Genomic DNA, 57,671 nt, shown 5'->3' with positions numbered 1-57,671 from the left:
CCAACGATCGTGTCATTGCCGCCAAAGCCGCGAATCCCATCTTTGCCGTTTGTTCCGAGCAAATAGTTGGGACCGCTGTTTGCAGGTGTACCGAAATCGAAATCCGGGCCGGTGACCGGCGTGCCGGTGCCATCATTCCCCGCGATGCGAACCTCTGCCATGAGCGTTGTCTGCCCATTGAGCAGCACCGCTCCGGTGGGAGAAGAGAACTCAACGCCAAAACTCTCGTCACCTTCGATTGCATTGTCACCAAAGATGCTGACCCGCACACGGCCGCTGCTGGCGCCTGCCGGGATTGTCAACGTGCCTCCGCTCGCACCAAAATCCACGCCGCTCTGGGCATCCGCGTTCTCGACAGTGCTCCAGTTAACCTGTACATCGGTTTTCGCGGGCTCCGACAACAGGACATAGACATAGGCGTATGAAAAACTGCTATCGCCTTCCAGGATCGAGGTCGACACTACGTCCAGAACGACCCCAGCATTCGAAACGGGCGGGCCGAGAACCGGCTTCGCCACCTCGCCGATCCCGGCGTCCTGCGAGGGCATGCCTGAATCATTGTCGATGATCGTGCCCTGCGCAACCAGGGCCGGCCCATTGCCATAGAATGTGGCGTTCTGCAGACCGGTCAGGACGAGGTTAAAATACTCGTCCCCTTCGATCCTTGTATCCCCGCTGACGGCCACGCGCAGATAGGTGCTTTCCGTTCCCGCGTTGATCGTAAAGGTGCCCTCTCCACCGCTGAAATCCCCTTGGGTTTTTGAGGCGGTGCCGTCGTCAAAGACATATTGGCCGGTAATTTGGGTAGGCGCAGGACGATCCAACGTAATCAGGAATTCTGCATAAGCGAAACTGCTGTCGCCTTCAAAAACCGACACTTCGGAGATCTGCAGGACCGGCACATCCGTCGCGGTCGAAACAGGCGTTGGCAATTGATCGGCGGGATTACCGATCCCGGCAGGACTCGTGAGCGGACCACTATCATTATCCAAGATCGTGACCTCAGCCTGCATCACGGCAGTGCCACCCTCAAAATCCGCGTTCTGCAGATTGGTGAACACAACCGTGAAGCTCTCGTCACCTTCGATCGCAGTGTCGCCATTGATGCTGAACCGCAACCACCCGCTTTCCTGGCCCGCGGGGATGGTCAGCGTGCTTGCCGCATCCTGAAAATCGCCCTGTGTATTCGATGCGCTACCGGCCTGAGTATAGTAATCAACCCTGATCTGTGTCGGTGCGGGGGCGTCCAACGTATAGGGCACATAGGCATATTTGAAACTGCTATTGCCCTCGATCACTTTGATATCGTGGAACCGAAGGGTTGGGAGCGTGTCGAACTGACCGGGTCCTTGGATCGCATCGCCCGCGCTTCCGACCCCTCCCGGCTCAGAGATCGGTCCGGTATCATCATCCAGAATGGTCGCCGTCGCAGTCAGCATCTCGCCCCCATCGGCAAAGACGCCATTGCTGATATTCGTCAGCACCAGTTGGAATTCCTCATTTTCTTCTGCATTCGTGTCACCGTTCACAGACACCCGGATCCAGCTGGATTGCTGTCCTGCCGCAATTGTCGCTGTACTCGCGGCCGCACGAAAATCGATGCCACCCGTGGCGGTTCCTTCCTGCAAATGATAGCTGAAGGTAATTGGTGCCGTCGCGGGACGGTCAAGTGTCAGCAAGAAATAGGCATAGTCAAAGCTGCTGTCGCTTTCGATGATCTTCAGATCATGCGCAGTAACCGTTGGCAGCGGGCCCGGTTCCCGTTCTGGGCCGAAAATGAGCGTGCCGGGGCCGGTGGTGCCTGCGGGCGCATCGGCAACACCATCATCATTATCCGCAATGGTAATCGTCGCCACCATAGCCGACGCCCCTTCCGGCAGGGATGAATTCGCCGATGGCAGAACCACGAACTCAAAGCTCTCGTCGCCCTCGATCGCGGTATCTCCGTTGATCGAGAGGCGCACATCGGCAAAGCTCTCACCTGCCGGGATCGTTACGGTCGTGGCGCTTGGGCTATAGTCAGGCCCGGATTCGGCGGTGCCATCCTGCGTATAATAAAAGAACGTGACCGGAGCCGTGGCGACCGCATCCAATGAGACACGAACAAACAGGTACTCAAAACTGCTATTTTGTTCGATAATGCGCGTATTTTGAACAGACAGAACTGGCATTCTTTGTATTTCCCCCAAAACAAAAACTTAATCTATTAACGAATTGTTGCCCAAGGCCCGACAAAATAACAACACAAAATTGCCACAATTGAGATCGATTTCGCGCGGGCCGCAGATCAGGGGTGAACACTGAGGTCACAGGTCAATACGCCTTGTCGACTTCGTTGCGAGCGCTTTTGTAAAAGGCGCGTTTTCGAATTGTTGCTTGTCCGGATTGTTCCCGAGAAACTCGCTTATCATCGCGTTACACAGCATCTGGATAACGGAAACGTGATCGCGGTGCCGGCTGCTAAAAAGACGTGCGCGCGCTCGAGTTGGCCAGACAATGCAACACTGCAGCTGAGATTTCGTCCAATCGACGTGAGATCAACGGGATTGTTTCCGCTCTATTGACAGGCCGAATCACGCCTTTCAAAAACGCACCCCGCGGCGAATTACTGCCGCGCACGGCGTTAATATTTAATTTTAACAATATGTTGCGCCCTGCCCCTTATCACTTGCACATGAGCCACAAAAAAGGGAGCGAGATCGTTATGAGGCTGGCGAGATCGCGGACTGGCAACTCGATCAATGGGCCCGTGGGTCCGTGACAGATTTCTTTCCCACCTACAGCCGGTGGGCCGATCCGTCGGAGGACGAATGGCAGGCGATGTCCTACCGGTCGATGAACAGCCTGGGTTTTGTCGGGTATCAATTCGGCGAAGCGCTGTTGATCGACCTTATGTATTATCAGGATGACCTGCTCTACGGCAATGGCGCGGCAACCAATAGCTGGAACGGCACCTGGACCGGCAAGAACGGGGCCCACTCACTGGAGGATTTCATGACCGGCACCGCGCAGGAACGCGCGATCCAGGAAGCGTTCGGGTATAATCTGCAGGTCATCGAAACGGGCTTGGGTTATCAGGGTGAAAGCCTTGCCGACTATTTAGGCATCACGCGCAGCAGTGTGGCTGCGGGACAACCGGTCACGGTCACACTGACGCTTTCGGGCATCATGGCCGCGGCGCATTTGCACGGGGTCTAGGGCACACTTTCGCTGCTGCAGAATGGTGATGTTTCGACAGATGAATACGGCACTTCGATCCTGCCCAGGACCGTTTGGACTTTCGATCACTGGGGTTGAAAGACCTGCAAGTCACCAAAATGGGCGATGACCTGTGATCGAGGTTCTTGGCAAGGGCGGCAATCTGCGACATTGCCCGACCTGCAGGCCGAAGACCTCACCATGTTCAACCTGACCGCCGACAGTTGGAACGACGTGGACGATCCGGGCAGTGCGCTGCTGGCGCAGTTGAATTCGCTTGGCATGGATGCCGGATAAGAAAGCAACACCGGCGCCAAAGCACCGTTGCTACGAGGTAGAGGCGTCGGCACGCTCATCTACGATTGCGAGAATCCTGTTTCTCTGGATTTTTCCCGACGGACCCTTCGGAAGATCGCCCAGCAGGTGAATCTCGTCAGGCGATTTGAACTTACCCAACCGGCTCTGGCAAATTTCCATAAGAGCCTGCGCCGTCAGGTCCGATCCATCGCGAAGCCTTACGGCTGCGGCAACCGTTTCCCCGTAACTCTTGCAGGGTCGTGCAAAGGCGGCGGCCTCGACTACGTCGGGGTGCGAATAAAGCGCCTCGTCTATCTCGCGCGGGGCGATGTTTTCGCCGCCCTTGATGATCAACTCTTTCAGCCTCCCTGTGACATAGACATAGCCATCCGCATCCATGCGCCCCAGATCGCCGGTGCGCAGCCATCCGCCCGGTGTGAATGTCCCAGCGGTCGCATCGGGGTCCTTGAGGTATTCCAGCATGACGTTCGGGCCACGAATGACCAATTCCCCTTCGGTCTCGTTCGGAGCGGGCTGCAGTTCGGCGTCAAAGATCGCCGCTTCGTTCCCATATGCAATACCCGGCGAGCCGATCTTGCGCACACCCGGCGGCAAGGGGTTCGACAGAATCTGTGCGGCGGTTTCGGTCAGCCCCATGGTTTCGATGATCGGAACCGAAAACCGTTTCTCGAACGCGCGCTGCACGTCCGGTGCCAATGCGGACGAGGCTGAACGGCCGAACCGGACGCGCTTACACGTCTCATCCTCGGGGTTGAGATCGGAATGCAGAAGGTGGGAAATGATGGTGGGAACAACCGAGAACCACGTTGCCTGTGTCTGCCCCAGATTGTCCCAGAACCGGCTGGCCGAGAACCGCTCGCACATGGCCAGCGAACCGCCCGAGACCAGCGTTCCCATCACTGTCACGCACAGACCGTTGATGTGATAGATCGGCAAGACGCAGAACCCGCGATCATCGGCGGTCAACTCATGCGCTACCGCCGTTGTCCAGCCTCCGGCCAGCAGGCTGGAATGGGTATGCACCACGCCCTTCGGACGACCAGTGGTGCCGGAGGTGTACATCAATAGCGCATGATCTTTGGGCGAGAGGTCGTGCAGATCGCCCGCGGCACCCTCTGCCTGTGCAACCTGCAACGGGTTGATCGCCTCGCGATTGGCATTGCGGTCGAACAGATCGGTCTGATCGGGATGCACAAAGCCATAACGCGCGTCGCTATGGTCCAGCGCATAAGCGACGGCACTGTCGCCCGCGACCAGGTTGATCATGGTGGCCCGGAACCCGCCATAAAGAACGCCGAAAACTACTTCGAGCGCTTCGCGGCAATTGGGGTAGAGGATGGCAATGCTTTCACCTTTTGCCACACCCAGCCCGGTCAACATGCAAGCGGTGCGGCGGGCCGCGTCTCGCAGCTCGACCCAGCTCAAATCCGGCGTGGCGTCAGGGAAGACAAAACCAGCGCCCCCTTGATCCGCGCGCAGGTCCAGCCAGTCACGGACGGTTCCCTTGGGTGGTTTCATCATTGGCCCGCCTCCGCCCAATATTGGCCAAAGATCTCGTCCAGATCGGGTTCGCGCGGAGGTATCTCGCGCACGATTTTGGTGGTCTGGACGAAATGCCGCCAGTGCAGGTTGGTGTCGATGGAATTGCCGCCCCAACTGCCACATCCCATCGACAGGGAAAACGGCATTCCATTGTTGAAACTGCCCCCGGTGGCAAAGGTATGCGCCTGGTTGACGATGACCCGGCAGGTCGGCAGATCGCGGCCCAGCTCAGTGGCGCGGGTATCATCGCCGGTGTGGATGCCGACCGAATGCCCGGCCCCCTGATGGGCCAGGATGCGGATCGCCGTGGCCTTGGCCTCGGGGAAATCCTTCGCCCGATACAGCGCTAGTACCCGGCTGAGCTTTTCCCCGGACAAAGGATGATCCGGGCCGATCCCGTCGGTTTCAACCGCGAGGAATTTGGTGCCCTCGGACACTTTCGCGGCCATGCCCAGCGCCTCGAGCATCTTGTCGGCATCCTGTGCGATGACCGAACGATTGAGATGCCCGTCCGGCCAGAGCCGGGCGATGATGCCGTCTGCCTCAGAGGCAGGCACCAGTGCACCGCCTTCGGCAGCCATCGCGGTGACAAAGGCGTCATAGACCGCATCCACCACGACCACCGCGTTTTCGGACGAACACGAGGTTGCATTATCGAAGCATTTCGATGCGGTGATCTTGGCTGCGGCTGCCGCCAGATCGGCGCTTTCATCCACGATCGTGGTGACATTGCCCGCGCCGACCGCTACGGCGGGTGTGCCGCAGGATTGCGCGCGATGCACGTTGTTCTGGCTGCCGGTGCAAATCACCCGATCGGCAGTCTCCATTAGCCTTTGTGTCTTGGCTTTCGAACCGGGCGCTGGGATCATCAGCACCAGATCGCGATCCAGCCCCAGCTTCTCGAACTCGGCATGGATATAGCTCAGCAGCATTTCACAGGAGGCCACGCCCTTGGGTGACGGGGCCACAACGATGGAATTGCCGCCCTTGAGCGCGTTGATGATGTTGTTTGCCGGCGTCGCAGCGGGGTTAGTCGATGGGACGACCGCACCAATCACACCGATAGGCCGGGCAATCTCGGTGATGCCGGTGGCTGGATTGTCACTGATGGTGCCATAAGTCTGTACCTCGGCAATGTCGCGCAGCAGGCCCAGCGTCTTGCGATGGTTCTTGGTAATCTTGTCGGGCACGTTGCCCAAACCGGTGGTTTTCACCGCCAGTTCCGCCAGCGACCGGTTGCGGGCCGGTTCCATGATGGCCCAACCTGCTGCCAACGCCGCCTTGTCATAAAGCGCCTGGCTGCCGTTGACCTCAAATGCCGCCTGCGCCTTGCGCGCCCGCGCCACGATACGATCCACTTCAGCGATTTCGGGGGCAATCCCGTCCTGAGCGTTCATCTTTGTCCTCGATTGGTTGTCCGGGGCGGACCAACTCCGCCCCGATGGGGGGTTCCGGATCAGAGACCGGCGAGCAACTCGATCAGCGTCTGCTGACGCTGCGCCCACATCTCAATCACTTCGTCGCGTGTCATGATGTGCATGGGCGAACCGCCCGCCTCCATCTTCTTGGATACGCGGGAATTGGCGAACATCTCGGGCACAGTTGCGGCCAGTTTCTCGATCACCTCGGGCGGTGTGCCCTTGGGCACCATGACACCCCGGAAATTGACCGAAGAATTGTCCACGTCCAGCCCCTGTTCCTTCATCGTGGGCACATCCGGCAGAAAGGCACTACGCTCCAGATCGGCGACCCCAAGGATTTTGACATTGCCAGCCTCTTGCGCGCGGAAAGCGTCGGACAGGTTGTTGATACCACCCATCACCTCACCGGCGATCACCGCCTTCATGGCGGCAGCACCGCCGCCCTTGGTGGGGATGTAGGCCATCTTCGTCCCGGAAGCCTTGTCGATTTGCAAGGCCGCGATGTGGTGACCGACGAACAGACCCGCACCGGAAACGGTCAGTTTGCCGGGGTTTTCCTTGGCAAAGGCGACCACATCTTCCATCGAGTTGAACGGACTGTCAGCCCCTACCACAAAGACCGCCGGATCGGCGCCCCAATTGGCGATGGGCTCAAAGCTGTCGGTCGAATACTGGACCCCGCCCTTGATCGACTGGGCAATGAAATGCGGCACATTATAGGCGCCCAGCGTATAGCCGTCAGCGTCGGCCTGCGTGGCGAACCAGTTCCAGCCCACGCGTCCACCCGCACCGGGTTTGTTGATGATGGCGATGGGCATGCCCAGCGCATCCTCATTTCCTGAAGTCATTGTCACGATCCGCGCCTGAAAATCCGTGGCACCTCCTGCGCCGTAGCTGACCATCATCATGATCGGGCGTTCGGGGTACTCGTCGGCACCCGCGGCCCCTGTCAGCCCCATGAGCGCCAGTGCCGCCCCTGCAATCAATCGTTTCATTTTGCGTTTCCTCCCTGATTGAGTTCAGCCGTATCGCGCACGGTCAGAACAGAATTTCCTTTGGTGTGTAGACGTTCAGCAGCATGGCAAAGAGCCCGTACATCACCGCCACGAATACGCCCGTGATAATCGCGCGCTTGATCCAGCTTTTGGCCTCGACATGCGGGGCCGGGTCATAGAGCGACAGCAGGATGAAAAAGGCGATAGCGGTTGCCGTGTAGAACCCCAGCGTCTTGGCCGCCCAGAAGACATAGATCAGCATGACGACCAACCCCGGCAGCAGGTTCACGAACATCGTCCGCGATACCCCCGTGCCCACCTTGGACAGGCCCAGCACCGCCTTGCCGAACGTCCACCCCGCCAGCAACACAAAGACCGACGCGATAAGACGCGGGAACAGAAAGGCCTCGGCCGGTTGCTGGGTATAGCTGACCCAGGTCACCCAAAGCCCGACGGCAAACACAATGCCAGACCCGAATATATGCTGAGAGCGGTTCATGCCTGCGCCTCCTCTTTGGTGGTGTAGCGGTGGTGGCGAAGCTCCATCCAGACCGAGTAGGCGACCGAAGCCAGCACCACTGCGATCAGGAACAGGTTCAATCCGCCGGTCAAGAAATAGGCGCTTCTACCGTCAGTCGCGTCGGCGATCATCGAGCCCTGGATAAAGTTCGCCTCGGCGATCGGTCCCAAGATCAAGCCCAGCACCAGCGGTGCGGCAGAGAAGCCAAAGCGCTCAAGAAAGAACATGCCGATGCCGAGACAGGCCATGACATAGACATCCCCCATCGAGCTTTGCACCGAATAGGCACCAAACACAGACAGTGACAGAACGATGGCGGCCATTACCGATTGCGGTACCTGCGCGACGCGCGCTGCAAGGCCGGCAACATAAAGTCCAAAGATGCACATTAGCACCTGCCCGATCAGCATCGAGTTGATGAATGTCCAGGCCACGTCCGGATGATTGTCGAACAGATCCGAGCCCGGGAAGATCCCGTGGATCAGTAAACCGCCCAACAGCACAGCGGCGGTAGGACTGCCGGGGATCGACAGCGTCAGCAGCGGTACAAGCGAGGGGCCGACCATGGCGTTATTAGCGGCTTCCGCGGCAATGACACCTTCGGAATGACCAGTACCGAACTTGTCCTTTTCGGGCGAGAATTTCTTGGTCTGGTCATAGGCGACCAAACCGGCGATCTGACCTCCGACGCCGGGGATCAGGCCAATGATCGAGCCGATCAGGGTACCGATACTCAGTGCCCGAGTGCGACTGAACAGCTCGCGAATGGCGGCAAGGATCGAATGGCGCTGCACTTCGATCACTTCGGCTCCGACATTGCGGCGGCCCTTGGCGAACATGGTCAGCACCTGTGGAATGGCGAAAAGACCGATCAGCGCCGCGATAATGTTGATCCCGCCCCCGAGTGCGGGGTGAAAGATGAACCGCTGCGCTCCCATAATGTCGTCAAAGCCGATCGTGGCCAGCCAGAGCCCGATACACCCCGACAAAAGTCCCTTGACCACGGATGACGAATCCAGCGTTCCGATCACCGTGACGCCCAGTATGGCCAGCCAGAACAGGTGCGAAGGGCCAAAGGCTAGCGCCCATTTTGCCAGAACCGGGGTCAGAAAGATCAGCAGCAGAACGCCAAAGATGCCTCCGACTGCCGAGGCCAGGAACGATAGTTGCAGCGCGCGTGCGCCCTGCCCTTGCTTGGCCATGGTGTGCCCGTCCAGCGTGGTGGCAATATTGGCCGGTGCGCCGGGGATCTTGAGCAGAATGGCACTCACAGCGCCCCCCGCAACAGTCGAGGTATAGGCCGCCCCCAACAGGATCAGCCCCTGAACCGCCTCAAGCTGGAATGTGAACGGGATCAGCAGGGCCACAGCCATCGTGGGCGACAAACCCGGCGTCGCGCCCAGGATCAAGCCACCAACCGTGCCGCCAAGCAGCAGCATAAACGATAGCGGCGAGAACACGTCTCCGAAGTAATAAATGAATTCCATCCGGGGCCTCCCACCCTCAAAGTCCTGCTTTACCTTTTGTTGACAATCTAGGTTAGGCGATGAAAATAGTATTGCAAATGTTTTCATAAAATCAGTCACGGGCGAGGATATTATGGCGAACTTTCAAAAAGGTAAGGTGGATATCGTGGCGGTTGCAAAGGCCGCAAAAGTGTCTGCATCCACGGTGTCGCGCACCTTCAACCACCCCGATCTGGTGAATCCGGCGACTCGCAAGAAGATAAATCGTGCGGTGCAGAAACTCGGCTATATCCGCAACCGCGCAGCCCAGACCATGCATGGCAAACGCTCAGGCACAATCGGACTGGTTGTCCCCACCATCAACCACGCCATCTTTGCCGAAGTCATACAGGCGTTCTCGGACTCCATCGACAAGGCCGGGTTTAGCCTGCTGCTGGCCTCTCACGGCTACAACCTGGACCGCGAATACGCCATGGTCCGCAAGTTGCTGGAACACCGCGTCGATGGGGTGGCGCTGGTCGGGTTGGAGCATTCCGAGGCCACGATCCGATTGATCGAACAGCAGGGCATTCCCGCTTTGGAGATCTGGAATTACGCCGAAACGTCAGAGCTTCCTTGTGTTGGCGCGGACAACCACCAGGCCGGGCGCATGGCGGCAGAGCATCTGCTGGCTCTGGGTCACCGCGACATCGGTCTGATCTTTCCCGACACAATAGGTAATGACCGCGCGAGCCATCGCCTGTCCGCCGTTCTTGAAGCCCTCGGCAGCCGTAACATCACAGTGCCCGATCACCGCAAGACCGAGGCGCCTTACAGCGTGTCGCAGGCAAAACAAGCGACACTGGACCTGCTGGACCAGCGCCCCCATCCTACCGCGTTGCTCTGTGGCAATGACGTCATCGCGCAGGGCGCGCTTTTTGCGACCCAGAAACTCCGGCTGAGAGTTCCCGATGATCTTTCCATAATCGGCATCGGAGATTTCAAGGGTTCGGTGGATGTCGAACCCGGCCTGACCACGATCCGGATTCCGGCGGAAACCATCGGAAAGCTCGCGGGTGAAAGGTTCACAGATTACATAACGTCAGACGAACCGACAAATTTCAGTGTCTGTTGCGAGCTGAAATGCATCGTTCGGGGCACAACAGGCAAAACACCAATGCAACCTGGCGCTTTGCGAAATACCTGAAACGGTCTGAACGCGGCGTGATTGTCCGACGGCATTCATCCGCCCCACTTATTGATAGCCGCAAAATTCCGATCCAGTATTCAAAAATCATCCTGACATAGTACCCTTCAGCAGGAAGATGGTTTCCTGTGGTTGGTCTTCTGGCCGATGCGCCCTAGTTTCTTCATCCTGGCGGCAGTCATGAACTGGTAATGCTGACGGTCGGGGCGGCAGTCCTGATAGCACCTGGTCTCGAATTAAGAATTGTTGATCGACCGCGACTGGATCAGTCATCGCGTGAAGGAACTCATCAATTGATCGAACTCGACCTCTGACACTTCGACGGTTCCGATTTCGATGGCTTTTGTGACATTTTCACGGAGCGGTTCTGACGAATTCGCCCATGTACCTGGCAAGTCGAACCGGGTACGCCGATGGTGTGAAACACGTGATCGGACAGCAAGGCCCCGCTGTGACAATAAACACACCCGGCCTTGCCACAGAATAGCTGCATCCCGGCCTCTGTCCTTTTCGGCAGCGGCGCTCTGGTGAGGCACGCATCGAAGGGGCTGCCGTTTGACCAAAATGCCCCTGTCTGAAATACCGCGAACGGTTCTCCGCCATGCCTGAAGCGGATGTCGTCAGATGTCTTGATGGCGTCAAAATGTGAAACGAACCGATCTGCATAAACCGGCGTTTCAACCAAACGCTTCGCCAGGATGCCACAGACAACGCGCGGTTGATTGTCAAACACCGCGTCGGCGACCGCGTTTTTGCCTGATTGTCCGGCCATCTCGATTTCCGACAGCAACGGGAACATCGCTTGTGCCGAAAGTGCGCTGTTGATCCCTGCCGGCAGGTCCTCGCCCGCTGGATTACGCAAACGGTTCGGGTATCGTGGTTTCTTGCGACAGTAAATGTTTCACCGCGCCGACGACAATACGCGCATACGCCGCGCCCACGAGTTGTTGCGCGCAAAAGGGAAAGCTCGATTTCTTAACCCATCGCCGTTGCACTCAGTCTTGATGAAATCGTGGTGACCGTTTTTCTAGAAACGCCGCCATGCCCTCTTTCTGCGCGGGTAATCCGTAAAGCGCGTGATACATTTGCCGTTCATAGCGCAGCCCGGTTTCCAGCGTGCTTTGGTCGGCCATGTTCACGCAGGCGCGGGCCATTTGGGTGATGTCCGGAGCGTAGTCCGCGATCGCCTGCGCAGTTTCCATCGCGGTCTCCGACAACGCAACCGAGGCTACGACACGGCTGACCAGACCCATTTGCAGCGCCTCCTGCGCGTCGATCATGCGCCCGGTCAGGATCAGGTCCATCGCGCGGGCACGCCCGATTAGCCGGGTCAGGCGCTGGGTGCCGCCGATGCCCGGTATGCAGCCGATCTTAATCTCGGGCTGGCCGAACCTAGCGGTTTCTGACGCCAGAATGATGTCGCACATCAAGGCCACCTCACAGCCGCCGCCCAGTGCATAGCCGCTGACTGCGGCCAGCTTGGGCAGGCGGAGTGCGGCGAACCTGTCCCAGCCCGCAAAGAAGTCACTGGCCTGCATGCTGGGATAGGTCTGCACTGCCAACTCGCCGATATCGGCCCCGGCAGCGAATGCCCGATCATTGCCGGCCAGGATCAGGCAGCCGATGTCGGGATCAGCATCGAACGCGGTTGCGGCGGCCAGCACCTCCTCCATCACCTGCGTATTGAGCGCGTTGAGCTGGGCGGGTCGGCTGAAGCGGATCGTGGCGACCCGCCCCTCGGTTTCGGTCAGGATGGTGTCATACATGCTCAGCTGTCCCAGATCGCGCCATAGGCGGGGATGCCCAGGCTTTCCATGTCGTGAACCACCTTGCGCGTCAGTTTCTGGTTTGAGATCACGATGACCGCCTCGGCGCCGATGTCGCGTACCGCCTGCAAGGCCAGTGCCGACAGGTTCGGTTTGCCTTGAGTGTCGGTGTCCCAGATTATCGGGGCGTCAGTATGGGCCTCGATCTCATCCATCAGCGCTTCGCCATAGGTCTTGCGCGGGTTGCGGGTGGACCAGATCAGCCGGTTCGGAACCTCTCCGGCCAGCAGATGCGGCAGGATCGGCCCGATGCCGGACCCGGTCCCGACGTAGACGACCTTTGTAAACAGCACCTCGATCCGCGCCACGCCCGACGTGGTGATGCCCTTGACCCAGACCTTGTCCGGCGGCGTGTCAATGAACCGCCCGGTCCAGTCGCCTGCCCGGCTGATGGCCAACCGATAGCCCGGTTCCCCGGGCGCCGGGATATTGGCAAATGAATGGTATTCGCCAAACGGCGTTTGGCTGATCGCGTTCGAGCTGCCGGGAAACGGCGTATCGCCATAGTCGAACCGCGCGATCACCGCGTGGTTCGAGGGTTTGACGATGTCCACATCGACCCGCTTCAGGTTCAGCCAGGGTGACAGGATCGACAGGGTGATCAGGCACAGCATCCAAAAGGCCGGGCTGTGCAACAGATGGCCGCCCATATCCCGCGTGATCGACACGGTCTGCGCCCAGAACAGACCCAGCACAGTCCAACCGACGAAGCGGTGGATTTTCTCGAATGCATTGTGAAACCGGGCCCGGATCGGGCCAAGGGCAGAGATCACCATCAGGGTCATCAATGCCACCATGGCCCCGCTCAACCCGAGCGACAGGTCCGACGGCAAAACGGCACCGCTCAAACGGTTCCACACCATGGCATAGAGCAGAAACCCGAACCAGATGGTGCCAGCAACGGTGCCTCCAGAATGCAGGCCGCCGAAATGGAAGACCTTGCCCGCGCCCCATCGTATCCACAGCGGCCAAGAGGTCGGCACGCGGGTCGCCAGCCAGAACAGGGCGTTCACCACGCGCTGCTGCCGGATCAGGATACCGAGGCTCAGGTTGATCAGTGCCATGTCCGCGATAGGGCTGAGCGCGTACACACCATCGGCGACCCATCGACCCTCGCGCAGCCCCATCGCAAATACCCCCAGATTCACCACCGCGACCAGTATCGCCAGCCGACGATACTCCATCATTGCGGGATGCCGGGTGAACCGCCGCCAGTTCAGGGCGCGAGATTCCAGATTTGTCGTGTGCGTCGTCATCAGTTCAGCTCCGTCCCGGTTTCGACGATCTCGGTCCGCGCCAGCGTCAGTAGCAGCATCTTGTCCAGCTTTCCGCGCGGCGTACGGGGCAGAACATCCATCGGCAACACCATGGTTGGAGTGCAGTAATAAGGCAGGCGGTCGGCAACCGATTGCGCCGCCCGTTTCGGGCAGGCCGTGGCGGGCGAAATGAAGCTGACCAGATTGCGCGGATCAAATTGCAACGTCACTGCCTGTTGGCAGCATGGCGACGCTTCGAGCGCGCCAGACACACTGTCCAATTCGACCCGGAATCCGCGCACCTTGACCAAATCGTCGACGCGCCCGAAATGCTCCAGCTCACCTGTCGTGGTCCAGCGGCCCAGATCGCGAGTGCGGAACATCATGTGGCCGGGGCGGAACGGATCGGGGCGATAGCGCTCGGCCGTCAGGTCGGGATTGGCCAGGTAGCCTGCAGTCACGCAATCGCCACCGGCCCACATCTCGCCTTTGTGGCCGATCGGCAGCGGGCGCAGGTTCTCGTCCAGTATATAGACCGTGTTGTTAGGGGTCGGGCGGCCGATCGACAGGACCGGCTTGTCGGGATGATGCGGCTCGGCGGTGTTGATGATCGTGGTCTCGGTCGGGCCGCAGGAATTGTAGAAGGTACAGAAAGAGGCCCAGCGATCAGCCAGCGGGCGCGGACAGGGCTCTCCGGCCACAGCGGCCACTTTGACCTGCTGGCAGCGGGTGTGGTCGAGCGCGTTCAGGATCGAGGGCGTGGCGATCAGCACATCGACCTGTTCCGCAGTTTCCTGAATGGAGGTACCGCGAATGACCAGCGTAGCGCCATTGGACAGCGCGCCCAATGTTTCCCACGCGGCCATGTCAAAGGCGATGGACAGGATCTGCCCGACGCTTAGACCGGGTCGCATGCCTAGATCACCAGGCGCGGTCAGCAGGATATTGGCCAGGTTGGCATGGGTAACCTGAACGCCGTTGGGCTTGCCGGTTGTGCCCGACGTGAACAGGATCATTGCCAGATCATCGGGTCGGGCGTGATGTTCGACGCCGCCCGGATCACCGGCATCAAGCATCGGATCGAATATCACCGTGTCGATGCTAATCAGGGTCTGATCAACTGCAATCGGGAGCTGATCGGCCAGTTCACTGAGGCTGAGCAAAACCTTCGCACCGGTCATATCCGCCACATGGCGCAGTGTTTCGGTCGGCGCCACGCCAACATGTTGCGGCACATAAGCTGCGCCCAGCTTCATCGCGGCAACGATGCCGACCACCATTTCAATCGAACGGTGCAGAAACAGGCATACCGAATCGCCACGTCTCACACCATGAGCGCGCAGAACGCTCGCCAACCGGTTGGATGCTGCGTCCAACGCCGCATAGCTGAGCTTGTGGCCCCCGCAATCAACCGCGACCACATCGGGGTAGCGGCGCATCTGAATCCGGATCGCGGCGGCGATGGTCGGATGGCGCGGCGCCTTTTGCGGCCCCCAGCCAAAGGCGCGGAACCGTTTTCGGTCCAACGCGGTGAGGCAGGATAGGGCCTCCGCCTGATCGTCTTGGGCGGGATCGGAAGGGGACAGGGGGCGGAGATCTTTCAAAGGCGTGACAGCAGAGTATTGCATGGCGTATTCCTTTCGGAGTGGGAGTCACGCCATCGTAATAATGGGAAAATTTCCCATTTTAGTTCACAACCGGTCACAAACCGGTCACAAAAGCGTTGAATTCCTCAACGCCGATCAATGTTATGTGCAGCTAAGGTTAACCAGTATCCCATGTCGACCCAGCCCAAACCACCTCTTGAAACAGCATTGGCCGCATTGCTTGAGCCTTTGGCGCAGGCGATGGTCGCGCATGGAGTGACGCTCGGCACGGCAACGGAGGCATTGAAGAAGGCCTTGCTCTCTGCCGCCGAGGACAGTTCAGACCAGCCGCTCAGCGACAGCCGTGCCAGTTTGCTGACCGGTTTGCACCGCAAGGATGTCAAACGGTTGCGCGATCAAGAGGGTGGCACACCTGAAAAACGCAGTAGCAGCGCTGCGGCGCTGGTGATCAGCCATTGGGCAACGTCACCGGATTACCAGAACATGTCAGGCGCGCCGCGAGATCTGCACCGAAAGGGCGATCAGGACGGTCCGGGGTTTGACGATCTGGTCCGACTGGCCCGTATCGACATGGCGCCGGGAACCGTCCTGAACATGTTGCTCGATCAAAGTATCGTCGAAATTACCCCAAAAGGCCGGTTGCACCTTTTGACCCATGCGTTCCTGCCTTCAGGCGGGGGTGCCGAACAAGTTGCCGCATATCAGGCGACGCTGTCGGCTCATCTGATGGCGGCGACCCAAAACCTGCTTGCCGAGCCCGGAGATGCGCGGAATTTTGACCGCGCCGTGCGCTATTCGCACCTGTCGCTTGAATCGGTCGCGCAGCTGCGGCAAACCTCGGAGGAACGAGCGCAGGCGCTGTTACAAGATATCAATGCGCTGGCCCGAACATTGCAGGACCGCGACCAGGATGGCGATCCCCGAGGCCGCTTCGTTATTGGCGCCTATGTCTTGCCGTCACCGCCTGGCGAGGCGGACGAAGACCCGGAAGAGGGCGACACAAAATGACCACGTTCTCCCGCGCGATTGCGGTGACCCTGGCGATCTGGCTTTGCGCACCTGCTGGCGCGCAAGACGGTGAAGAGCGGGAGGGCGGGATCATCGGGACCGGCATTGTCGGCACCATCACCCAACTTGGCAGCGTCTTCGTGAATAATTTGCGCATCGAGGTCTCGGATGGAATGCAGGTGGTCGGGTCTGTTCCGGCCATGACCGCCGCAGATCTCCGCCCGGGCCACACCGTCGCGATCATCACCGAGCGTCAAGATGACGGCTGGCATGCCCGACATATCCGCAAGGTGTTGCCTGTTGTGGGCAAGGTGACAGCGCTCGGCGACGGGGAAATCGCCGTTTTGGGCACCCGAGTTGATCTTGGCGGTCAATCGACGGATCTGCGCGTCGGGGACTGGGTCGCGGTCAGTGGGTTGTGGCAGGAACAAAGGGTGCGGGCGTCGCGGATCGAGCGCCTAGCCGGCACCGCCCACCGGGCCCGGCTGAGTGGCACCTATCTGGGCCCCGACCCGACCGGCAACACGGTGATCGGCGGCAGCCTTGTCAGCGGAATAGACCCGCAGCATCTGCAACCGGGTGATCTGGTGCGGGTCTATGGCCAGCCGACCCCGGACGGGATCGAAGCGCTTCGGCTGGAAACCGGTCTGTTCGACGAAACCGTCGGCCTAATTCAGGTTCAGGGTTATTACTCGCGCCCGCAACCCGACGGGCTTTACACGGTTCTGGGCAGCGGACTGGTCTCGTATACGGATCGCCCGGAGATGATCAGCCCGGATGACCGCGTGATCCGATGCGGCCAACAAGGCCGGCTGCGTGTTGAGCAAGCCACAGGCGCGGCCGAAACCGAACAGGTCGCGCATCTGCTGACCGAATTGAGCTGTTGACCCGGACCGACCCGATTTTGTTTGCCAGAGCCGGAATCCCCTCATAGGCTCGCGGTATAATACTGTTACAAATCTGTTACAAAGCAGATTGCTCTGGGAGGGTTCAAATGACTTCGTTGAAGACACTGGCGGGTGCGTCCGCGCTTGCCTTCGTTGCTGCGGCGGGTGCCGCGCAGGCCGAAAAGCTGACATTCTATTGCTCGGCGCAGGAAGACTGGTGCCAGCTTATGGCGAACAGCTTTCAGGACGCCACCGGGATCGACGTGGCGATGACGCGGAAGTCCTCGGGCGAAACCTTTGCCCAGATCAAGGCCGAAAGCGCCAACCCCAAAGGCGATGTCTGGTGGGGCGGCACCGGCGACCCGCATCTGCAGGCCGCCGAAGAAGGGCTGACAGCGGAATACTTGTCGCCGATGCGGGATCAGCTGCATCCCTGGGCCATCGCGCAGGCAGAAAGTGCCGGCAACAAGACAATCGGGATTTATTCCGGCGCGCTTGGATATGGCTTTAACTCGGACCTGCTGGCGGCCAACAACCTGCCGGAACCGGCCTGTTGGAAGGACCTGTTAAAGCCTGAATATAAAGGTCATGTGCAGATGGCGAACCCGAACTCGTCGGGTACCGCCTACACGACGCTGGCCACAATGATGCAGCTGTTTGGGGAAGACGAAGGCTTTGATTTCATGAAAGGCCTGCACAAGAACATCAACCAATACACCAAGTCCGGCTCGGCTCCGATCAAGGCGGCAGGTCGCGGGGAAAACACGGTCGGCATCGTCTTCATGCATGATGCGGTCAAGCAGGCCGTATCAGGTTTCCCCGTGAAGGTTGTCGCACCATGCGAGGGCACCGGGTACGAGATCGGTTCGATGTCGATCATCGACGGTGCACGCAACATGGACGAGGCCAAGAAGTTCTATGACTGGGCGCTCAGCCCCGAGGCACAGAACCTTGCCTTGCAGGTGAACGCGTTCCAGGTGCCGTCAAATCAGGGCGCGGAAACCTCGTCTTCGGCCCCGGACATGTCGCAGATCAAGCTGATCGATTACGACTTCAAAAAATATGGCTCGTCCGACGAGCGCAAGCGCCTGCTGAAAAAATGGGATGACGAGGTGTCGACCCTACCGCAATAAACATGCGCGAACTGACTTCCGAGAAAACGACCCATCCGGTTCTGCTCTTCTGGATCATTGCCGGATGGGTCGGGTTTTTCCTCCTCCCCTGGTACGGGGTGGAGGAGTTTTTTTCGTTCGAATGGCTGATTGACGGCTATCCGTTCGACCCTGATTATGCACCGGCCGGGTTTCTGATTACGCAGGGTGAAAAGCTCTGGCTCGCGCCCATGGTGCTGGCCCTGATTGCGCCGCTGGCGGTGCTCAGGAAACGCAAGATCGACCCGATCTATGCCAAGGTGCTGATCATCGCGGGGGCGTTCGGTTTCGGGTGGATGATCCTGCAGGGCTTTGCAATCGGCATCCGCGGCTGGAACTTCGAATGGGCTGCGGCGCTGTTCGGGGATCTGGGTGATCGTCAGTTTGGAATGGGCTATGGCGCGCTGATCTGCGCCTCGGCCTTCCTGTTTCTGTTCACCCAAGGCATCGCGGCGCGCGGGGCCATCAACGGGGACGTTTTTGTCGTCAGCGCCATCGGCGGCGTGATCGTCATCGTGACCGCCTTTGTATTCTTCCCGATTGCCAAGATGCTTACCGCCGCGTTCATAACGGATGACGGAGGCTATTCGGCGGGTGTGTTCTTGTCGAAATTCTTTGACGACCGTCTCTGGGGGTTGGGATGCCTGTCGGGCGGGCGTTGCGGGGCAGCGTTGAATTCGCTGTTCCTTGCGGTTCTGGTGGGCTTCATTACCACTGTTCTGGGACTAATTTTCGCGCTGGTCGTCACGCGCTCGGGCTTTCGCTATAAACGCGCATTGCGCGCCTTGACGGTCCTTCCCATCATCACCCCGCCTTTTGTAATTGGCCTCGCGCTGATCCTGCTGTTTGGCCTCTCGGGCTCGGTCACCGTGTTCATTGCGGATGTCTTTGGCGTTCAGCCGACCCGCTGGCTTTATGGTCTGCCAGGGGTTCTCATTGCACAGACGCTTGCCTTTACGCCGATCGCATTTCTGGTACTGATCGGCGTGGTCGAGGGGGTCTCGCCGTCGATGGAAGAGGCGGCGCAGACCCTGCGAGCCAGCAAATGGCAGGTGTTCAAGACAGTCTCACTGCCACTGATGCGGCCCGGTCTTGCCAACGCCTTCTTGCTGGGCTTCATCGAAAGCATGGCCGATTTCGGCAACCCGCTGGTTCTGGGCGGCAATTTCGACGTGCTTTCGACCGAGATTTTCTTTGCCATCGTCGGTGCGCAATATGATCAGGGCAAGGCGGCGGTGCTGGCGATGGTGCTGCTGTGCTTCACGCTTGGCGCGTTTTATGCGCAGCGGTTCTGGCTGGGCAAGAAAAGCTACACCACCGTGTCGGGCAAGGGCGACAGCGGCGTTCACCCGCATATGCCGCGTGCGTTGTCGGTGCCGGTTTTGACGCTTGCGATGGTCTGGGCCGGGTTTACCGCAATCGTCTATGTCATGATCTTCTACGGCTCGGTGGTCGAGCTGTGGGGTGTCAACAACACGCTGACCTTCAAGCACTACGTCACCGCTTTTTCCTTCCGCCTCGAAGATGGCGGCATCCGCTGGTCGGGGGCGGCTTGGGACAGTTTCTGGACCACGCTCAAGATCGCCGCGATCGCTGCACCTCTGACCGCCATTGTCGGCCTGATCACCGCTTATCTGCTGACACGGCAATCCTTTGCGGGCAAGAACGCGTTCGAGTTCGGGACCATGCTCAGCTTTGCCATCCCCGGCACCGTGATCGGCGTCAGCTATATCCTCGCCTTCAATGTTCCGCCCATCGAGATTACCGGCACCGGTATCATCCTTGTCGTCAGCTTTATCTTCCGCAACATGCCGGTCGGTGTCCGGGCAGGGATTGCCTCGATGTCGCAATTGGACAAATCGCTAGACGAGTCGTCACTGACGCTCGGCGCAAACTCGTGGCAGACCTTCCGCCGGGTCATCCTGCCCTTGCTCAGGCCCGCAATTCTGGCCGCGCTGGTCTATAGCTTCGTGCGGGCGATGACGGCAATCTCGGCGGTGATCTTTCTGGTCTCGGCGGAATATGACATGGCCACCAGCTATATCATCGGGAGGGTCGAGAATAACGACTATGGTCTTGCCATCGCCTATTCCACCACCCTGATTTTCGTGATGCTCAGCGTTGTGGCGCTGATGCAGGTCATCGTAGGGCGCACCGAGATCGGCCGCCGCATGACCCAGTCACGCAGCAACGTATAAGGACGCCCGGATATGAGCCTCAATTCCAAAGCCGCGCCGGTCAGTTTTCGGAACGTCACCAAAATCTATGGCAAGGATGTGGTGGCGGTGGACGACATCAATCTTGAGATCGAAGCAGGGAAACTGGTGACGCTGCTAGGCCCGTCAGGATGCGGCAAGACCACGACGTTACGCATGATCGCCGGGCTCGAAATGGCCAGCAAAGGCTCGATCCATATCGGTGATCGCGACGTCACGCTGCTGCCGGCGACCGATCGCGACGTGTCGATGGTGTTTCAGTCCTACGCGCTTTTTCCGCATATGACGGTGATGGAGAATGTCTCGTACGGGTTGGGGTTTTCCGGCTTTGACAAGGCCGAGACCAAGGATCGCGCCGCACAGGGTTTGGAACTGGTAGGTCTGCGCGGGTTCGGAGACCGGCTGCCCTCAGAATTGTCGGGCGGTCAGCAGCAACGTGTCGCTGTTGCGCGCGCGCTTGTACTGGAGCCACAGGTACTGCTTTTTGATGAGCCGCTGTCAAATCTCGACGCAAAGCTGCGCCGCCAGGTTCGTGAAGAAATACGCGAAATTCAGCAAAACCTCGGCCTTACTGTCGTCTATGTCACCCATGATCAGGAAGAGGCGCTGGCGGTCTCCGACAATATCGTCGTCATGCGAAATGCGGGTATTGCACAAATCGGCACGCCGCGTCAGCTTTATGATGCCCCTGCCGACCGCTTTGTCGCCGATTTCATCGGAGAGGCCAATATCATCCCCTGTGAAATCACCACGGTCCACGATCGCACGGCGACCATCCAGGTCGGAGATTTTGAACATATTCTGCCAGCGCGCGGATTGGACGTCGGCACGGCCCTGTTGGCGGTACGCCCGACGCGCCTGAAGATCGGCGCGACCAATGGGATGAAAATGACGATTGCCAAGGCGACCTATGTGGGAAGCCGGATGGAATATACCTTGGAAGCGGCATTCGGGCAGATATTCGCGATCAGCGAAAACGTTGACGCGCCTCTTGAAATCGGGTCGCAAGTCACTGTCGGATTGGACGAAATCGGGCCGGTTCTGTTGCCCACGGATCTGGCGGTTTAGGGACACCAAACAAATGAGCGCGATGTCGGCAAACTTTTGTAGTTGACTGATAAGCGAATAGAGCACCTTTGACCTTGCTATCCCGAGGATTCTGGCAAGCTGCAGGTTGATGACACCGAACCGTGCTTGGCATTTTCTTCACGCTTCGCAATGGTTTGCGTTTTGAAGACGCGACGAGCAGGTGCAGACCCCGCCCAAGTCGTGTGGGAAACCGCCGGAAACAAGGGATTCAAGCTTCGACTTAGTCTTTTCCGTCGGCGCCTTAGGCGCGAGGCTCATCTCGCGATTTGATATGGTGGAACCCAAGGCAATAAATTTAACAACATATTGAAAATCATTAGCAAAATAGTGGTTAAGAGAGATCATACTACATTTAGTATCAGTCACCCTTTGACCTGGTCCTAGGGTCGGCCAATTGTCGGGCTTGAAAAACCGTTTTTTAAATATTGCGCCTAGGAACAGACCACTCTTCGGAAGTGCTTTGAGCCGAAGCTCATTTCTGCTTTGAAGCTTTCCCAAAACACTGGGTGCGGTCTTCACAATGACCGTTGTCAGTTCAATTCAATTAGCGCTTTTTACAACGTCACGTTTCACAGCACCGCCTGCTCAACCGGGACGGCCCAAAGACAACATTCATGCATCGGTCGTATCGAATGGCCACAATCTCCGAAGCGGACGTTGATCGTCCGCGCAGCATCTCTACCGCGAGTGATGGCCGGGTCGCGGGACAAAGCACCAATTCGCTGCGCTAGCGCCAATGCTTGGCGCTGGTGCTGAAAAAATGGTTACAGCGGCTCCAGAAATAGCGCTGTCCCCAGGATCTAACTGTTACCAGCGATTGAGGCCCATTTGGCCCAGAGACTGTTCGCGTTTATCAGTATGTTTTTTCATACGCTGCGCATCGTTGGATGTTGTCCATCTCTGAAAGATGGTCAATCTCGGACATTTTATGTGCTGTATAGACTCTGGCAAACGGTTCTGGGAACCAGCCGATGACTGTACGATTGGCGCTAAATAGATCGAGAGCCTTTTCAAGCGACTGTGGCAAGCGAACATACCCTTGGTCCGACAATTCAGTCGGGGTCAAAAGCGACAGGTCTTCCTCTGTTGGTTCAGGAGCTTCCAACCCCTCTTCGATGCCCTGCACTCCAGCGTGGACGATGGCAGCCAAAGCCAGATGGGGACAGGCGGCGGCATCGGCCGCACGGTATTCGATATTGAACTGTCGGGCGAAGCTGGCCGGGTCTTTGGTGGTGACAGGGCAAACGCGAAGCGACGCTTCGCGGTCCCGGAACCCGAGGTTATTGTACGCCGCGGACCATCGATGCGGGGTCAGGCGCAGATAGGAAATCGCCGATGGTGCAGTGAGTGCCAGAATACTGTCCATGTACTTCAACACACCTGCTGCAAAGGCGCGGGTTAACCCTGACATTCCGCTTGGCCCGGTCGCATCATACGTGGCGGGATCTCCTGCCTGATCGAGAAAACTCATGTGTATGTGAACACCATTGCCAACGCTTTCCGGGTCGCGAATGGGGGTAAACGTTGCCTCTTGGCCAAGCGCGCGTGCGCAGGACCGGGTGAGTTCGCGCAAAATCACTGCGGCATCAGCAGACCGCACACCAATCTCGGGCCCCACAACAACCTCGTACTGGTTGGGGCCGTATTCCTTCATGATGCTGTCTGGTGCAAATCCTGCGGCTTCAAGTTGATGCATCAGCAACTCACAAAGCGTCCTTTGCATCTCAAAGCCGGATCGACCATAGGCCTCACCGGCCATGTCCAGATTGCCTTTGAGCTGGAATTCGTGCTCAAAGGCTGAAAGCAGGGTGACACCGGCGACATCTTGCAACCGCGCAAGCGCAGATTTAAGCAGGGAACGCGTGCAAAAATCCCATGGCTCACCTTCCAGTGTGACTATGTCACCCAAGATAAAATGCTCGGGTTTATCGACGAATTCTGCCTGAACCTGAGTGGCGGCGTCAGGGATTAGCAGCAAGTCGCCTAAAGCCCCAAACGGGCTTTCGGCGATGACATCAAAACAATTGATCTGTACATTGGTGGGCGTCCAGCCGATCCCACGCTGCAATCGCTTTTCCAACTGGTCGAGGGGGAACGCTTTGCCGCGTGTTTTTCCCGCTAGGTCACTTGTCCCCACAAATATCAATGGCGTCATGACGAAGACTCCTGTTCTGTCTGTCGTACAGCATCCCAAGCCTCAATGCGCTGGCGGGTTGCCTCCCAATCCTCTTCCGCGACATGAGTCGCCATGGCTTCTGTAACCGCCAATGCTGCAGCGTAGCTGTCCCAGATTGTGCTGATCTCAATCGGCACCGCCAGAACTTCGGTGGCATATTTGTTTGCAGGCGACATCCACTTGTCTGTCATGAGAACAACCTGAGCTTTTCGATCTGCCGCTTGTTTAGCAAGCCGCCTCAGGTTCGGTTGATACCTTCGGAAATCAACCAGAAAAAGCACATCTCCGGGTTTCATTCGCAACAGATATTCCGGCCAGCGTTCCGGATCTCTTGGAATGTGAAACACCCCCGCTCGCGCCTGGCGCAGGTGAAAGGACAAATGCTGCGCGATTGTATCACTGATGCGCCCGCCCAAGGCGTAGATATTGCGTTTTGGGTCAGCGAACAGCGCGCAAATCCGATTGAATTGGCCTTCCGTAATCGCGGCACCTGCTGACTGCATCTGTCCGACTGCCCGTGACAGGAAGCCTGACAGATAGCCGCCTTCGATCTGCTTGCCCGTTGCGTGTATCTCGACCGGCGATCTGTCGCCGTCTTTCATTTCTGCGATCAGGCTGCGCTGCATTTCGGCGTAACCCGACAATCCGATCTTTGTCACAAAGCGGGAAATAGAGGGCGGTGAAACCTCTGCCCGTTCTGCAAGTTCCTGAATCGACGCAAGCCCCGCAAATGGATAGTCCGACAGGAGAACAGCGGTGAGCTTTCGCTCGGACGGGGTCATGCTTTGCGAGTTTTTTTCGATGAGATTGCGAACAGACATGGGATAAATGTGATGGAAATAGAATTACAGTCAATGCAAATAAGTTGACACTGAAAATAAAATTTCTCTAGGCTGCAGCAATGGAAGCTGCTGCCGACCACGCTCTGCTGTGCGATACCGACCCCGTCCCCGTTGAAATCCTCAATCGGGAAAGCGAGGTGCCGGTGCTTTTGTTATGTGAGCACGCAGGTCGTAAAATTCCGCGGTCATTGGGCGATCTGCAAGTGAATGAGGATGTGCTCATCAGCCATCGGGCGTGGGACATCGGCGCGGAAGACGTGGCGCTTGGCGTCAGCGAGCGCCTCAACGCTCCGTTGATACTCCAGCGATACAGTCGTCTTGTCATCGACGCGAACCGTCCCCCGGGTGGGACGGACTCCATGCCTGAAATCAGCGACGGTGTGGTTGTTCCCGGCAATCAGGGCCTGACATCTGCTGACAAGCAAAGACGCATTGACGAGATCTTTGCCCCTATGAATGGCGCGATCGAGCAGTATCTGGAACTGGGCGTAAAAGCTTGTTTTTCCATCCATTCTTTCACGCCACGCATGAACGGGATTGATCGGCCATGGCATGCGGGTTTCTTGACGCGACAGGCCCAGGACACTGCCCAAACGCTTATGCGTTCAATTTCCAGGCAACAACCGAGCCTGGAGCTAGCGATCAACGAACCCTACCAGATTGAGGATGAAACCGATTGGTTCATTCCCCACTATGCCGAGGCCCGCGGATTGCCGCATTGCCTAATCGAGATACGCAATGACCAGATTGATCATGTGTCGGGTGCACAGCTCTGGGCGGGTTGCCTGGCAAAAGCCATAAGTGAATTCATGGAGACATTGTCATGACTTTGACCCGTGATGTTCCCGTACAGCCCGATCAAGCTGCGCTTTTGTTTATTGACGTGCAGAATTTCGCCGCACATCGCGAGGGCGCCGAGTTCGATGGTCTGTCGCCCGAAGAGTTCGCACAGAAATATGGTTGGTTCTTCGACGAGCTTGATGCCCGTGTCATTCCCAACATGCAGGCGATTCAATCTGCCTGTCGCACCGCCGGGGTTGAGGTCATGTATACCACCATCGAAAGCCTCACATTGGATGGGCGGGATCGGTCGCTGGACTACAAGATCACGGGCTTCAACGTGCCCAAGGGATCTTGGGACGGGAAGGTCATTGATCGGATTGCCCCGAAGGGCGATGAGATTGTCTTACCAAAGTCGTCGTCTTCGGTCTTTGTCTCAACCCACATCGACTACATTCTGCGCAATCTTGGCGTTAAGCAGATCATACTGTCCGGCCTGATCACGGACCAATGTGTCGAAAGCGCCATCCGCGATGCCTGTGATCTCGGGTATCTGGTGACACAGGTTTCGGATGCTTGCCTGACTTATACTCAGGAACGGCACGATCATTCGCTTAGGACGATCAAAGGATACTGCCGACAAGTAACCACGACCGAGCTTGTGAGCGAGTTGACAAATGCTTGAGCTGCGCGGGATCACCAAGACCTTCGGTGGTGTCAAAGCCGTGCAGGATGTTGACATGTCGGTTGCACCCGGCGAGGTGCGCGGCCTGATCGGACCGAACGGCGCCGGCAAAAGTACCTTGGTGAACTTGATCTCGGGGCTATTGACCCATTCGGCTGGGGCGATGACTTTGGACGGAGTACCGCTGGATGATTTGTCCTCGCAGCAGCGCGCCCTAAAAGGGATTGCTCGCACGTTTCAGAATCTGCGTGTTTTCTCCAGCCTGACGGCGCAGCAAAATATCGACGTCGCAGGTTATACCGGTACTGCCAGCGCAAGAGGCGGTGATGACCTGCTACAAGAGGCGATTGTGCGGTTTGACCTTGCCGACAAGCTGAACGATCCGGCCAATTCACTGGCCTATGGTCAACTCAGGCGGTTGGAAATCGTGCGCGCCCTGGCCCTGCGCCCTCGCGTTTTGATGTTGGATGAACCGGCAGCTGGCATGAATGAGCAGGAAACCGAGGCCTTGGGCGCGGCGCTTGGCTGGGTCCGCGACAAAAGCGAATGCTCGATACTCGTGATCGATCATGACTTGAAGTTCATCATGGCTTTGAGCGAGCGCATCACAGTTTTGAACATGGGGAAAGTCATCGCAGAAGGCACCCCACAAGCGGTCTCTGAAAACAGGCAAGTGATCGACGCCTACCTGGGCGAAGACCAGGAACATGCCGCCTAAGTGGCGAACCAACCGACAGGAGAGAAAGATGAAAAAGACGTTAATCGCATTGGCTTGTTTATCTCTGGCCGCACCAGCGTTGGCTGAAGATACTATCAAGATCGGTCTTGGTGTTCCAATGACCGGAGATTATGCGCCATATGCCGAATGGCAGGGTGCCCGCTGCATGGCAGAGAAAATTAATGCCAAAGGCGGCGTTGATGGCAAGATGATTGAAGTGCTGGTTCAGGATTCGGCGGCCGACACACAAACGGCAATCAGTTTGGCACAGAAGTTCCTGGACGAAGGCGCGGTGATGCTGGGCACCATTCCGTTTTCCGATACGATGATCCCGGTTGCGCAAGTGGCCAAACCTTACGGTGTGTCCATCTTCCAGCCGCAATCTACGCAGGTGGAAATGCATGCGGGCATCGTGGACAACTTCTTTACCGGGGTATCGCCGGACCCCTTTACCGCCACGGCGGCTGCCAATCATGCGCTCAGCCTCGGGGTCAAAAACGTTGTGTTGATGACCTCGGACGAAGGCGGTTCCTGGTCCGCCCGTACGCCGCTTTGGTTTGGCGACGTGGTTGAAGCGGGCGGTGGCAAGGTTCTGGCAAAGATGAACTTCTCATTCGGTACGTCGGACTGGTCCCCGCAAATCGCGGAAATGAAAGCCTTGGGCGAGGAGATTGACGGGGTCTATATCTCATCCATCATGCCCGACATCGCGGTGCTTGTCCGTCAGTTGAAGAGCGCAGGAATTGAGGCCTATGTGATTGGTTCGGACGGGTTCGACGATCCATCGCTGGATGCGGTGGGTTCAGACGACCCGTCCATCCTTGATAAGGTGTTCTTTGCAACACTGGCACCCAGCCATGCGGAAGGGGCCGTGGTAAAATTCATGGCTGAATGCAAGGAAATGGGCATCGACGTCCCGGGCCTGTTCCCTGCCACAGGTGCTGACACCGTAGCTGCCGTCGCCTGGGCGATTGAACAATCGGGCAGCACCGATCCGGCTACCATTGCTGACACCCTGCGCAATGCAGACAGCATTCCCGTCCTCACGGTCGAGAGTATTTCGTTCAAGGACACGAATACCTATGCGCAGCGGACCATTCCGGTGATCGGTTTCGAAAATGGGAAACGGGTTTTGATTTCAAATGAAATTCCGTCCAACACACCGACTGATTGGAATTGATCAGAATCGGCAGGGCCAGCTATGGCCCTGCCTCTTTCCAAAGGCCTGTACATGCTCGACGTTGAAAATCTGGAGGTGTTCCACGGGCCAATTGAGGCGGTGCACGGCATATCATTTGCTGTGGCGGAAGGTCAGTGCGTTGCGTTGCTTGGACCCAACGGCGCCGGCAAGACATCAACGATTTCGGCAATAACAGGAATTGCAAAAGCAACCGGGTCCATCGCGCTGTCTGGCGTCGACCTGACACCCCTTCCAGTAGAATCTCGTATGCGCAAAGGGATTGCCGTGTCACCAGAAGGCAGACGCGTATTCGCCAATCTGAGTGTCGAGGAAAATCTGCGACTGGGCGGCGCGCAACAAAAGAATGACCTGGCAGATCGTATCGCGGAATGGTTCGACACCTTCCCAATTCTCGGTGAACGTCGCAATCAGCTTGCGGGGACACTGTCGGGCGGAGAACAGCAAATGCTTGCGATTGCGCGGGCCTTGATGGCGAACCCGCGCATTTTACTTCTGGATGAACCCAGCCTTGGATTGGCCCCCAAAATCGTCACTCAGATTTTCACCATGATTGGGGCGCTGAAAGAAAAGGGCATGACCATTTTGCTGGTCGAACAAAACGCGACCCAAGCCCTGCGCCTGTCAGACTATGTCTATCTTCTGAACAATGGTCGCATCGTCGCAGAGGGCACGGCTGAAACGCTTGGAACCAACGACGCCCTGATGGCGGAACTGACGGGGCTGACCTGATGGAATACGTCGCACAACAGATCATGAATGCGCTGTCTTTTGGGGCCGAGTATGCGCTTTTGGCCTTGGGGCTTGCTATCGTCTTTTCGATAATGGGGCTGGTGAATTTTGCGCATGGCGAGATCATTGCGGTCGGTGGGTACACAATGGTTGCGATGGCAGCCCTTGCATTGAACAATCCTCTGATTGTGGTTGGCGCGGCAATTATTGCGGCGACGCTCGCCTCTGTTACGCTGGAACGGGTGGCCTTCAGACCCGTACGCTATGCTGATCCGACGACGGGTCTGCTGACGGCGTTTGGCGTGTCCATTGTGCTGCAAAATCTGTTTCTGCTTCTTGTGTCCCCCCGACCTATCGCGGTGACATCGCTTTACTTTTTAGAATGGCCGATTGACCTCGGCGGTCTTCGCATTTCATCTCTGCAGCTTTTCGAAACACTCACGACCATTGTCGTCATTATCGGAATGATGGTGTTTTTGCGCCGCACAGTTCTGGGTCTGGCAATGCGTGCAGCGGCGCTGGATTTTGAGATGGTCCGACTGACTGGCATACGGGCCAACCGAGTATTTGCAGCGGCCTTCATGATTTCCGGGCTGCTTGCCGGTATTGCCTGCGTCTTCATAATGGCGCGGCGCGGTTCTGTTGATCCGCATTTAGGGTTCGACCCCGTTCTCAAGGCCTTTGTCGCATGCGTCGTTGGCGGATTTGGCAGCCTGCCCGGCGCCGTTCTAGGCGGATTTCTTCTGGGGGCAATCGAGGTGACGATGCTAGTCATGTTGCCACAGTCCCTGGGGGGCATGACGGACGCCTTCGTATTTGGCATTATTGCACTGCTGCTGATTTGGCGCCCCGAGGGCATTCTTACCCCACGCAGCGAAAAGGGGGATAAGCATTGACCCTGTCGCGTAGCCAAAAACGAGGAATAGTCGGTGCGGGGATCCTCGCGATGATCCTGATCGGGATAGGGCTTGCTGCAAGCTATTTCGGGTCTCGGTATCAATTGCGCATTGTTTATGGGGCCTATGTCAATCTGATGGTTGTGCTCGCTTTGCAGGTCTTTATGGGCAACGCCCGGATCACCAACCTCAGCCATTCCGCGTTTATGGGCATTGGTGCATATGTCGCGGCAATCTGTGTCACGCCCGTTGCGATGAAGGGCATATCGCTTCCAGATGCACCTTGGGGGCTGAGTGCTTTTGAGCTGGACCCGACTACATCGGCGCTGATCGCGATCGCGCTGACGGGGACCTTTGCCATTCTGACGGGGCTATTCATCGTCAGGCTATCGGGGATCGGCGCAACGATCGTTTCTCTGGCTGTGCTTGTCATCGTGCATTCGTTTTTCCTGTATCGCACAGACATCTTTAAGGGCAATCAGGCGTTCTTTGGTATTCCACAGGTGTTCACACTGACCTCTGCTGTGATCCTTGCCGTCGGGATGGTCTTTGTTGTGCGAGGTTTTCGAGAAAGCCGTTGGGGGATCGCCTTGCGCGCCTCTGCCGACGATGAGGTCGGCGCCGCTTCGATGGGTGTCAACTTTTTCCGATTTCGATTGATCGCCTGGGTGCTGTCTGGGGTGTTGCTGGCGGTCGCTGGTATCGCCTATGCCTATTTTCTTGGAACAATCAGCGCACGGCCGTTCTATTTCAATCACGTGTTCCTGACGCTCGCTATGCTGATATTGGGCGGGATGCGCACCGTGACCGGTGCTGTGCTGGGAACGTTCCTGATATCCTTCGGTCTCGAATGGGTGCGCTGGCTGGAAACCGGGCCGGAAGTCCTGGGGGTTAACTTGCCAGAAGTTCTGGGCCTGTCCGGGGTCGCGTTGGGGGCAGTAATCGTATTGACGATGGCCTTGCGCCCCGGCGGCATAATGGGCGACCGTGAAATCGAGGACCTGATCCTAAAAAACTGAGAGGGCCGTATGGCTTGTAATCACACGATCCACAAACATGCCCACCACTTTGGCTGGGATAACTCGATAGATCCTGTTCTGAGCGTCTCTCCGGGGCAAACGATTGAGGTCGAAACCATCGATGCCTCCGGCGGTCAACTCGGTCCCGGCTCGACCTTGGATGATTTGGCAAAGCTGTCCTTTGATCACGTTAACCCGGTCACCGGCCCGATATTCGTCGAAGGTGCAGAACCAGGAGACGCGGTTGCAATCACCTTTCTTGACTTCAAGCCGTCGGGCTGGGGGTGGACGGCGAATATCCCCGGCTTTGGTCTGTTGGCTGATCAATTCACCGATCCAGCCCTGCATATCTGGAAGTATAATCCTGCGGCGATGGAACCTGCCCTTTACGGACCTGGGGGCAAAGTGCCGCTAAAGCCTTTTGTTGGCACCATTGGGCTGGCTCTAGCAGAATCCGGATCCCACTCCGTTGTTCCACCACGCAGGGTCGGCGGTAACCTCGACATCCGCGATAACTCCGTTGGCACAACACTCTATCTGCCGGTCGAAGTTGCAGGAGGGCTGCTTTCACTTGGTGACACCCACGCAGCGCAGGGCGACGGAGAGATTTGCGGCACGGCAATTGAAAGCCCAATGGATGTGGCAATAAAGGTCGATCTGTTGAAAGGCGCCAACATTCCGTTTCCTCGATTTGAAACACTAGGCCCCGTCTCGCGCCATTTCGACACCCAAGGCTATTGGGCGACCACCGGTATCGGAGAAGATCTGATGAAAAGCGCACGAGATGCAGTGTCGGCGATGGTCGATCTTGTTTCAACAGAAACGGGCATGCCAGCGCTGGACGCATATATGCTTTGCTCCGTCTGCGGCGATCTGAGGATCAGCGAAATCGTGGACATGCCAAACTGGACAGTATCGTTCTACTTCCCAAAAGTGGTATTGGGATAGGTCTTCGTCCTATCTACATATTGGTCAATAAGGTGGTTTACCGTGTAGGAGCGATAAACTACCCGATCATCGATTTAAGACATTCGTTATCGCTGCAGCATTTGGAGAAGTGGGCTCTCCCCTGCCAATCGCTGTGATCCGCACGAACGGCAGCTGCAGGGCGGGAGAATGTATGGTCCCTTGAAAGGATTCGGCTGCTTCGCGGACTTTGCCGCCGTTCGACGAAATTGCTCGATTGACCGCTTTCATTCAATCGCGACCACGGCACCGGATGGCGCATCTTAACTCGAAGTGAACACAACGCTGCAAACATACTTAGAAAGCGGCGCGCAACCGACATGGACGAAGTGATTTAGGCGCTAGTCAAAAAAGTTTGCCAGCAACGAGTATCAGCAGAGCGAACACATCAGACCACCGAAAATGGCAATGAACGGTGCTGTTGATACCTTTCAAAGAGTTGCTCTCGAAGGGAAGCTATCGGAGGTGCGATGGCCTTGGTTTCGTTCTTTCGTGACAAGATCGCATCGCGCTCAGCGGGATCAACTGCGGCTTGCGCCATGCGGGCGGCCCCGAGACAGGCGGAGATATCGCCTTGTTTGGGGATGCTGATCTCTGTGTCGAAGAGCGTCGCGATCAACGAGACCCAAAAGACTGAGCGCGTACCGCCCCCAACGGCGGTGAGGGTGTCAATCGGGACGTCAGCCGCCTTTTGGGCCGTGTAGGCCGCGTAGAATTGCATCGCCACGCCCTCAAGGATCGCATAGGCCACGTCTGACGCTTCGTGCCCCGCTGTCAACCCGCCCAGAAAGGCCTGCGCGTCAGGCCTGTTATCTGGCGTGCGCACACCGGTGACCGACGGACGCGATATCGGCAGATCCGCAATCCCCTTTACCGCTCGAGTTTTGGCCATTGCGGCCAAATCGGGGGCTGACACGGATGTCAGGCGGCTCAACCAGTCGAGCGATTGCGCAGCCGACATCACCACCCCCATCGACAAGAACAAGCCCGGTGCCGCATGGGGGGTTGTCAGGATGGCTTGCTCGGGTGCCGGGTGAAAGACGTCGTCTGCCGCGCATAAGACACCCGATGTTCCGATGCTGAGCGCCGCACGCCCGGACACCGCTGCGCCCACACCAAGTGCCGCCGCATAGTTGTCTCCGCTGCCAGCCGCGACTAAAACGACACTCGGCGTTTTCCAGCGATTGCACAGTTCCGGTTTTAGCTGCCCAGCCACGTCGCAGGACTGCAAAAGTGGCGGTAGGCGGGCGCGGTCCCAGCCTGCGGCGGCAAGCAATTCGTCATCCCAATCGCAGGTGGCACAATCCAGAAGCATCGTTCCTGACGCATCGCTGTGCTCCGTGGTTGTTTCGCCCGTCAGCTGCAGCACGACGTAATCTTTGGGCAGCATCAAGATATCTGCAGCCTCAAAATCCGCAGACCTATGTTTTGCCAGCCATAGCAGCTTCGGCGCGCCCAGGCCGGGGTCGGGCTGACCGTTGGTGCGCCAGCCGATGTCTGGCACTTTCGCCAGCAACTCCGCACATTCCAGAATGGAGCGCTGGTCGTTCCACAGAATGCAAGGCGTTGTGGGCCGCTTCGCCTTGTCCAGCAGAACAGGCCCCAGCATATGACCCGACAACGAGATACCCTTGAGTTGGCTCATCAAGGCCGGGTGGGCCGCGGCCAGTTCATCAAAAATGTCGCGACTTAGGCGCCACCATTGGTCCGGCTCCTGCTGGCTCCAGCCGACGTGGGGGATATCAACCGGTGATGGCCGCGCGGCGGACGCCAGACAGACGCCTTCCTCATCCACCAGCGCGATCTTTATGCCTGATGTGCCGAGGTCTATACCCGCGAAGATCATGCCGATGCCGCGAGCAGACCACGCGCCGTATGCTCGTCCGTCACAAGGTGATCCACGCAATTGCGCAGCAATATGGCGCGCATGATCGGCACTTTTTCCGCGCCGCCAGCGGCCACAATCACGTTTGACAGATCATCCAGATCCTCCAGCTTGATCCCAAGAACGCGGTCGTTGATTTCATGATCAATCAAGCCGCCATCTGCACGCAGAAAATACCCCATGATGTCGCCTACGGCGCCCGCCTGCACCAGATCACTGGTTTTGATATCCTGAGGCAGCCCGTCTGCCAACAAAAGCGAGTTCTTCATGTCGCCCGCGGCGAGGGCCAAGCCATCGGCCGCGCGGATCTTTTCGATCGACCCCTTAAATTCCTGTTGCTGCTCCAGGATTTCGCGTGAGGCCATGCTGGAGGCATATACTGGTGCGGTGAAATAGCTGTGTTGTGCGTTGCACAGATCTGCCAAGCGGGTTGTGATTTCGTAGCTGTTGACGTCCGATCCTTTGGTAAGCCCACCCATCACTGACGTGATCTCTAGGTCTGGACGGTTCATCGGCTCCATATACCGGGTCGCCATGTTCAGGGTGTTGCCCCATGACATGCCGAACAGCTTAATCTCTGGGTATTCCAGAAGGCGATTGAGGAACTGGCCCAGGGCCGCTCCCAACACGGTGTAAAGCTTGAAGTCTTCGCCGCCCACCGGGGCGACTGTCGCGGTGTGCAAACCAAAGCGATCTCGCAATTGCTCCTCAAGCTCGATACAGGGACCAAAGGAGGAGTTGATCGTCACCCGCACAATGCCGCGTTCCCGCGCCTCGGCGAGTGATTTATTGACCCGCAGGCGCGTCACGCCGAACTGCGCGGCCGCCTGCGCTTGGGTCATGCCCTGCACCTCGCAGGCCCAGGCCAGACGGACAAGAAGCTGCTCATTCGCGTCGAGAATTTCAGTCTTTGATTGGCGCGACATCTTCGATGATCCTTACTTGACGGCCCCCATGGTTAAGCCGCGCACGAGCTGTTTTGACGCCAGCAAGGCAAAGATCAAGACCGGAATGACGATCAATGTCGAGGTCGCCATGATCTTCCCGTAAGGCAGATTGTAGCCTTCCATGAAGCTGACTGCCATGGCGGGAGCGGTCTTCGCCTCGGACCGGGTTAGTATCAGGCCGAACATCAGTTCATTCCACGAGAAGATGAACGCAAAGATCGACGACACTGCGACCCCGGGCATGGCGAGCGGCAAGCAGATCTTTGTCATGATGGTGAACTGGGAGGCCCCCTCAAGCCGAGCAGCTTCATCAAGGTCGTAGGGAATACCGCGGAATTGGTCGGTGACAATCCAAATCACGATGGGCAGATTAAAGGTCAAATAGATCAAGATCAGCGTGATGTGTTTGTCGAGCATGCCAAGATTGCGTGCAATCAGGAAGAAAGGCAGTGCAAGCACAATGGGTGACACCATTCGGTTGGTGATGAACCAAAACCACAAATCCTTTTTACCTCGAAACTCAAACCGCGCGAGCGCAAAGGCTGCGGGGACACCCAAGATTACCGCCAGCAAGGTTGTGCAGATTGCGATCACCAGAGAATTGATAAGTGTGCGGAGCACGCCGTCCTCAAACAGGGCCTCGCGGTAATTGTCGAGCGTCGGTTCGAAAATCCAGGCGGGTGGCGCTTGGAGTGCGACAATGTGGGTCTTCAGTGAGGTCGTGACCATCCAGTAGAATGGAAACACACAGATCAACAGGATGAGACAGAGCACGATGATCCGCCCCCAGAACGGTCCTTGTGCGCGGGCTGCCATCTCAAACCTCCTTGTAGAATACGCGGATATAGATCTGCGCCAGAACGATTGTGATTATCAGCAGAATGATAGCTTGTGCAGACGCCAAGCCCTGATCAAAGCCGCGAAAGCCAACGCGTTGGATCATCAGTGAGATGAACTCGGTCGAGGCCCCAGGTCCGCCGCGTGTCAGCGTGAACACCATATCGAACAGTTTCAGCGTATCTGCCGTGCGCAGGATCAACACGGCAACGAGCCCGGGTAACAGGAAGGGCAATTGCACGTACCGCAGCACGGTCCAGCGGCTTTTGGTTTCGAGCCGCGCGGCCTCTTCAACCTCTTCGGGTACCATCGACAAGCCAGCCAGGAGGACAAGCGCCACGAAGGGCGTCCATTGCCAGACATCCCAGAATATAATCATGGCGAAGGCGTTTGTGCTATCACCAATCCAGTTGATATTGGCCCCACCCATCAGTTGGTTCACGACCCCGAATTTCTGGTTGAACATGACCTGGCCCAGCAGGCCCACAACCGCGTAGGTGGTCGCCATGGGCAAAACGAGACTGAGCCGGGCCAGTGTTTTCAGCAGGGTCAGACCTGGTTGGTGGAGCACCAACGCGATCACCATCCCAAGCCCAATCTGGAGGGGAAGTGCGGTGCCCAAGAGGAAGAATGTCCGCCCCGTGGCTTGCCAGAAAACCTGATCCGTGAGCACTTCCCAGTAGTTCTCCAGGCCGATGAACTTGACCTTCTTCAGCTTGGTCAAGTTGAAGAAGTGCAGCGATGTCCAGACGGCGTAAAGCAACGGTACGATGCCAATAGCGGCAAGTGCCACGACGGCAGGCCCAATGAATACAAAGATTGTCCGTCGCGAAACTTTATCGCGCATGGGTGCCCCTCCCGGCCTGACACGTTGCGTCCAGGGCCGCGCAACACGGCCCCGGACAGTTTGAATGGCTCTCGCTTATTGTGCGAGTGGCTTTTCACCGGAATAGTAGCCTGCTTCCTCCAATACAGCTTCCATCCGATCACCGATTTCTTTTGCACCTTCCTCGGTGCTGACTTCACCGAGCATCATTTTGGTGCCCCACTCTTGCACGATCTCAGTGATTTCGGGCCATTCAGCAAAACGGGGGCGGAATTCGGGCACGCCGTCCTGCCAACTTTCGACCAGCGCCGGCACGAACTTGAAGTCTTCAAGGCCATTTTCCAGATAGACCGACTGCCGGGCGGGCACGCCGCCGCGCTCAAGGTATTCGCGTGCGTTTGCTTTGGACGTAGCCCATTGTATGAACAGGTATGCCGCCGCTTGTTCGGCCTCATCTGCCTGGCTGGCGACAGCCATGGAAAACCCGCCAAGGGCAGGCTTGCGGCCCGCAGGACCAGTTGGCTCCGGTGCGATCTCAACGCAATCTGCGACCGCAGATGTGTCAGGTGACACGACGGTAGAGTAGAATGCCGACCACTCAGTAATCATCGCGATATCCCCTTGCGCAAAACCGTTCACGGTTTCAGCGTGGTCATATGCGACGATTCCGTCGGGCATGTATTGCATCATGTCTTGGCGGAACTGCAGCCCGGTTTGGCTTTCTTCGCTCAGCAGGTTGGATTTGAAGTCGGCATCTAGGAAAGACCCGCCAAAGGGCCAGATCATGCGCGCGAAACTATCGGCCGATTGTGTTTCGTTCCGCTTGGACTGCAAGGCGTAGGCGTATTTGCCGTCCCCGGTCAGGGCTGGACCATATACGTCTTTCAAGTCTGCCCATGTTTCTGGCGGCCCGTCAAAGCCGGCTTCTTCCAGCATGCAGCGGTTGTAGAACAGCAGACCGGAGTAGTTGTCGACGGGCAAGCCGTAAATGGTGTCATTCCAGCCGCCGAAGGCGTTCAAGACAAGTGGGAAAAAGTCGTCGATATCCAAATCGGGATCAACGGCGTCAGGAAACTTTGCCTGTACATCCGCCAAAGGCAGGATCCAGTCGTTTTCCGCGAAATTGCCAATCCAGACGAGGTCGATCAGGGCGACATCGAGGTCTCCACCCGCGACGAAGTCACGAACCTGTTCGCCCAATGCGTTCTCATATGGATGCTTTATGATGTTGACCTTGATGCCAGTCTCTTCCTCGAAGGCCGGCAGCATGGCTTCGATGGCTTCATATCCAGGACGCAAAAGGAAAACAACGTCCACAGTCGTCCCTGCATATGGTGCAGCGGCGTCCTTCAAGCTCCATCCGTGATCATCAGCCAGCGCCCCCGTCCCCAGCGTCGCGGCCAGTGCCGTAGATGCCATTAATGTCCTCAATTTCATGGTGACCTCCCTGTTCAGAAGCGGTTGACATACTTTTGCTTCGTGCTGCATACAAATGTAAAATCATGCTGTATGTCAAACAGAAAGTGACGTAGCGTTGACCCGGGTCGATGATGGCCGAACAAAAGGAATGTGGGCTTGGCCACTGTTAAACTTGAAAAAATCAATAAATATTACAGTGCCTTGCACGCATTGAAGGACGTATCCCTTTCGGTGGCGGATGGCGCGTTCGTTGTCTTTGTCGGGCCGTCAGGCTGCGGCAAGTCCACCCTGTTGCGCACGATTGCGGGTCTCGAATCGGTAAGCGACGGGACGATTATGATCGATGGCAAGGACGTCACCGATTTGGAGCCCGCGGACCGCGATCTATCGATGGTCTTCCAGTCCTACGCGCTCTATCCGCACATGACGGTGCGCGCGAACATGGAATTTGGCATGAAGGTCAACGGTCTTCCCCCGGCCGAACGCAAGACCCGAATAGAAGAGGCCGCCCGCATACTGCAATTGTCAGACTTGCTCGACCGTAAGCCAGGGCAGCTGTCTGGTGGCCAACGTCAGCGGGTCGCCATCGGTCGCTCCATTGTGAAGAACCCGAAGGTCTTTTTGTTCGACGAACCACTTTCCAATCTCGACGCCAAACTGAGGGTGCAAATGCGCATTGAGCTTGAGGCGCTGCACAAGGAACTTGATGCGACCATGATCTACGTAACCCATGATCAGGTTGAGGCGATGACCATGGCCGACCAAATTGTTGTGCTGAACGCCGGTCGGATTGAACAGGTCGGATCGCCCATGGATCTTTACCACACCCCTGCCTCAGAGTTTGTTGCGGGGTTCATCGGTTCACCTGCGATGAACATCTTCCCAATTGGTCAGGGTTTGGAGGAAATAGGCGATCTGCCTGCCAACGCGGTCAAGGTCGGCATCCGGCCAGAACACATTCAGCTTGGCGACAACGGGATCCCCGGCACGATCCGCGTGAAGGAGAAGCTGGGTAGCGAGAGCTACCTTTATGTGATGACCCCGAACGAAACGCAGATTGTCGTGAAGACCGATGGCGAGGACACGTTAAACACCGGGGACCCTGTTCACATGACGTTCCGCAAGAACCGGTTGCATCATTTTGACGCCAACGGGCGCACCCTGAAATGAGGATTTTCCCATGACCACATGGACTTCCCAGATGGACAGTCTGATCGCACCAGCCGTCGCGCGCTCAGAGGTGACAGATGAAGTTGTGGTGGGCGCAAGTGTATTGACACAAGCAGGTGCGCTTGTCCGGCGGATGACCGCCCTGCCTCGCGTTCTCATTTGTGCCGATGAAACGGGTTTTGAAGCCGCTGGCCGCCCTGTTGTTCGCTCACTCGAGGCCGCTGGGTTCCCGGTTCAAACGCACATCTTGCCGATCAATCCTTTGCCCAAGGCCTCCGTCGAAGAGGCCGAGTCGTTTCGGGCGATGCTCGCCGATGACCCCGATCTGTTCCCGGTCTCGGTCGGATCGGGAGTGATCAACGATCTGGCCAAATACGCCGCTTACCGGACAGACCGCCGCTATGTGTCGGTCGCGACTGCGGCCTCAATGGATGGCTATACCAGCGCCGGTGCGCCCTTGGCGGAGAACGGGTTCAAGGTCACGATCCCGACCCGCGCGCCGATTGCGATGCTCGCCGACCTCGACATCATTGCCGCCGCACCTGCTGAGATGAACGGCTGGGGGTATGGCGATCTTGCGGGCAAAGTTCCGGCGGGCGGCGATTGGATTTTGGCCGACGCCCTGGGGGTCGAGCCGATTGATGACGTCGCTTGGCCAATGGTGCAGGATCATCTTGCCGGTTGGTTAGCCGGGCATGATGGTGTCAAATCCGGCGACCGCGACAGCGTTGCGCGCCTGTTTACCGGCCTCACGGCTGTCGGGTTCGCGATGGAGGCGCATGGCAGCTCCCGCCCCGCATCCGGAGCCGATCACCAGATCGCGCACATGTGGGAGATGGAAGGGCTGACCGATCAGGGGGAGAAGGTTAGTCATGGTGCTGCGGTTTCGGTCGGTTGCGTTGTGTCCCTCGCCCTCTTTGACTGGTTGCTGGGGCAAGATCTGAGTTTACTCAACATCGACAGCGTTCTGAACAGAACCCCTGATCTTGCGACCCGTGAGGCGCACCTTTCGGAAGTAATCGCAGACCATAAAATTGCTGAGAAAGCTAAGGAGGAGCTTGCTGCGAAGCATGCGCCGCCAGATATCCACGCTGCCCGACTGCGGGCACTACGTGAGGGCTGGCCGGCCCTTCGGGATCGACTGGCCGCCCATCTCTACCGTCACGACACAATGGCCGAGATGCTGCAACAGGCTGGTGCCCCGGCCTATGCCGAACAAATTGGCGTTTCGCCTGACCATTTGCGTACCACAATGCAGGCTGCCGCATTCATTCGCCGCCGCTACACGATTTTTGATCTGTTGCACGACATTGGGCAGTTCGAGGCGGCCATTGCAGCGGTCATGCCGACATTGACAACCAGTGATTTGGTGGCCGAGCTATGACCCTAAAGTCCACAGCAGCGTCCGTCATTGCCGAAGTTGAGGCTGTGCTGGATCGCGCCATTCCGCAGCAGGTCGAAAGCATGGCAGCACCCATCCTGACGGCGAAACGGATCGCTTTGTATGGTGTCGGGCGCGAAGGTTTGATGATGAAGTCCCTTGCGATGCGCCTGTTTCATCTGGGATTGGACGCCCATGTTGTGGGTGACATGACAACTCCGCCCGTCGGCCCAGGTGACCTGCTGATTGTCAGCGCCGGTCCCGGTGGGTTTTCGACCGTCGATGGGCTGATCGGCGTTGCCGCAGCGGCCGGTGCGACCACGATGTGCGTCACCGCGACCCCGAGCGGATCGGCCCCGCTTTCCGTCGATCACATCGTTCATCTGGACGCCCAAACCATGGCGAACGACCAGACTGGCGGGCAATCCGTTTTGCCGATGGGATCGCTTTTTGAGGCCGCGCAATTCCTGTTTTTTGAGATTGTCATCCTGCATCTGCGGGACAACCTGGGCCTGAGTGCGGATGTGATGCGCAGCAATCACACAAACTTGGAGTAGCCGATGAGGTGGCAGGATAGGTTTTCGATCGCGGGCAAGGTCGCATTGGTGACCGGGGCATCGTCCGGCATCGGGGCCGAAATTGTGCGCGTCTTCTCGCAGGCAGGTGCCAAGGTCATTTCAACCGGACAATCTGTAGAGCGGCTGGCTGCGCTCGCCGCAGAAACCGGCTGCGCCACGATACCGGCCGATCTTGCCACGGTTGAGGGATGCGATACCCTGATCGCCGAGGTGCACGTACTACATGAAACTGTTGATATTCTGGTCAATTCGGCCGGCATCGCCTTGGTTGGACCGGTCCTTGATTTCGATCCGGCAGATTGGGACCGCACCATGGCAATCAACCTGCGCGCGCCTTTTCTTTTGTCCAAGGGCGTCGCACCGGGTATGGTTGCAGCAGGTGCGGGCAAGATAATCAATATCTCGTCTCAGACTGGGGTTATCGCCCTGCCTGATCATGCGGCCTATGCATCGTCCAAGGGTGGTTTAAACGCCCTAACAAAGTCACTGATGACAGAGCTTGCCCCTTACAACATTCAAGTCAACGCGATCTGCCCGACGGTGGTCTTGACCGATATGGGCCGCGAGATCTGGAGCCCGCCCGAAAAGTCCGGCCCCTTGATCGCGGCAACACCTTTGGGTCGTTTTGGCGAGCCGGTTGAGATTGCCGACATGGCGCTTTACCTCGCCTCACCCGCGTCTGATCTGGTCAATGGCGCGCTGATGATGATCGAAGGCGGGTATTCGAGCGTATGAAGCGCTTTGGTGTACATACAAGCATGTGGAACATGACCTGGGATGCCGCAGGTGTCACCCGGACGATTTCAGCCGCGAAGGCTTCCGGCATGGATTTCATCGAATTAGCCTTGCTTGATCCAGCCTCCACCGATACAGCGCTTGGGCGCGATTTGCTTGAAAAGGCCGAACTTCCTGCTGTTTTCTCCTTCGGTTTGCCGCAAGAGACTTGGGCATCGCACAATCCGTCCGGCACCGCCGATTTCCTTAAGCTCGCCATTGAGAAAGCCGCCGGTTTGGGTTCAGAAGCCTTAAGCGGGGTCACCTATGGCGGCATTGGGGAGCGGTCGAGCTTTCCAACAACCGAGCAAGAGCTGGACAATGTTGAGGCCGCGCTAGAGGCTACCGTAATGTACGCTAAGGATCACGGGCCTGCCATTGGCATTGAACCGGTCAACCACTATGAGACTCACCTGATCAACACCACCACCCAGGTGGTTGAAATGATTGAGCGGGTCTGCGCACCGAATATGTTCCTGCACCTCGACACATATTACATGAATATCGAGGAGACCGGCATGGGTAACGGCATAATTACCGGGCGCGCGCATCTGAATAACCTCCTCCTCTCAGAATCCGACCGAGGCACGTCGGGACAGGGCCCATGTGACTGGGACGAAATTTTCGCCACGCTTGCCGCGATCAATTTCAAGGGTGGCCTGGCGATGGAAAGCTATATCAACATGCCGCCTGAGATCGGCTACGGGCATTCTATCTGGCGACCCGTTGCTGAAAGTGCGGAGGCGGTTATCGGTCAGGGTCTGCCCTTCTTGCGCGGCAAGGCGCAGCAATACGGTTTGATCTGAATGAGTTACAATGAGATCTGGGGAACGCAAAACGCCTTCGACCGATATGAGGCCATCCGTATCCGTATGCCTCTCGCTGTCTTTCCGACCGAGACTACACAGTGTACCGGGCTCTTAGAGATTGCGGATCAGTTTGATGCCTTCGTGCTGGATAGCTTTGGCGTGTTGAACGTTGGCGAGACGGCGATCCCCGGAGCGGTCACCTGCATCCAGCAACTACGCGCGCGCTGCAAACGCCTGATAGTTCTGACGAATGCCGCAAGCTACACTCGTGCAACGGCTGTGCGGCGCTATCGCGCCCTCGGTTTCGATTTCGCCCCTAACGAAGTTGTTTCAAGTCGTGATGTCGCTGTAGCTCGCCTTGACGAAGTTTTACCGGGCGCGCGCTGGGGAGCGATTGCTGCGCCAGATGACCAATTTAGCGATATCGAAGCACAGGTTGAGCATTGGTCCGGTCAGGAGGTTGACGGTTTTCTTTTTCTCTCAAGTGCCGCACTAGATGCGGATATACTTGCCTCCCTCAGTGCCGCGATTAGGCATCGTAAAAGGCCCTTTGTGATCGCCAATCCCGACCTGGTCGCCCCACGAGAAACTGGGCTGAGCAAAGAGCCAGGCTATTACGCCAATCAATTGGCCGATACCCTGAATATCGCGCCTGTGTTCTTTGGAAAGCCGTTTAACAACGCATTCGACGACGCCAAAGACCGACTTCCCGGGATACAATCCCATCGCATTGCAATGGTCGGTGATACGCTGCACACGGATATTCTGGGCGGGGCGGCTGCCGGTTTCAGGACCGTCTTGGTTCGTGATCACGGCCTATTCGCCGGTCATGCAACAGAGACATTCATTAACAGATCAGGCATCGTCCCTGATTTTTCGTGTTCAGCCATCTGATTTTGATGCGCATGCCCAAAGGAATGACCAATTTAGTGGGGTCCCCACTCACTGAACGCAACGTCGAGCAAATGTCTTGGACACAATGCCTCAAATGTCAGACCTGCGACGGCTTTGCACAAGGTTGCAGTCATTGATGCAAACTGCACCATTGGTCGAACTGGGCTCAGAGTTGACGTTCTTAGCAAGCGGTTCCATTGGCTGGTTGCAGCCCAAAGTTCCCTATTAACCAGAGGCTGAATTGTCAGCGCCGGATAACAAGGGAAAGTCCCTAAAATCTGACAGTGCGTTTTCAAGTGCCTCATGTCCGAAGCGACGTGCGGAGACAACATGCTCTCGGAATTGCTCTCGGCCATGTGGTCCTACGTCATTTGTCACGTACTTGATGCTGTACAAAGGAACAGCGAAAGTTTCCATTAAAACGGCTAGACCGTAGAGCTCCATGTCTTCTACCTGCCCATCTTTTGGAAAATGGACGCTCTCATAGTCTGAAGCCCGAGAGTAACGCGAACCGGTTACGCAGTTTGCGGTTGCCACTGAAAGGTTGACAACTGGAAGCGTGCGCGGAGGAACCCAATGCAGGTTGTCATCAACATCAAAACGATAAGACGTAGAAACGCTTACAACGCTTTCAATCTTCGGCGCTGTTTCCACTCCAAATCGATTGCCATATGTCCCGCAAGCCCCAAAGTTCACAACGCGCTTTGGCTTGTATCGGTGTAAGCACAATGCTGTAGCTGCAACCATGTGATGCTCAAGAACTCCGCTGATAAGAACGTCGAAGCTCCTTCCGTGATAAAGACCGAGACCTCGCTCGTGATCTCCAGCTTGGATTTCGAAGTCCTCCGCATGTTGCAGCCCGAATTCGTCAACAAGGCCGAGGCCCTCTCGTTCGGAAGCAATTACAATCAGAGTGTCCGCCACCGAAGCTGTTTCCTCCGCATCCTACTTGTTTAGGACCTAACCAAACTTCCACTGGAATTCCAGAGATTGAAGCGAATGGGGTTGGCAGGCCAACGGCAGCTTTATCCGCATTGCTGAAGCTCGATTCACTTTCACTCAATGTCCTCAAACTGAAGTGGCAAAGCCACTGGCCCCACCACGTCCTTGGTTTGCAGGCCGCATCCTTGGCGGCATCTGCAGGCCTAAGGATTTACCGCCCACCCTGCCCATTATCGAGAGCGGTGGCCAGCCATCTCCTGCTCCAGGAGGGCGATAAGCTCGTTCTCAAAATTTCGAGATTCTTCTTCGCTCAAAGGTTCAGGGGCGTCACAATGCCCCCAATCTTGATCAAGTTGCTTGATCTCAATAACCATCGCAACTACCCGGCCATCCTGAAGCAAAGGGGTTGGACATTGCTGCGCTTCGACAAGGAGACGTGTCCGTAAAAGCACCCATCATTTCGATTGCGATTTGTTGCTCGCGTGCGTTTTCCAGATCAAACTCATCCATAGCTTTTTCTTTCATGCGCACCAATTCCGTGCCCGGCGTGATGCCAGGTGGCTGGTGCACAAAACGGCTTTGTTGCACAAATCGTTTGGGGGATTCATCTTATGAATCCAGCGTGATAGCTGGGAGGTATGAGCAGTTGGGCCCCAACGAGCGACAAGACCACAAACTGGTCGTGTTGCAATGACGGTTTGAAGCGGCGTGGATCGCTCTCGATCTGGTTCGATCCCGAGATGGTCTGGACACCGCCGCCGACGGGCCAACGCGGTCGACGGCAGCAATTCACTAACGCGGCGATCCAAACCCGCCTGACTCTGAAGGTTTTGTTCGGGATGCCGCTCCGGCAGACTACAGGCTTTGTTGAGAGCTTGCTGTAGTTTATCGGGTTGGATTGTGCGGTGGCGGAATTTTGCACCCTATGCCGCCACCAGAGGGCACTAAACGCGAGCCTGTGATATCGTGGTGGTACCGGCCCGCTGAACCTCTTGATTGATAGCACAGGCATCAAATCTGAGGGCGAAGGTGAATGGAACGCGCGCAGCGTGGAAACCCCAAACGGCACATCTGGCGCAAGATACACCTCGGGATCGATGAAAAAACAGTGGGAGTTCGGGCCGTCGAGGTCACGACCAGCAATGTAGGTGATGCGCCCATGCTGCCCGAACTTCTGGATCAAACCCCACCTGATCAGACCATCGGGACAGTCACTGCCGCGGGGCCTACGAAACGCGCAAATGCCATGATGCGATTGCCGCCCGGAATACACATGCTGTCAACCCTGCCCGCAAGAACGCCAAGCCTTGGAAGCCAACAAGCGGGAGCCGTCGCAAGAAACGAAGCCGCGAAAGCATCAAGATACCTCGGCCGCGCCCGGGGGCGACGATGGAGCGGATACCACCGCCGAAGCCGCGTCGAGACCAAAACGCACTGTGTGAAATTGGTGGGCCAGAGACTCATGGCGCGGGGCTTCGACCGGCAGATCGCGGAGATCCAAATCCGCATCGCCGTCCTCAACCGCTACACCGCTCTTGGAGTACCTATCACAGGGCCCGTAGGAGCAGTCCCTCCGGGGAAAAAGAAAGCCTCCACTCCAACGGAATTGTGCAACAAAGCGCGTGTTACGTACGAATTGAACGGACGGCCTTTACACTTGCCCGTGAAAGCCTGGTTCGATTTTCTGACCAATGACGTTTCCAGCCAATAGCGCCGGGTTATCAACAACCGGTCGCCACAAGCCTGCATTGCTTGATAGCTAAGCAGATACTCTTCATAGAATGAGAACATTCTTTTCCTTTACGCCTGCAGCTTCGCGTAATCCAAAGCCAGTTCAACGAATAATGGGCAGCCTTCTGGTGAGACAGGCGTACGGGACATTTTCTAGGTCGCAGAGAAAGGCGCCTGGCGATGAGACCGCAAAAACAGCACCTGAAATAGTCTCAAAATCCGCTCGGAAATGTGTGGTGCTCTTTACGCAAATCACCGAGTAATTCATCGGATTCAGCCCAATATGAGTAAAATGCGCACGATCTAGACACTGGTTACGTATACTTGTCACAACGAGGTCAATCTCGGCCTCATGTCCAACCAAACGTAGTGCAGCCGTCTTGCCCAGCGTTGCTACACCACCGCCATACATTTCTCCGGTATAGCGACATTTGCCATCACCCAGAGCCAGAACTCTAAACTCTGCATTGACCGGAACGTGCCCTGCCAGGTTGGACTTTGCACCGATTGCCAACTTAACCTGTGCACCTTCACCTGCCACATGGGCTTGTTTTGCACTTTCCGGATCATGGAGCAGACCCATCAAGACACTCTTTACCCCGCCCTCAATCAGTGCGGCCAGCAACCCTGTGGTATCAGACGTCCCGCCCGCACCAGCGTTGTCCTGAACATCTGCGAGAACAACGGGTTTTTCTCGCCTCTGACGACATGCCGAAACGGCGTCCTCCAGAGACAACATCGAGCAATCAAGATCGGATTCCCGGGACATAAACAAATTTACGATTTCTTCGGCGGCAGCGGCGGCTTTCTGGGCAGTGGCTGCGTAGGCAAGGCACGACGGGCCAGTGTCGGCGAAGTCCGCCGCTGTGAAACCAAGAGCGATTTCGGCCAGGACTTCCTGCTGCTCAAATCTTGCTGGCAATTGATAGATGTCGTTAAACGGTGAGGAACCGGTGTATTGCGCATGCAGAGGTATGAGATAAGGTACCGGTTGGAACGCCTTAAATAGTGTTTCGCCTGCTAGCAGGCGCTGCAGGACAGGAACACAACGTGCGCCCGTTTCCGCCATATCCAAGTGAGGATAGGTGCGAAAAATAGACAGATAGTCCGCATGTTCGACCATCTCAGCGGAAATGTTGGCATGCAGGTCCAAACTTGCGACCACGGGAACTTCGGGGCCCACAACTGCACGTACACGACGCAGAATCTCTCCTTCACCGTCAACAAGGCTTTCGGTAACCATTGCGCCATGGAGATCAAAATAGACGCCATCAATGTGGCCCGCATCCCGGAGTCCATCCAATAGCATCCCGCAAATCGTCTCAAATGCATGATCGGTTACATGTGCGGACGGCTCGGCAGAGCACCACAGGATTGGAATAACCTCAATCCCCACTTCCATTGCCTCTGCGGCAAAACCTGCGACAGGTAGGTTCATACCAGTTGTTTCCAAGACCACCTGTGCACCGTGCAACATTCCGGGCCAGGAATCCGCCATTTCAAACTCGCGTAGATCGGCCTTTGTCACACCAAAGCAATTGGTTTCATGCTGGAACCCCGCGATCGCAATACGTTTGGTCGTCATTAGGTGTGCTCGACTTCTTTTTCGGCATGCGTTGCGGCAAAAACACTTTGACCGTCGCGGATCGTTTCGAGCACCCGTGTATCCGTTAGGCAGTCCGGGTCGTGCAGTGGATTGCGCGAAAGGACAACGAAATCTGCAACTTTACCCGGTTCGATAGATCCGCGCTGATCCTCCTTGAACACCTGCCAAGCAGCGTCGATGGTCTGGGCACGCAAAGCTGACAGAACGCTGATCTTCTGATCTTCGCCGAGCACGCGCTCCGAAGCGGTTATCCGATTCACGGCGCAATTGGCCAGGTGGATCGGGCGTGTTGGCGTGACCGAGGCATCATTGTGGATCGTATATCGCACGCCATACCGTTCAGCTGATGCTGCTGGGGATATCCGCTCGGACCGTTCAGGCCCTAGGAAGGTATCGTAATGGCGATCCCCCCAAAAATATACATGTGCAGGAAAGAAGCTAACGGTAAGGCCAAGTTGGGCCATACGCTCTAACTGATCATCCCGCAGGGCCTGGCCATGAATAATAGTGTGACGATGATCTGCGCGGGGGTACGCTCGAAGTACTTTTTCAACCGCATCAATGAACATCTCGGCGCCGGCATCGCCGTTACAGTGGCAATGAATCTGTAGTCCCTTGCTATGGAGTTTGCTGACATCAGCATCCAGCTGCTCTTGTGAGGTGTAAGTCATCCCACAAGGATGTTCTGGATCAGACGGCTTGAAATACGGGGCAGTCAGATACGCGGTCTGCAGTTGAAAGGCTCCATCCGTGAACAGTTTGCGCGGACCTAGTGTGAAATGCGGGTTGCCGGGCCAGTTCGTGCCGATCCATTGGGTACTTAGCTCTGGCTCCAGACTTCCGACGGGTAACAGCTCGATATCAATTCCCGGATCCTGATCTGCGGGCAGGCTGGCGAAGTGATCCAGCATGGTTTGCGACGTCCAGGCATTTTGGGCATAGGTCACGCCATGGGCCAGATATTCATCACGGCAGGCGTCAAAGCCCTGCCAGAACCTTTCGCGGTCGATCAGGAAATCGGTGTCGCCCATCTCACCCATGGCCGATAACCCTTCGATCAATCCCGTTAGGGCTCCGGTTTCAAGGTCCCGGCCAAAGCGGCCGCCCTCTGGGTCAGGTGTGTGACGGGTTACACCTCGCCTCTCAAGCGCAAGAGAATTAGCCGCGCCGTTGTGCCCCGATGCATGAATTACCCAGATTGGATGACGTATTGAAACGTCGTCCAGCTCGGCCCGCGTCGGCATACGGCCTTCGAGAATAGAGGTATTGTCAAACGACACCCCCATGACCCATTCACCCTCCGGCGTTGTGTTGGCCCTTTCCCGAAGTCTGTCCAGCGCCTGCGCAATTTGCCTACAATCCCCTAAAGGAGGTGAAGACAGGTCAACACGGAACAGCCGGATGAACCCCGGATCCGGGAAATGTCCGTGTGGATCGATAAAGGCTGGCATCAGAGTGCGACCTTTCAGGTCATGCTCCTCAGCATCTGCGTGCATGCATGCACGCAGGTCAGCTTCGGCCCCCACTGCCTGGATCCTGTTTCCTTCAGTCAAAACAGCCTCGGGTGAGGAGTCCTGCGCATCCATAGTCAGGATTGTGCCATTAAAAAAAAGCGTACTTGGCATCGGATTTCCTACTACGACAGCGGAGCCAGGCAACGCAGCCCGTGGCCACCGTCCACTTCCCATTCCGGAGTCTGGGTGCAGATGTCCTTGGCAAAAGGACAACGTTCGCGGAATTCGCACCCGGAAGGGCGCTTGAGCAAGCTGGGGGGTTCGCCCTTAAGGGCGATCCGTTCCAACCGCGCATCCGGGTCCGGCTCTGGGTTGGCACTCAAAAGGCAGCGCGTATAGGGATGGCGCGGATCTTTGAAAATCGTTTCGGTTGTGCCCTCCTCGACCAAACGGCCCAGATACATGATACCCATTCTGTCCGCCACATGGCGCACCACGCTGAGGTTGTGCGTGATGATTACCATTGCCAGACCCAACCTTTCGCGCAGATCGTTGAGCAGGTTCAACAACTCGCCCTGTACTGAGACATCGAGGCCGGCAGTCGGCTCATCTGCAAGGATCAGCTTTGGTTCCAACGCCAACGCACGTGCCACGCCCACACGCCGCGCCTGGCCGCCTGAAAGCTGATAAGGATAGCGGTCTGCGAAATGCGTGGGCAGGTTTACCATTTCCAACAGACGCTTGGCCTCGGCATCCAGGTCACGGTCTTTCATGCCTTGGATGCGGTAGGGTTCGGTGATCAGGCTGCGAATTGTCAGGCGCGGTGACAGGCTGCCAACCGGATCCTGGAACATCATTGCCATGTCTTTGCGCAGCGGGCGCATGACGCTTTCTGGCGCCCCTCGGATTTCCTGACCTTCGAAGGTAACCGAGCCGTTCTGCGCAGGCGCAAGCCCGGCGATGGCGCGGATGACTGTTGTTTTGCCAGATCCGCTTTCACCAACCAGCGCGTAGGTCTCGCCAGGTTCTACGGTAAAGCTGACACCTGCCAGTACATTGACCGGCCCATAGCTGGTGTTCAGGTCCACAACGTTCAGCAAGCTCATGATGTGGCCTCCTCATGGTTTAGCCAGCAAGCGGCATGATGGCCTTCTTTCAATTGATCCAGCGGCGGCACGTCGGAGGCGCAGCGTGCCATGGCTTGATCGCAACGATCCCGGAAAATGCAGCCTCCCGGCAGATTGGCCAGATCAGGCACTTCACCGGGAATGGTCGGCAAAATGCGGGCGCGTTCCTTGATGTGACCGGGGTCACATTCGATCAGACGCCGTGTATATGGATGCTTGGGGTTGTGGAAAATCTCACGCACCTCCCCGCTTTCGACAACTGCACCGGCATACATCACCACCACCCGGTCGCAGAGTTCAGCAATCACGCCCAGATGGTGGGAGATGAACAGGATGGCACAGTGAAACTCGCGCTGTAGCTCTTGCAGGCGCTCGATGATCTGCACCTCTAACGTGGCATCCAGCGCGGTGGTCGGCTCATCCGCGATCAAAAGATCGGGTTCGGACATCAACGCCATTGCGATGGCAATCCGTTGGCGCATCCCGCCTGAGAATTCATGCGGATACTGCTTCAGGCGCGCTTCGGGATCGGGAATGCCAACAGCGCCCAGCATCTTGGCCGCGTGGGCCAGCTTGTCCGCTTTTGACTGCTTGGACCGATGCTGAATGTCCAGCATCTGCTGCCCGATGGTCAGAACCGGATTATGCGTTTGCATCGGGTCCTGAAAGACGATGGATATATCCGCCCCGCGCAGGTTGCGCATCTGACGTTCGGAGGCCTGCAAAAGGTCCTTTCCTTTGAACCTGACCTCTCCCTCGCGGAACCGAGTATTTGGTGCGGTCAAACGCAGGATGGATGAGATCAACGTGGATTTGCCGCAACCAGATTCCCCGACAATGCCAACGATTTCACCCTTATTCACGTTGAAGGTTATGTCCCTCAAGGCCTTGAGGTCACCACGGCCTGTTTCGTAGTCGACACTGAGGCGGTCGATTTCCAAAAGTGTGTCGGTCATCGCTGTTTCCTCAGTTTTGGATCAACCACGTCCCGCAGGCTTTCACCCAGGAATGTAAATCCAAGCGTTGCCAGAATGATCGGCAGGCCCCCGCCCACCACCAGCCAAGGGGTCTGGCGGATCAGTGAATAGCCATCCTTGAGCAAAGCACCCCAGCTGGGCGTCGGAGGTTTCACACCCAGCCCCAAAAAGGACAGGCCCGCCTCCAACGCGATGACTGTGGGGATATCCATGGCCGCCAACACCGCCAGAACGCCAATGATATTGGGCAGCATATGCACACCCAGAATGCGCGCCATGCTGGCCCCCATCGACCGCTCGGCCAGAATGAATTCAGAGTTGCGCAGCGTCAGTGTCTGGGTTCGTGCCACACGCCCGTAGGTTGGGATCGAGGTCGCCATGACCACGAAAACCACCGTCTGCAGGCTGGGCCCGATCAAGGCCACGACAGCCAACGCGAACATCACCGTCGGGAAGGATCGGATGGTATCGAAAAACAGCATCAGAAGATTGTCGAGCCATTTCGGCCCATACCCGGCAATCATTCCCAGTGTCAGGCCAATCGCCATTGCGCCGAACACGGCGGGTAATGCCACCTTTAGTGCTACCTGCCCCCCTGCAATCACACGCGAAAACGTATCGCGCCCCAGTTGGTCGGTGCCCAAAAGATGCGCAGTGGACGGTCCTTGCAAGCGGGATTTGATATCCATCGCAATTGGGTCATAGGGCACGATCCAATAAGCGAAGATGGCGCAGAACACGATGACACCGACGATGATTAAGCCCATAAGACCAAGCGGGTCGCGGGCGACGCCGATGATGATCTGGCCAAGTTCGGAACGAGATTTTTCCATCACTCCCCCTCCTCAATGAGCCGTGCGTGCGCGCGGATCGAGCAACGCATTGATCAGGTCTGCCAATGCGGTCGATATCACGAACAACGCCGTTGATATGAGGACCGAGCCCATAACAATCGGGTAGTTTCGGGTGGTAATGCTATCGATAACCAACTTACCCAAACCCGGTCGGGCAAAGACGATTTCAGCAAAAACCGCCGAACTGAGAAGAAAGCCCATCCCTACCCCGATCACGGTGACCACCGGCAAAATGGCGATCCGCAGTGCATAAACCATCACCACGCGACGCTCGGCGATACCAAAGGCGCGCGCCGTGCGCACATGGCTTTCGCCCATAACCTCCAGCATCGAAGCCCGCACCAGCCGGGCAATATAGCCAACCCAGCTGAGGCCGATGGCAAACGCAGGCAGAACCAGATGGTCGAGGCGGTCCCAGAACCCCTCTCCGGCACCGATTGCGGGAAACCATTGCAGATGCACGGCGAATACCAGCAGCGCCAAAAGCGCGACAACAAAGGCCGGTGCAGCCACGAAGCTGACGGATATTGCGGCGGCGATCCGGTCGATCAGCGTGTTGGGATGCGCCGCCGCATAGGCACCAAGTGCGATGCCCAGGCTTGCAGACCACAGGATTGACGCAAAAATCAGTTCCAGCGTGAACGGCAATTGCTGGAAAACGATGTCCGTCACGGACCGTCCCGAAAATACATCGGTTCCTAGGTCGCCTTGCAGAAGATTCCCATAAAAGATCAAAAGCTGTTTCCAGATCGGTTGATCAAGCCCCAGCGCCGCTGTGAGTTGGGCCTGAAGTTCGGGCGTGGCGCGCGGGCCCAGCATGATCTGGACCGGATCGCCAGGCACGGCGCGGATCATCAGGAACATGACGGTGACCGCCACGAACAGGATGAGCAGCGACAGCCCGAAGCGACGGGTTGCAAAACTTAGCATGGCCAACTGGCTCCTTGTGGCTTGATGGCGTTCAATTTGGCACGGCGAGCGTTACGCGCCCGCCGTACCCGGTCGACCTGGGGAGATCAGGTCGCCTTGCCGAAATAGCGAAGTAACGACAGGCCATCTGGCCGCAGTGCAGGAATGACCCGGGCGCTGTGAATAACCGGCGTTGCCTCATGGGTGATGAAGCGATAGGCGCCACTTTCTTCCATCAGATCCTGCGCGCGCTGATACATTTCCGCCCGTTTTGCGATATCCGTTTCCGCAGCCGCGGATTCATGGATTTCGTTGAATTCAGGGCTGTTAAAGCGTTCCCAGTTCCATTTTCCGATCTGTTCGGGCGTGAACCACGACGTCGCATAATACGGGTCTGGGGTCATCGAAAAACGGTTCAGAACAAGCTGAAGATTTTCATTGTCGCCAGACGCCCAGAAGGCCCCAGATTCCAGAACGTTCACTTCAACCGCGATCCCGATCTGCGCCAGCGTTGCCTGAATGATCTGTGCGGTTGTCGTGAAAGTCGTCTTGTTCAGCGTGTCGAGGGTCAGCGTGACATTGGTTTCACCGGATTCCGCGAGCAGCTGTGCAGCTTTTTCAAAGTTTGCCGCCGGTGGCACCAGCGAAGATGGCCGGTGGCCGGCGAGGCCCGGTGCGATAATGCCAGTTGCTGGTTCGGCAGCTCCAAAATAAGCAGCTTCCAAAATACTGGGGACATCCACCGCATGCTGAATAGCCTGCCGCAGCTTCTGATTTTGCAGCTTTGGATGCTCGACGTTCATCCCCATCCAGACATAATAGAGCGAGGGCTTCTCAACCAACGATCCACCGTTTGGAACTCCGGCACGATAACGCTCAACCGAGCCCAGCGAAACGCGGGTTACATCCAGCTCACCCGCCTCGAACGCGATCTCGGCAGTGTTTTCGTCATCAATGGGATAGATTTCGACGGTATCCCAGGTGGGTGCATCCCCTTTCCAGTCGGGGTTACGCTTGAGAACGGTCTTTTCCTTGGGCGACCAGCTGTCCCGCAGGTAAGGGCCGGACTCGGCAACCGGATCTGCACCGATCCTGCCACCGGCGGCTTCGACCGCCGCTTTTGAGACGATGTTGCCCGTAATGTACGGCAGGGCAATCGACCAGATCGGGGCAAACGGGCTGTTCAGAACGATTGTGCCCTCACGTTCGCCGGTCACTTCAACATGGCTGAATGGCCCCAAGTCGGGCTTATTCGGACTGTCCGTGGCGTCGTCCACGATCCGTTCCATGCTGAATTTGACATCTTCAGCGGTCATGGCGCCAAATCCGTTGGTAAATCCGATATCGTCACGCAATGCGAACTTGATATGGGTTGGATCAACCTGCTCGATCATCGTGGCCGCATCCATCTGCCAGCCCCATTCCTCGCCCGGCTTGTATTGGATCAGCTTGTTGTAGATGGAGGCATGAACTTCTTCTTCGACGACACCAACGGAATGGGCCGGATCCATGTTCTGCGCATCCCCATACGCCCGCACCCGCAGAACGCCGTCATCTGCTGCAAATGCGCGGTTCGCCCACCCCATCGGAAGCGCCGTAGCTGCCCCAAGCGCAGTTGCGCCCTTCAGAAATCCGCGGCGACCAACATTGGCCTTTGTCCATTCGATCTTCATAGTATCCTCCCTTGGAATTGATCAGAGAAGTCCACGCGGAACGGTTTCGGACCATTCCTTTGTCAGAACTTCGGTTTCATCGGCGCCTTCGGTGGCGCATAGTTTGCGGTAGAGGTAGAAATTTTGGGTGTCGCAATTCATGCTGCATTCGGTCGAGATGGCGACCTGCCAATCCGCCCGTTCAAAGGTAAATCTCCAGGCGGTCTCGAAATGCGCAGTGGCCGGGTTATCGGGGTGAACGCTGTAATTCATGCGAACGTCACTGCCGACAATCAGATCATGATATGGGTCGCGTGTTTTGCCGTAGTCATCGAACGTCTCCAGAACCACCCGACCGTCGTCGTTCACGGTGCGTTCGAAGTGCGCTGAAGGTGAACGCAATTGCTCAGCTGCAAGAACTGGATACTTCTGAGCCGGGCCGGGTTCGGAGGCTTGAATTTCGTGTGTGACTTCGCGCACCGGCAAATGCAGAGCACAGTTTTGCAAGTGCAGGGTCACTTCGGCTGAATGTGGCGCCGGCCAGACTATCGGCCAGTAAGACGTCGACAGGGCGAGACGCAACACATGACCCTCGCGCAAATGGTGCGCACATTCATTCAGGGCAATCTCGGCCTCGTAAATCTCACCGGGTTGTAGGGCTTGGGGCGTTTCGTGACTGTGGTAATGGCACAGGTTCAGCGACCGATAGCTGATACGTTGCGAAACACCTTCAGGCGAGACATCGCATAACCGTGCGACAAGCTGGGCGACAGGCTGATCCACCGAAAACCGAAACGTCAGCTTCGCGCGACCCAGCAAATTCAATGTCGCTTGCAATGGCGCGCTGTCAAAACAGACCGACAAAACGTCATCACTTGCCTGATCACCGGCAAGCTCGTTGTCTATCCGCATGCCCGCACAGAAGTACCCGCTTTGCATACCAACATGGCAAGGCGATGCGATAGCGACGGAACCAGGGCTTGGGCTCTGGGAAAATCCGTCGGGTGCCAAATGCCAAATCCGTTCAGATACAAAAGGTGACGGCAAGGTAGCCTCTGCAATCCAACGACCTTGCCGAGGGCTATTTTGCGGCGACGGATTAAAGTGTTCCTGCATGTATGTCCGATACGCAGGCAAGTCTTCAGCACCGTTCTCTTGACCCTTTAACCAGCGGTCAAACCAGCCGATGACTTCGGAATGAAAGTCTGCAGGATCAAGTTTCGAAATATGAGGATAACGATGCTCCCACGGCCCAATTACGGCTTTTGTCGGTGCCTTCAGGTTCGCAGCCAAAGCTGGAGGCGCGTTGACGTATGCATCTGCCCAGCCAGTAATGGCTAAGACAGGGGTTTGGATCGCTGACCAATCTTCGCAAACAGAGCCATGTTTCCAATAGGAATCACGCGTCTGGTGACGCAACCATTCCGCGGCAGAGAACGGGACGGTTCGCAGTCGTTTCAGCCAATCCTCTCGCCAATCTGCACGAAGGACAGGATCCGCGGGGCGGGTCAGATAGGCAAACATCTGACTGCCCCAGTTCATGTTGTCACTCAACAGGCACCCACCCATAAAATGGATATCATCTGCAAAGCGATCCACCGTCGAGGCCACGCTGACGACGGCTTTCAACGCGGGTAGTTGTCGGAAGGCCAATTGCAATCCGTTAAACCCACCCCACGAAATTCCGATCATCCCGACATGGCCGTCACACCAATCCTGTGCAGCAATCCAGGCTATGACTTCTTCACCATCACGCAGTTCCTGCTCAGAGTACTCGTCATCGAATTGACCTTCGCTATCGCCGGTACCAGCTATGTCGACCCGGATGCAGGCGTATCCCGCCTTAGCAAATACTGAGTGAGTTGTTTCATCTCTTGGTGCTGTGCCGTCGCGTTTGCGGTAAGGCAAATATTCCAGAATGGCGGGGGCAAGACTCGTTTCAGGCAGCCACAGGCGTGCAGCAAGCCTCCGCCCATCGGGGAGAGTGATCCATGTGTTCTCGATGGTTTCAATTGGCATCTGGGGGCTTGTCTGTTGCGAGCTGATACCGAAGAAGAAACCGATTTGCAGATAAAATAAATTGTGCGATCTTACGCGAATTGACGCTATTTGCTGTGAAGTAGCGTCAAAACGCGAAAGGTTTTGCTTGTGTCAGAGTATTTTTCTGCCAACCTGCGGTCGTTGTGTGCAGAACACGGAAACATTTCACAGATTTGTCGTGATATCGGCGTCAATAGACAACAATTCAGTCGCTACCTGAATGGCTCTAGCCTACCTTCGGCACACAACATGCGCCGGATCGCGCGTCATTTCGACCTGACAGAAGCTGAATTATTTGCCGATACCACGACCTTCGAGCGAAAGCTAATGGGCGCCTTGCCGCAAGCAGGAACAACGCCCATAGACGCGTTTCTGGATCCTTTTCGGGACCAGCAGAAAAATCTGAGGCGATACGTCGGCTTCTATCATTCCTTTTTCTGCACGCCTTCATGGGAAGGAAAGATTTTCTGTTCATTGATCCGCATTCAGGAAGTTGATGGGCTAATCACGATCCGCTCGCGGGAAATTGCTACATCACCAGACAGGAGCATGCACCAGATTTCACGCTACGCCGGCTTGGTGACAATGCGAGGAAATAGGATTTTCGTGACCGAACACGAGCTCACGCGTGAAGGCAGTATAGCAAATACCATTTTATACTCCGCACACCGTCAGCAGTTGAAGTATCTGCGAGGCATGACAATGGGAGTAGCCTGGCGGCCATACCCTCACCCCTACGCAGCCAAAACCATTTGGAAACGCTTGCATGAACGCGTGACTGCACGCGAAGCTATCGCCTCTTGCGGAATCTATCCCGCTCAAAGCACAAGGATCGATCCAACGGTCAGGAAACACCTTCGCGACGCTTGAAGCGTCTGTCGAGCTCAGAGGTTCTGGCACTTAGAAGAGAGCGAAAATCGCCCCGGATCATAACTCCATACAATCTGGAGTTTTCTATGCAACGTTCCTTCTCTAATCTGATCAGGGTGGTTTTGTTGCACAAACGGGATGAGGGATTCACTGTGTGAATCCAGCGTGATAGCTGGATGGCATGAGCAGCTGGTCCCCTACGACGTACAAGACCAAGAACTGGCCTTCGTACAACACGGCGCTGAAGCAGCGCGGTTCCTTCTCAATCTGGCTTGATCCCAAGATGCCGTG

General features: G+C 57.1%; 52 protein-coding genes and 1 pseudogene (1 of these 53 running past the window's edge). 26 read left to right on the top strand and 27 right to left on the bottom strand.

Features of this window, described 5'->3' with window-relative positions:
- Window positions 1–2,171, bottom strand: the 5' portion of a protein-coding gene (locus AB1E33_RS27070; protein WP_372580335.1) for a Calx-beta domain-containing protein. It extends 1,363 nt beyond the left edge of the window; 2,171 of the gene's 3,534 nt are visible here — the first part of the coding sequence; the start codon lies at window positions 2,169–2,171; its stop codon lies beyond the left edge, outside the window.
- 586 nt (window positions 2,172–2,757) lie between these two features.
- Between AB1E33_RS27070 and AB1E33_RS27065 the strand changes: the two genes are divergently transcribed.
- The gene (locus tag AB1E33_RS27065; protein WP_372580334.1) at window positions 2,758–3,198 is read left to right on the top strand and encodes a hypothetical protein; all 441 of its coding nucleotides are present in this window, start codon (window positions 2,758–2,760) and stop codon (window positions 3,196–3,198) included.
- Between the two features lie 171 nt (window positions 3,199–3,369).
- Window positions 3,370–3,495 (top strand): hypothetical protein, encoded by a 126-nt coding sequence (locus tag AB1E33_RS27060; RefSeq protein ID WP_372580333.1) that lies wholly within the window; start codon window positions 3,370–3,372, stop codon window positions 3,493–3,495.
- Between the two features lie 30 nt (window positions 3,496–3,525).
- On the opposite strand, the gene AB1E33_RS27055 is transcribed toward AB1E33_RS27060, so the two are convergent.
- From AB1E33_RS27055 to AB1E33_RS27035, 5 genes are read right to left on the bottom strand one after another with little or no spacing between them, the layout of a single operon-like run.
- Window positions 3,526–5,037, bottom strand: a complete 1,512-nt coding sequence (locus AB1E33_RS27055; RefSeq protein WP_372580332.1) for an AMP-binding protein — start codon at window positions 5,035–5,037, stop codon at window positions 3,526–3,528.
- Window positions 5,034–6,455, bottom strand: a complete 1,422-nt coding sequence (sauS, locus tag AB1E33_RS27050) for an acylating sulfoacetaldehyde dehydrogenase (protein ID WP_372580331.1) — start codon at window positions 6,453–6,455, stop codon at window positions 5,034–5,036. The genes AB1E33_RS27055 and sauS overlap by 4 nt, the downstream gene beginning before the upstream one ends.
- Window positions 6,456–6,514: 59 nt before the next feature.
- Window positions 6,515–7,474, bottom strand: a complete 960-nt coding sequence (locus AB1E33_RS27045; RefSeq protein WP_372580330.1) for a Bug family tripartite tricarboxylate transporter substrate binding protein — start codon at window positions 7,472–7,474, stop codon at window positions 6,515–6,517.
- Between the two features lie 43 nt (window positions 7,475–7,517).
- Entirely contained in the window at window positions 7,518–7,973 is a 456-nt protein-coding gene (locus tag AB1E33_RS27040) for a tripartite tricarboxylate transporter TctB family protein (protein WP_372580329.1), read from the bottom strand.
- A complete protein-coding gene (locus tag AB1E33_RS27035) occupies window positions 7,970–9,481 on the bottom strand; it encodes a tripartite tricarboxylate transporter permease (RefSeq protein WP_372580328.1) in 1,512 nt (503 codons plus the stop codon). The genes AB1E33_RS27040 and AB1E33_RS27035 overlap by 4 nt, the downstream gene beginning before the upstream one ends.
- A gap of 112 nt (window positions 9,482–9,593) precedes the next feature.
- Between AB1E33_RS27035 and AB1E33_RS27030 the strand changes: the two genes are divergently transcribed.
- A complete protein-coding gene (locus tag AB1E33_RS27030) occupies window positions 9,594–10,646 on the top strand; it encodes a LacI family DNA-binding transcriptional regulator (protein ID WP_372580327.1) in 1,053 nt (350 codons plus the stop codon).
- 289 nt (window positions 10,647–10,935) lie between these two features.
- Here the strand turns inward: AB1E33_RS27030 and AB1E33_RS27025 are convergent, their stop codons facing one another.
- The 4 genes from AB1E33_RS27025 to AB1E33_RS27010 form a co-directional block, all read right to left on the bottom strand.
- The gene (locus AB1E33_RS27025) at window positions 10,936–11,436 is read right to left on the bottom strand and encodes a hypothetical protein (protein WP_372580326.1); all 501 of its coding nucleotides are present in this window, start codon (window positions 11,434–11,436) and stop codon (window positions 10,936–10,938) included.
- A gap of 205 nt (window positions 11,437–11,641) precedes the next feature.
- On the bottom strand, window positions 11,642–12,412 hold the full coding sequence (locus AB1E33_RS27020; RefSeq protein WP_372580325.1) for an enoyl-CoA hydratase-related protein: 771 nt from the start codon (window positions 12,410–12,412) through the stop codon (window positions 11,642–11,644).
- Window positions 12,413–12,414: 2 nt separating this feature from the next.
- Complete coding sequence (locus tag AB1E33_RS27015) at window positions 12,415–13,728, bottom strand: FNR domain-containing protein (RefSeq protein WP_372580324.1); 1,314 nt, start codon at window positions 13,726–13,728, stop codon at window positions 12,415–12,417.
- Complete coding sequence (locus AB1E33_RS27010; protein WP_372580323.1) at window positions 13,728–15,356, bottom strand: amino acid adenylation domain-containing protein; 1,629 nt, start codon at window positions 15,354–15,356, stop codon at window positions 13,728–13,730. The genes AB1E33_RS27015 and AB1E33_RS27010 overlap by 1 nt, the downstream gene beginning before the upstream one ends.
- 150 nt (window positions 15,357–15,506) lie before the next feature.
- Here AB1E33_RS27010 and AB1E33_RS27005 point away from each other — a divergent pair, with 150 nt between their 5' ends.
- From AB1E33_RS27005 to AB1E33_RS26985, 5 genes are all read left to right on the top strand, one after another.
- On the top strand, window positions 15,507–16,343 hold the full coding sequence (locus tag AB1E33_RS27005; protein ID WP_372580322.1) for a DUF6502 family protein: 837 nt from the start codon (window positions 15,507–15,509) through the stop codon (window positions 16,341–16,343).
- Window positions 16,340–17,230, top strand: coding sequence for a DUF5666 domain-containing protein (locus tag AB1E33_RS27000; protein WP_372580321.1), 891 nt, complete (start codon window positions 16,340–16,342; stop codon window positions 17,228–17,230). Before AB1E33_RS27005 ends, AB1E33_RS27000 begins: the two co-directional genes overlap by 4 nt.
- 107 nt (window positions 17,231–17,337) lie before the next feature.
- The gene (locus tag AB1E33_RS26995; protein ID WP_372580320.1) at window positions 17,338–18,363 is read left to right on the top strand and encodes an ABC transporter substrate-binding protein; all 1,026 of its coding nucleotides are present in this window, start codon (window positions 17,338–17,340) and stop codon (window positions 18,361–18,363) included.
- Window positions 18,364–18,365: 2 nt separating this feature from the next.
- Window positions 18,366–20,579, top strand: coding sequence for an ABC transporter permease (locus AB1E33_RS26990; protein ID WP_372580319.1), 2,214 nt, complete (start codon window positions 18,366–18,368; stop codon window positions 20,577–20,579).
- 12 nt (window positions 20,580–20,591) lie between these two features.
- Window positions 20,592–21,665 carry an ABC transporter ATP-binding protein gene (locus tag AB1E33_RS26985; RefSeq protein ID WP_372580318.1) on the top strand — a complete coding sequence of 358 codons (1,074 nt, stop codon included), beginning with the start codon at window positions 20,592–20,594 and terminating at the stop codon, window positions 21,663–21,665.
- 874 nt (window positions 21,666–22,539) lie between these two features.
- Here the strand turns inward: AB1E33_RS26985 and AB1E33_RS26980 are convergent.
- Together AB1E33_RS26980 and AB1E33_RS26975 are read right to left on the bottom strand one after the other, a co-directional pair.
- Window positions 22,540–23,841, bottom strand: coding sequence for a glutamine synthetase family protein (locus AB1E33_RS26980; protein WP_372580317.1), 1,302 nt, complete (start codon window positions 23,839–23,841; stop codon window positions 22,540–22,542).
- Window positions 23,838–24,683 (bottom strand): MurR/RpiR family transcriptional regulator, encoded by an 846-nt coding sequence (locus AB1E33_RS26975; RefSeq protein WP_372580316.1) that lies wholly within the window; start codon window positions 24,681–24,683, stop codon window positions 23,838–23,840. The genes AB1E33_RS26980 and AB1E33_RS26975 overlap by 4 nt, the downstream gene beginning before the upstream one ends.
- Before the next feature lie 80 nt (window positions 24,684–24,763).
- Between AB1E33_RS26975 and AB1E33_RS26970 the strand changes: the two genes are divergently transcribed.
- Genes AB1E33_RS26970 through AB1E33_RS26935 form a run of 8 tightly spaced genes read left to right on the top strand, consistent with a single transcriptional unit; the run spans window position 24,764 to window position 31,680 of the window.
- Complete coding sequence (locus AB1E33_RS26970) at window positions 24,764–25,531, top strand: N-formylglutamate amidohydrolase (RefSeq protein ID WP_372580315.1); 768 nt, start codon at window positions 24,764–24,766, stop codon at window positions 25,529–25,531.
- Entirely contained in the window at window positions 25,528–26,169 is a 642-nt protein-coding gene (locus AB1E33_RS26965; protein ID WP_372580314.1) for a cysteine hydrolase family protein, read from the top strand. The genes AB1E33_RS26970 and AB1E33_RS26965 overlap by 4 nt, the downstream gene beginning before the upstream one ends.
- Window positions 26,162–26,887 (top strand): ABC transporter ATP-binding protein, encoded by a 726-nt coding sequence (locus AB1E33_RS26960; RefSeq protein WP_372580313.1) that lies wholly within the window; start codon window positions 26,162–26,164, stop codon window positions 26,885–26,887. Before AB1E33_RS26965 ends, AB1E33_RS26960 begins: the two co-directional genes overlap by 8 nt.
- A gap of 28 nt (window positions 26,888–26,915) precedes the next feature.
- Complete coding sequence (locus AB1E33_RS26955; protein ID WP_372580312.1) at window positions 26,916–28,067, top strand: ABC transporter substrate-binding protein; 1,152 nt, start codon at window positions 26,916–26,918, stop codon at window positions 28,065–28,067.
- A 51-nt stretch (window positions 28,068–28,118) separates the two neighbouring features.
- Window positions 28,119–28,817 (top strand): ABC transporter ATP-binding protein, encoded by a 699-nt coding sequence (locus AB1E33_RS26950; RefSeq protein WP_372580352.1) that lies wholly within the window; start codon window positions 28,119–28,121, stop codon window positions 28,815–28,817.
- Window positions 28,817–29,713 carry a branched-chain amino acid ABC transporter permease gene (locus AB1E33_RS26945; protein WP_372580311.1) on the top strand — a complete coding sequence of 299 codons (897 nt, stop codon included), beginning with the start codon at window positions 28,817–28,819 and terminating at the stop codon, window positions 29,711–29,713. The genes AB1E33_RS26950 and AB1E33_RS26945 overlap by 1 nt, the downstream gene beginning before the upstream one ends.
- Complete coding sequence (locus AB1E33_RS26940) at window positions 29,710–30,732, top strand: branched-chain amino acid ABC transporter permease (protein WP_372580310.1); 1,023 nt, start codon at window positions 29,710–29,712, stop codon at window positions 30,730–30,732. Before AB1E33_RS26945 ends, AB1E33_RS26940 begins: the two co-directional genes overlap by 4 nt.
- Window positions 30,733–30,741: 9 nt before the next feature.
- Window positions 30,742–31,680: an acetamidase/formamidase family protein gene (locus AB1E33_RS26935; protein ID WP_372580309.1), complete on the top strand. Its 939-nt coding sequence runs from the start codon at window positions 30,742–30,744 to the stop codon at window positions 31,678–31,680.
- Window positions 31,681–32,086: 406 nt separating this feature from the next.
- Here the strand turns inward: AB1E33_RS26935 and xylB are convergent, their stop codons facing one another.
- The 5 genes from xylB to AB1E33_RS26910 form a co-directional block, all read right to left on the bottom strand.
- The gene (gene xylB / locus AB1E33_RS26930; RefSeq protein ID WP_372580308.1) at window positions 32,087–33,544 is read right to left on the bottom strand and encodes a xylulokinase; all 1,458 of its coding nucleotides are present in this window, start codon (window positions 33,542–33,544) and stop codon (window positions 32,087–32,089) included.
- Window positions 33,541–34,509 carry a sugar-binding transcriptional regulator gene (locus AB1E33_RS26925; RefSeq protein ID WP_372580307.1) on the bottom strand — a complete coding sequence of 323 codons (969 nt, stop codon included), beginning with the start codon at window positions 34,507–34,509 and terminating at the stop codon, window positions 33,541–33,543. The genes xylB and AB1E33_RS26925 overlap by 4 nt, the downstream gene beginning before the upstream one ends.
- A 12-nt stretch (window positions 34,510–34,521) precedes the next feature.
- The gene (locus AB1E33_RS26920; protein WP_372580306.1) at window positions 34,522–35,346 is read right to left on the bottom strand and encodes a carbohydrate ABC transporter permease; all 825 of its coding nucleotides are present in this window, start codon (window positions 35,344–35,346) and stop codon (window positions 34,522–34,524) included.
- A gap of 1 nt (window position 35,347) precedes the next feature.
- The gene (locus AB1E33_RS26915; protein ID WP_372580305.1) at window positions 35,348–36,214 is read right to left on the bottom strand and encodes a carbohydrate ABC transporter permease; all 867 of its coding nucleotides are present in this window, start codon (window positions 36,212–36,214) and stop codon (window positions 35,348–35,350) included.
- 75 nt (window positions 36,215–36,289) lie between these two features.
- Entirely contained in the window at window positions 36,290–37,630 is a 1,341-nt protein-coding gene (locus AB1E33_RS26910) for an ABC transporter substrate-binding protein (RefSeq protein ID WP_372580304.1), read from the bottom strand.
- A 138-nt stretch (window positions 37,631–37,768) separates the two neighbouring features.
- On the opposite strand from AB1E33_RS26910, the gene AB1E33_RS26905 reads away from it, so the two are divergent.
- From AB1E33_RS26905 to AB1E33_RS26880, 6 genes are read left to right on the top strand one after another with little or no spacing between them, the layout of a single operon-like run.
- Window positions 37,769–38,782: an ABC transporter ATP-binding protein gene (locus AB1E33_RS26905; RefSeq protein ID WP_372580351.1), complete on the top strand. Its 1,014-nt coding sequence runs from the start codon at window positions 37,769–37,771 to the stop codon at window positions 38,780–38,782.
- Between the two features lie 10 nt (window positions 38,783–38,792).
- On the top strand, window positions 38,793–40,166 hold the full coding sequence (locus AB1E33_RS26900) for a sn-glycerol-1-phosphate dehydrogenase (protein WP_372580303.1): 1,374 nt from the start codon (window positions 38,793–38,795) through the stop codon (window positions 40,164–40,166).
- Window positions 40,163–40,720, top strand: coding sequence for a phosphoheptose isomerase family protein (locus AB1E33_RS26895; RefSeq protein ID WP_372580302.1), 558 nt, complete (start codon window positions 40,163–40,165; stop codon window positions 40,718–40,720). Before AB1E33_RS26900 ends, AB1E33_RS26895 begins: the two co-directional genes overlap by 4 nt.
- Window positions 40,721–40,723: 3 nt before the next feature.
- Window positions 40,724–41,476 carry an SDR family NAD(P)-dependent oxidoreductase gene (locus tag AB1E33_RS26890; RefSeq protein WP_372580301.1) on the top strand — a complete coding sequence of 251 codons (753 nt, stop codon included), beginning with the start codon at window positions 40,724–40,726 and terminating at the stop codon, window positions 41,474–41,476.
- Window positions 41,477–41,508: 32 nt separating this feature from the next.
- Window positions 41,509–42,321 carry a sugar phosphate isomerase/epimerase family protein gene (locus AB1E33_RS26885; protein WP_372580300.1) on the top strand — a complete coding sequence of 271 codons (813 nt, stop codon included), beginning with the start codon at window positions 41,509–41,511 and terminating at the stop codon, window positions 42,319–42,321.
- Window positions 42,322–43,218, top strand: coding sequence for an HAD-IIA family hydrolase (locus AB1E33_RS26880; protein WP_372580299.1), 897 nt, complete (start codon window positions 42,322–42,324; stop codon window positions 43,216–43,218).
- A 225-nt stretch (window positions 43,219–43,443) separates the two neighbouring features.
- Here AB1E33_RS26880 and AB1E33_RS26875 read toward each other — a convergent pair whose 3' ends face one another.
- Together AB1E33_RS26875 and AB1E33_RS26870 are read right to left on the bottom strand one after the other, a co-directional pair.
- Window positions 43,444–44,142 carry a hypothetical protein gene (locus AB1E33_RS26875; RefSeq protein ID WP_372580298.1) on the bottom strand — a complete coding sequence of 233 codons (699 nt, stop codon included), beginning with the start codon at window positions 44,140–44,142 and terminating at the stop codon, window positions 43,444–43,446.
- Between the two features lie 381 nt (window positions 44,143–44,523).
- A complete protein-coding gene (locus AB1E33_RS26870) occupies window positions 44,524–44,685 on the bottom strand; it encodes a hypothetical protein (protein WP_372580297.1) in 162 nt (53 codons plus the stop codon).
- Between the two features lie 113 nt (window positions 44,686–44,798).
- On the opposite strand from AB1E33_RS26870, the gene AB1E33_RS26865 reads away from it, so the two are divergent.
- The gene (locus AB1E33_RS26865; protein WP_372580296.1) at window positions 44,799–45,044 is read left to right on the top strand and encodes a transposase; all 246 of its coding nucleotides are present in this window, start codon (window positions 44,799–44,801) and stop codon (window positions 45,042–45,044) included.
- Window positions 45,045–45,193: 149 nt separating this feature from the next.
- A complete protein-coding gene (locus AB1E33_RS26860) occupies window positions 45,194–45,871 on the top strand; it encodes a transposase (RefSeq protein WP_372580295.1) in 678 nt (225 codons plus the stop codon).
- A gap of 123 nt (window positions 45,872–45,994) precedes the next feature.
- On the opposite strand, the gene AB1E33_RS26855 is transcribed toward AB1E33_RS26860, so the two are convergent.
- The 8 genes from AB1E33_RS26855 to AB1E33_RS26820 all read right to left on the bottom strand — a co-directional run bounded on the left by AB1E33_RS26855 (window position 45,995) and on the right by AB1E33_RS26820 (window position 56,489).
- Window positions 45,995–47,476: a M81 family metallopeptidase gene (locus tag AB1E33_RS26855; protein ID WP_372580294.1), complete on the bottom strand. Its 1,482-nt coding sequence runs from the start codon at window positions 47,474–47,476 to the stop codon at window positions 45,995–45,997.
- Complete coding sequence (locus AB1E33_RS26850) at window positions 47,476–49,122, bottom strand: amidohydrolase (protein ID WP_372580293.1); 1,647 nt, start codon at window positions 49,120–49,122, stop codon at window positions 47,476–47,478. Before AB1E33_RS26850 ends, AB1E33_RS26855 begins: the two co-directional genes overlap by 1 nt.
- Before the next feature lie 11 nt (window positions 49,123–49,133).
- Window positions 49,134–50,057, bottom strand: coding sequence for an oligopeptide/dipeptide ABC transporter ATP-binding protein (locus tag AB1E33_RS26845; RefSeq protein ID WP_372580292.1), 924 nt, complete (start codon window positions 50,055–50,057; stop codon window positions 49,134–49,136).
- Window positions 50,054–51,034, bottom strand: coding sequence for an ABC transporter ATP-binding protein (locus AB1E33_RS26840; RefSeq protein ID WP_372580291.1), 981 nt, complete (start codon window positions 51,032–51,034; stop codon window positions 50,054–50,056). The genes AB1E33_RS26845 and AB1E33_RS26840 overlap by 4 nt, the downstream gene beginning before the upstream one ends.
- The gene (locus AB1E33_RS26835) at window positions 51,031–51,888 is read right to left on the bottom strand and encodes an ABC transporter permease (RefSeq protein ID WP_372580290.1); all 858 of its coding nucleotides are present in this window, start codon (window positions 51,886–51,888) and stop codon (window positions 51,031–51,033) included. The genes AB1E33_RS26840 and AB1E33_RS26835 overlap by 4 nt, the downstream gene beginning before the upstream one ends.
- A 12-nt stretch (window positions 51,889–51,900) precedes the next feature.
- Entirely contained in the window at window positions 51,901–52,839 is a 939-nt protein-coding gene (locus AB1E33_RS26830) for an ABC transporter permease (RefSeq protein ID WP_372580289.1), read from the bottom strand.
- A gap of 86 nt (window positions 52,840–52,925) precedes the next feature.
- A complete protein-coding gene (locus AB1E33_RS26825) occupies window positions 52,926–54,491 on the bottom strand; it encodes an ABC transporter substrate-binding protein (protein WP_372580288.1) in 1,566 nt (521 codons plus the stop codon).
- 21 nt (window positions 54,492–54,512) lie between these two features.
- On the bottom strand, window positions 54,513–56,489 hold the full coding sequence (locus AB1E33_RS26820; protein WP_372580287.1) for a CocE/NonD family hydrolase: 1,977 nt from the start codon (window positions 56,487–56,489) through the stop codon (window positions 54,513–54,515).
- Between the two features lie 129 nt (window positions 56,490–56,618).
- Here AB1E33_RS26820 and AB1E33_RS26815 point away from each other — a divergent pair, with 129 nt between their 5' ends.
- Together AB1E33_RS26815 and AB1E33_RS26810 are read left to right on the top strand one after the other, a co-directional pair.
- Window positions 56,619–57,380 (top strand): helix-turn-helix transcriptional regulator, encoded by a 762-nt coding sequence (locus AB1E33_RS26815; RefSeq protein ID WP_372580286.1) that lies wholly within the window; start codon window positions 56,619–56,621, stop codon window positions 57,378–57,380.
- Window positions 57,381–57,561: 181 nt separating this feature from the next.
- A pseudogene (locus AB1E33_RS26810) lies at window positions 57,562–57,671 on the top strand (IS5/IS1182 family transposase); the annotation flags it as partial.

It is taken from the genome of Ruegeria hyattellae (assembly GCF_041537925.1).
Lineage (GTDB): Bacteria > Pseudomonadota > Alphaproteobacteria > Rhodobacterales > Rhodobacteraceae > Ruegeria_C.
The sequence above is the reverse complement of the archived record's forward strand: the minus strand, read 5'-3'. Positions and strand labels throughout refer to the sequence as shown.

Bases quoted from the DNA above. Each gene is read 5' to 3' on its own strand.
- AB1E33_RS27055 (WP_372580332.1), bottom strand. From the start codon at position 5,037: ATGATGAAACCACCCAAGGGAACCGTCCGTGACTGGCTGGACCTGCGC.
- sauS (WP_372580331.1), bottom strand. From the start codon at position 6,455: ATGAACGCTCAGGACGGGATTGCCCCCGAAATCGCTGAAGTGGATCGT.
- AB1E33_RS27045 (WP_372580330.1), bottom strand. From the start codon at position 7,474: ATGAAACGATTGATTGCAGGGGCGGCACTGGCGCTCATGGGGCTGACA.
- AB1E33_RS27040 (WP_372580329.1), bottom strand. From the start codon at position 7,973: ATGAACCGCTCTCAGCATATATTCGGGTCTGGCATTGTGTTTGCCGTC.
- AB1E33_RS27035 (WP_372580328.1), bottom strand. From the start codon at position 9,481: ATGGAATTCATTTATTACTTCGGAGACGTGTTCTCGCCGCTATCGTTT.
- AB1E33_RS27030 (WP_372580327.1), top strand. From the start codon at position 9,594: ATGGCGAACTTTCAAAAAGGTAAGGTGGATATCGTGGCGGTTGCAAAG.
- AB1E33_RS27020 (WP_372580325.1), bottom strand. From the start codon at position 12,412: ATGTATGACACCATCCTGACCGAAACCGAGGGGCGGGTCGCCACGATC.
- AB1E33_RS27015 (WP_372580324.1), bottom strand. From the start codon at position 13,728: ATGACGACGCACACGACAAATCTGGAATCTCGCGCCCTGAACTGGCGG.
- AB1E33_RS27010 (WP_372580323.1), bottom strand. From the start codon at position 15,356: ATGCAATACTCTGCTGTCACGCCTTTGAAAGATCTCCGCCCCCTGTCC.
- AB1E33_RS27005 (WP_372580322.1), top strand. From the start codon at position 15,507: ATGTCGACCCAGCCCAAACCACCTCTTGAAACAGCATTGGCCGCATTG.
- AB1E33_RS27000 (WP_372580321.1), top strand. From the start codon at position 16,340: ATGACCACGTTCTCCCGCGCGATTGCGGTGACCCTGGCGATCTGGCTT.
- AB1E33_RS26995 (WP_372580320.1), top strand. From the start codon at position 17,338: ATGACTTCGTTGAAGACACTGGCGGGTGCGTCCGCGCTTGCCTTCGTT.
- AB1E33_RS26990 (WP_372580319.1), top strand. From the start codon at position 18,366: ATGCGCGAACTGACTTCCGAGAAAACGACCCATCCGGTTCTGCTCTTC.
- AB1E33_RS26985 (WP_372580318.1), top strand. From the start codon at position 20,592: ATGAGCCTCAATTCCAAAGCCGCGCCGGTCAGTTTTCGGAACGTCACC.
- AB1E33_RS26980 (WP_372580317.1), bottom strand. From the start codon at position 23,841: ATGACGCCATTGATATTTGTGGGGACAAGTGACCTAGCGGGAAAAACA.
- AB1E33_RS26975 (WP_372580316.1), bottom strand. From the start codon at position 24,683: ATGTCTGTTCGCAATCTCATCGAAAAAAACTCGCAAAGCATGACCCCG.
- AB1E33_RS26970 (WP_372580315.1), top strand. From the start codon at position 24,764: ATGGAAGCTGCTGCCGACCACGCTCTGCTGTGCGATACCGACCCCGTC.
- AB1E33_RS26965 (WP_372580314.1), top strand. From the start codon at position 25,528: ATGACTTTGACCCGTGATGTTCCCGTACAGCCCGATCAAGCTGCGCTT.
- AB1E33_RS26960 (WP_372580313.1), top strand. From the start codon at position 26,162: ATGCTTGAGCTGCGCGGGATCACCAAGACCTTCGGTGGTGTCAAAGCC.
- AB1E33_RS26955 (WP_372580312.1), top strand. From the start codon at position 26,916: ATGAAAAAGACGTTAATCGCATTGGCTTGTTTATCTCTGGCCGCACCA.
- AB1E33_RS26950 (WP_372580352.1), top strand. From the start codon at position 28,119: ATGCTCGACGTTGAAAATCTGGAGGTGTTCCACGGGCCAATTGAGGCG.
- AB1E33_RS26945 (WP_372580311.1), top strand. From the start codon at position 28,817: ATGGAATACGTCGCACAACAGATCATGAATGCGCTGTCTTTTGGGGCC.
- AB1E33_RS26935 (WP_372580309.1), top strand. From the start codon at position 30,742: ATGGCTTGTAATCACACGATCCACAAACATGCCCACCACTTTGGCTGG.
- xylB (WP_372580308.1), bottom strand. From the start codon at position 33,544: ATGATCTTCGCGGGTATAGACCTCGGCACATCAGGCATAAAGATCGCG.
- AB1E33_RS26925 (WP_372580307.1), bottom strand. From the start codon at position 34,509: ATGTCGCGCCAATCAAAGACTGAAATTCTCGACGCGAATGAGCAGCTT.
- AB1E33_RS26920 (WP_372580306.1), bottom strand. From the start codon at position 35,346: ATGGCAGCCCGCGCACAAGGACCGTTCTGGGGGCGGATCATCGTGCTC.
- AB1E33_RS26915 (WP_372580305.1), bottom strand. From the start codon at position 36,214: ATGCGCGATAAAGTTTCGCGACGGACAATCTTTGTATTCATTGGGCCT.
- AB1E33_RS26910 (WP_372580304.1), bottom strand. From the start codon at position 37,630: ATGAAATTGAGGACATTAATGGCATCTACGGCACTGGCCGCGACGCTG.
- AB1E33_RS26900 (WP_372580303.1), top strand. From the start codon at position 38,793: ATGACCACATGGACTTCCCAGATGGACAGTCTGATCGCACCAGCCGTC.
- AB1E33_RS26895 (WP_372580302.1), top strand. From the start codon at position 40,163: ATGACCCTAAAGTCCACAGCAGCGTCCGTCATTGCCGAAGTTGAGGCT.
- AB1E33_RS26890 (WP_372580301.1), top strand. From the start codon at position 40,724: ATGAGGTGGCAGGATAGGTTTTCGATCGCGGGCAAGGTCGCATTGGTG.
- AB1E33_RS26885 (WP_372580300.1), top strand. From the start codon at position 41,509: ATGACCTGGGATGCCGCAGGTGTCACCCGGACGATTTCAGCCGCGAAG.
- AB1E33_RS26880 (WP_372580299.1), top strand. From the start codon at position 42,322: ATGAGTTACAATGAGATCTGGGGAACGCAAAACGCCTTCGACCGATAT.
- AB1E33_RS26870 (WP_372580297.1), bottom strand. From the start codon at position 44,685: ATGAAAGAAAAAGCTATGGATGAGTTTGATCTGGAAAACGCACGCGAG.
- AB1E33_RS26865 (WP_372580296.1), top strand. From the start codon at position 44,799: ATGAGCAGTTGGGCCCCAACGAGCGACAAGACCACAAACTGGTCGTGT.
- AB1E33_RS26860 (WP_372580295.1), top strand. From the start codon at position 45,194: ATGGAACGCGCGCAGCGTGGAAACCCCAAACGGCACATCTGGCGCAAG.
- AB1E33_RS26855 (WP_372580294.1), bottom strand. From the start codon at position 47,476: ATGACGACCAAACGTATTGCGATCGCGGGGTTCCAGCATGAAACCAAT.
- AB1E33_RS26850 (WP_372580293.1), bottom strand. From the start codon at position 49,122: ATGCCAAGTACGCTTTTTTTTAATGGCACAATCCTGACTATGGATGCG.
- AB1E33_RS26845 (WP_372580292.1), bottom strand. From the start codon at position 50,057: ATGAGCTTGCTGAACGTTGTGGACCTGAACACCAGCTATGGGCCGGTC.
- AB1E33_RS26840 (WP_372580291.1), bottom strand. From the start codon at position 51,034: ATGACCGACACACTTTTGGAAATCGACCGCCTCAGTGTCGACTACGAA.
- AB1E33_RS26835 (WP_372580290.1), bottom strand. From the start codon at position 51,888: ATGGAAAAATCTCGTTCCGAACTTGGCCAGATCATCATCGGCGTCGCC.
- AB1E33_RS26830 (WP_372580289.1), bottom strand. From the start codon at position 52,839: ATGCTAAGTTTTGCAACCCGTCGCTTCGGGCTGTCGCTGCTCATCCTG.
- AB1E33_RS26825 (WP_372580288.1), bottom strand. From the start codon at position 54,491: ATGAAGATCGAATGGACAAAGGCCAATGTTGGTCGCCGCGGATTTCTG.
- AB1E33_RS26820 (WP_372580287.1), bottom strand. From the start codon at position 56,489: ATGCCAATTGAAACCATCGAGAACACATGGATCACTCTCCCCGATGGG.